The following is a 55,283-nucleotide window of genomic DNA, read 5'->3' on the forward strand; positions in this document are numbered from 1 at the left end:
GTCGGTCGTCGCGCCGCAAGGCGCGGCGAAACCTTATTCGGTGACGACGACCTTCGTCATCACATCCGGCTCTCCGGTGATCTCCAGCGTGCTGCCGTCTCCACGCTTAATGTTGTCCAGCACGTCGAACCCGTCGGTCACACGGCCGACCACGGTATATTGCCCGTTCAGGAAATAGCCCTTGTCAAACATGATGAAGAACTGGCTGTTCGCACTGTCAGGGCTCGATGAGCGCGCCATGCCCACAACACCGCGATCAAACGGAATATCCGAAAATTCCGCCTTCAGATCCGGCAGGTCCGAACCGCCGGTCCCGGCGCGCCGAATCCGCTCGGCCTCGACCTTGCCAAATTCACCATCACCGGTCTGCGCCATGAACCCGTCGATCACACGGTGAAAATAGACGTTATCGTAAAACCCCTGTTCAGCCAGGGTGACGATCCGCTCCGCATGTCCGGGGGCCACATCCTCCAGCAGGTCGATCTTGATCACACCCGAGGTATGCGCCCCTTCAACAGTGATCTCGATGCCCGTGGCCGCCGCAGGCCCCGCCGCCAACAGCGCAAAGACCAGCGCCAGCTTATGCATCGGCGGCCACCTTCACGCTGATCATGCGATCGGGCTCCGCCGGCGGCTCACCACGGGTAATGGCGTCCACATGCTCCATCCCGTCGATCACGCGGCCATAGACGGTGTATTGCCGGTTCAGGAAATGGTTATCCGAGAAATTGATGAAGAACTGGCTGTTCGCGCTGTTGGGATTGGCCGAGCGTGCAGCGCCCAACGTACCACGATCATGGGGGATCCCGGAAAACTCCGCCGGCAGATCCGGCAGGTCCGATCCGCCAGTGCCGGCCATACGCAGGTTGAAACCCGCTTCCATATTGCCGTTCTTCACATCGCCCGTCTGCGCCATGAAGCCGTCGATCACCCGGTGAAAGGCCACATTGTCATATTGTCCGGCCCGCGCCAGTTCCTTCATCCGCGCGCAGTGCTGGGGCGCGATATCCGGCAAAAGCTCGATCACGACAGTGCCGCCTTTCAGCTCCATCAGGATGGTGTTTTCGGGGTCTTTGATCTCGGCCATCTGGCTCTCCTTTTTGGTCTGTTGGGCTGATAGGTAAAACCCAATGTCGCAATTGCCAAGCTATCCATTGACGCCGGGGCGGATTCATTGGACAGGGGGCGGCGGAAAACGAGGCTGCATGAGGGGATGACAGATGGGGTGGCAGACATTGGACCAGATGGATCTGGCGGGCAAACGGGTTCTGGTGCGCGTCGATCTGAATGTTCCACTGGAAGGTGACACGGTCACCGACGACACCCGTATCCAGCGCCTTGTTCCGACCGTGCGCGATATCCTGAACGCCGGCGGCAAGCCGATCCTCCTGTCCCATTTCGGCCGCCCCAAGGGCAAACACGTCCCCGAGATGTCGCTGCGCAAACTCGTCCCTGCGATCGAAGCCGCCTTTGGTGTGCCGGTGGTTTTTGCCGCCGATTGCCGCGGCCCGGCAGCCCAGGCGGCGGCCGACAGCCTGGCCGACGGCTCTGTCCTGCTGTTGGAGAACACGCGCTTTTATGCGGGCGAGGAAAAGAATGACCCGGACCTCGCGCGCGATTTTGCGGCGCTAGCCGATATATATTGCAACGACGCCTTCTCCTGCGCACACCGGGCCCATGCCTCGACCACTGGTGTCGCGCATTTGCTGCCTTCTTGTGCCGGCCGGCTGATGCAGGCCGAACTGGTGGCGCTGGAAGCCGCGCTTGGCAAGCCGGAACGCCCGCTTATTGCCGTGGTGGGCGGGGCCAAGGTGTCGACCAAGCTCGATCTGCTGTCGAACCTGGTCGAAAAAGTCGACCATCTGGTGATCGGCGGCGGTATGGCCAACACCTTCCTTGCCGCCCAGGGCATCGACGTGGGCAAATCGCTGGCGGAGCATGACATGACCGACACTGCTGCCGATATCCTCACCAAGGCTGAAAAGACCGGGTGCGAGATCGTGCTGCCCACCGATGTGGTCGTCGCCCGCGAGTTCCGCGAGAATGCCCCGCATGAGACCTGCGCCGCCACCGCCTGCCCTTCGGATGCCATGATCCTCGATACCGGGCCGGAAAGCGTCACGCGCATCAACGCTCTGATGGAGCAGGCCCGCACCCTGATCTGGAACGGCCCCCTCGGTGCATTTGAAATTGCCCCCTTCGGAACCGCCACCTTCGCCGCCGCGCGCAAAGCCGCCGCGATGACCAAGGCCGGCCAGCTTGTCACCGTCGCCGGCGGCGGCGATACGGTCGCGGCGTTGAACATGGCGGGGGCGGCCCATGATTTCACCTATATCTCCACTGCCGGGGGCGCGTTCCTTGAATGGATGGAGGGCAAGACCCTGCCGGGTGTGGCCGCTTTGACTCAGACGGAATAATCGCGCGCCCTGTTCAAATCGGGGATTCACAGCGCGAATCACCTATGTCATAGTGCCTCTCAGCAGTCCGTCAGAGACCGCATCAGAGGCAGAACGCAGTGACCAGATCCAACAGACCCAGCTTCGGGACGCTGATCTTTTTCTCAGCCGCCTTCGCGCTGAGCATCTATTTCACCTTTGCCGCCGTGCAGGGAGATTTCGGTCTGTTCCGCCGGGCCGAGATCCAGGCCGAAACCCGCGATGTCGCCCGCGACCTCGACCGTCTTCAGGCCGAACTGGCACGGATGGAAAACCTGACCCTGCGCCTGTCGGACAATTTCCTCGACCTCGACCTTCTGGATGAACAGGCCCGCTCGGTCCTGGGCCTGCTGCGCGCCGACGAAATCGTCATTCGGTAATCCGATTCAAACGCTCCTGCTTCTTTGAGGGCACAGATCCCCCCAAGCCACGGTTGCGGCATGGAAACCCCTTCTTTTTCCCGCGATTTCACCCGGAATCTTCCAACCCTGCCCCCGCGTCATAATATCCCTCGCATCAAAGCAACAAATCCTTTATGGAATAGTTTAACGCTAAACTATCTCGCCAGAGAGGGAGCCCCCACGCCATGGCAGCGCGAAAAACTACAAAGAAACCAAATGTTTCCGCCGAGGAACTGAAAGCCTATTACCGCGACATGCTGCTCATCCGGCGATTCGAAGAAAAAGCGGGTCAGCTTTACGGCATGGGCCTGATCGGCGGGTTCTGCCACCTCTATATCGGTCAGGAAGCGGTTGTGGTGGGCCTCGAGGCCGCTGCAGAAGAAGGCGACAAGCGCGTTACCTCCTATCGCGACCACGGCCACATGCTGGCCTGCGGTATGGACCCCAACGGCGTCATGGCCGAACTGACGGGCCGCGAGGGCGGCTATTCCCGCGGCAAGGGCGGCTCCATGCACATGTTCTCGAAAGAGAAGCATTTCTATGGCGGCCACGGCATCGTGGGTGCGCAGGTGCCCATCGGCGCGGGCCTCGCCTTTGCTGACAAATACCTTGAAAACGGGCGCGTCACATTCGCCTATTTCGGCGATGGTGCCGCCAACCAGGGCCAGATTTACGAGACCTTCAACATGGCCGCGCTCTGGCAGCTTCCGGTGATCTTCGTGATCGAGAACAACCAATACGCCATGGGCACCGCCCAGAAACGCTCCACCTCCACGCCCGAGCTTTACACACGTGGCGCCGCATTCGGCATTCCCGGTGAAGCGGTCGACGGCATGGATGTGCTTGCCGTCAAGGAAGCCAGCGAAAAGGCCGTGGCCCACTGCCGGTCCGGCAAAGGCCCCTACATCCTGGAAATCAAAACCTATCGCTATCGCGGCCACTCCATGTCGGACCCGGCCAAGTACCGGACCCGCGAGGAAGTGCAGAAAATGCGCGACGAACGCGACCCGATCGAACAGGTCCGCGAATTGCTGCTGACCGGCAAACACGCCTCGGAAGATGACCTGAAGGCCATCGACAAGGAAATCAAAGAAATCGTGAATGCCTCGGCCGAGTTTGCCAAGGAAAGCCCCGAGCCCGCGCTTGATGAGCTTTGGACCGACATTTACGCCGAAACAGCGCCGCAGAACGCCTGAGGGAGATAAGAACAATGGCAACCGAAATCCTGATGCCCGCCCTCTCGCCCACCATGGAAGAAGGCACACTCGCAAAATGGCTGGTCAAGGAGGGCGACACCGTCTCTTCCGGCGACATCATGGCTGAAATTGAAACCGACAAGGCCACGATGGAATTTGAAGCCGTCGATGAAGGCGTGATCGGCAAGATCCTCGTCCCCGAAGGCACCGAAGGGGTGAAAGTGAACACCGCCATCGCCATTCTGGTCGAAGAAGGCGAAGACGTGCCCGAGGCGGTCGACGCCTCCACCGCCCCTGCCCCGGCGGCCCTCTCTGGCGAGGAAGGCAAAGCGTCCTCCCCGGCCACAGCGGCAAGCCCGGCCCCGGCCAACATCCCCGAACCGGACCTGACGCCTGACTGGCCCGAAGGCACACCGATGAAACAGCAAACCGTCCGCGAAGCGCTGCGCGACGCCATGGCCGAAGAAATGCGCCGGGACGAGACGGTTTATCTGAAGGGGGAAGAGGTCGCCGAATACCAGGGCGCCTACAAGGTCTCCCAAGGGTTGCTGGACGAGTTTGGCCCCAAACGCGTGATCGACACGCCCATCACCGAACACGGCTTTGCCGGTATCGCGGTGGGTGCGGCTTTTGGCGGTCTGCGCCCGATTGTGGAATTCATGACCTTCAACTTCGCCATGCAGGCGATTGACCAGATCATCAACTCTGCCGCCAAAACACTTTACATGTCCGGCGGCCAGATGGGCGCGCCCATGGTCTTCCGTGGCCCCAACGGTGCCGCCGCCCGCGTGGGCGCGCAACACAGCCAGGATTACGCGGCATGGTACAGCCACATTCCAGGCCTCAAGGTCGTGATGCCCTATTCGGCCTCTGACGCGAAGGGCCTTCTGAAAACCGCGATCCGCGATCCCAACCCGGTGATCTTCCTGGAAAACGAAATCCTCTATGGCCGCACCTTCGACGTGCCCGATATCGACGATTTCACCATTCCCTTCGGCAAGGCCCGCATCTGGCGCGAAGGCGATGATGTGACCATCGTCAGCTTTGGCATCGGCATGCAATATGCCCTGCAAGCCGCTGATAAACTTGCAGAAGAAGGCATCTCGGCCGAGGTCATTGACCTGCGCACGATCCGCCCGATGGACACGGCGACCATCCTGAAATCGGTGATGAAGACCAACCGCTGCGTGACCGTCGAAGAAGGCTGGCCGCAAAGCTCGGTCGGCAATTACATCAGCTCGGTCATCATGCAGGAGGCGTTTGACTATCTCGACGCGCCGGTGATCAACCTGACCGGCAAGGACGTGCCCATGCCCTATGCCGCGAACCTCGAAAAACTGGCGCTTGTGACCACCGACGAGGTGATCGAGGCCGTCAAAAAAGTCACCTACCGGTAAGGAGCGCAGAGAATGCCTACAGAAATCCTCATGCCCGCCCTGTCCCCCACGATGGAGGAAGGCACCCTTGCCAAATGGCTGGTGAAAGAAGGCGACACTGTCTCCTCCGGCGATCTGCTGGCCGAGATCGAAACCGACAAGGCCACGATGGAATTCGAAGCCGTCGACGAAGGCGTGATCGGCAAGATCCTTGTGCCCGAAGGCACCGAAGGGGTGAAGGTCAACAGCCCCATCGCGGTTCTGCTGGAAGAGGGCGAAAGCGCAGACGATATCGGCAGCGCGCCCGCCGCTGCCCCGGCCCCTGCCGCCGAAGCGCCCAAAGCGGCCGAGGCGCCTGCGCCAGCCGCAGCTCCGGCCCCCGCCGCGCCCAAAAAAGACGGCGAGCGCATCTTCGCAACCCCGCTCGCCCGTCGCATCGCCGCTGACAAAGGCTTGGATCTGGCGCAGATCACCGGCTCCGGCCCCCATGGCCGCATCATCAAGGCCGATGTGGAAGGCGCCACGGCCCAACCCGCCGCCGCCCCTGCCGCAGCAGAGGCACCCTCCGCCAAAGCAGCACCCGCAGCCGCCGCCATGCCCACCGGCCCCGCAGCAGACCAGGTGCTGAAAATGTACGACGGCCGCGAATTCGAGGAAGTCCCCCTCGACGGCATGCGCAAAACCGTGGCCTCGCGCCTGACCGAGGCCAAACAGACCATCCCGCATTTCTACCTGCGCCGCGACATTCAGCTCGATGCGCTGCTGAAATTCCGGGGCGATCTGAACAAGCAGCTGGAAAGCCGCGGTGTGAAACTGTCGGTCAACGACTTCATCATCAAGGCCTGCGCGCTGGCGCTGCAACAGGTGCCCGCCGCCAACTCCGTCTGGGCCGGCGACCGCATGCTGCGCCTGAAACCCTCAGACGTGGCCGTGGCCGTGGCGATCGAAGGCGGCCTTTTCACCCCTGTCCTGAAAGATGCAGAGATGAAATCCCTCTCGGCCCTGTCGACCGAGATGAAAGACCTCGCCACCCGCGCCCGCGACCGCAAGCTCGCGCCGCATGAATACCAGGGCGGCAGCTTTGCAATCTCGAACCTTGGCATGTTCGGCATCGACAATTTCGACGCGGTCATCAACCCGCCCCACGGCGCGATCCTCGCGGTGGGTGCAGGCGTGAAGAAACCCGTCGTCGGCAAAGACGGTGAGTTGACGGTGGCCACGGTGATGTCCGTCACCCTCTCGGTCGATCACCGGGTCATCGACGGCGCGCTGGGGGCCGAGCTCCTGCAAGCCATCGTCGACAATCTGGAAAACCCGATGGTGATGCTCGCCTGAGGCCCTGCTTCTTTCTGGCGAAAAATACCCAAAACGGGAGCGCAGCTCCCGAAAGAAAAAAATAAGCCGGGCGCCTCAGCCCGGCTTTCCTTTTACCCCATTTGATATCCCGGAGTGGATTGCGACAGGGCTATCTCCTCCTCGGTCATCTCTTCGGCCACGCCTTCAAACAATGGCGTCGACAGATACCGCTCTCCGGTATCGGGCAGCATGCACAAGATCACCGATCCCTCCGGCGCGGTTTCCGCGATCTTCATAGAAATCGCAAAAGTCGACCCACCGGAAATCCCGGTAAAGATCCCCTCTTCCGCCGCCAAACGCTTTGACCACGCAATCCCGTCCGGCCCCGCCACCGGGATCAGCTCATCGTGATAGCCCTTATCCAGCGTCTCTTGTAGCACCCAAGGGATGAAATCCGGCGTCCAGCCCTGGATCGGGTGCGGCTGAAAATGGGGATGCCCTTCGGTGGGCTGATGATCCTCGTTGCGGGTATTCACATAGCCCGACCCGACAATCGCCGCGTTCGCGGGCTCCGTCAGGATCAGCTTCACATCTGGTCGCTCGGCCTTCAGCACGCGACCTATCCCCGACACGGTCCCGCCCGTACCATAACCGGTGACGATGTAATCCAACCGCTGCCCGTCAAAATCCCCCAGGATCTCCCGCGCGGTCGTGCTGGCGTGCATATCCGCATTATCCGGCGTCTCGAATTGCGAGGCCAGGAACCACCCGTTCGCCTCCGCCAGTTCCTTGGCCTTCTGATACATGCCAAAGCCCTTCTTTTCCTTCGGCGTCAGCACCACCTTGGCCCCCAGAAAGCGCATCAGCTTTCGCCGTTCGACAGAAAAACTTTCCGCCATGGTCACCACCAAAGGATACCCCTTCGCGGCACAGACCATCGCCAACCCAATCCCCGTATTGCCCGAGGTCGCCTCAACCACCGTCTGACCTGGCTTCAGCCGCCCGTCGCGCTCAGCCGCTTCGATGATGTTCAGCGCCAGCCTATCCTTCACCGATCCCGCCGGATTGAAGGCCTCAAATTTCACATAGACGGTCACGTTTTTTGGCGCGATGCGATTGATCCGGATCGCCGGTGTATCCCCGACCGTATCCAGCACGCTGTCATAAAGCCGCCCCCGGCCCGAGGTTTGTCGAATTCCCATGTTACGCCCCTTTCAACTGTCGCAGAGGCGTTAACCATAAGAACAAAATATGCGCGCAGGCCAGAGGCGAGCGCGCATTCAGGGACGTTATTCCCGATTTAGGGAAAGATCAGCTATCTTTTCCCAGCATGTGGTTCATGGACACTGCCGGCTGGTCACAGCCCGCCTCTCCGACGATCTTGGCCGGGATGCCCGCCACCGTTTTGCAGGGCGGCACATCTTCCAAAACCACAGAACCGGCGGCAATGCGCGAGCAATGCCCGATGCGGATATTGCCCAGAACCTTGGCCCCGGCCCCAATCAGCACACCATCTTCGATCTTGGGATGTCGGTCCTCTTCTTCCTTGCCGGTCCCGCCCAGCGTGACCGAATGCAGCATCGACACATTGTCGCCCACCACAGCCGTTTCCCCGATAACGATGGAATGGGCGTGGTCGATCATGATGCCCTTGCCGATGCGGGCTGCGGGGTGGATATCCACACCGAAAATCTCGGAAATGCGCATCTGGAAGAAATACGCCAGATCGTATTTGCCCCGCTCCCACAGCCAGTGGCCGATGCGATAAGCCTGCATCGCCTGATAGCCTTTGAAATACAGGATGGGCTGCAACAAACGGTGGCAGGCGGGGTCACGTTCGTACACCGCCACCAGATCGGCGCGCGCCGCCTCGACCAGTTCGGGCGATTGGGCATAGGCCTCATCCGCGATCTCGCGCAGGATCACCATCGACATCTCGTTCGAGGCCAGCTTGGCCGCCACGCGATAGCTCAGCGCCTTTTCAATGGATTTGTGGTGCAGGATACAGGCGTGAACCAGACCGCCCATCAGCGGCTCGGTCGCCACCGCGTCGCGGGCCTCTTCGGTGATGCGATCCCAAACCGGGTCGACAGATCTGATTTTTGCGCGTGTCTCAGCCATGGCGGTCATCCTTTTTCTCGCCTCAGGTTACTCACTTAGGCGATAATTGACCAAACGCAAACCTGTGATCGGAATAATCACGAAAATGAATGACGCCGAACGAGCCCAGATGCGAGCCCTGATCATGGCCCGAATTGACGAGATCGCACGCGAAGACGCCCTTGGCGCGGAAGGCCAGTCAGTGGTCACGCTGGATCAGCAGTCGGTGGGCCGTCTCAGCCGCATGGACGCGCTGCAGAACCAGGCCATGGCCAAGGCCCAGCAGGCGCGTCGCGATCTGGAACGCCGCCGGCTCACCCATGCGCTGGCAGCGATGGAGGATGGCGAATACGGCTATTGCGAAGATTGCGGAGAGGACATTCCCCTCCCCCGCCTCAGGCTCGATCCGGCCGCGACACGCTGCGTCAGCTGCGCGTCCGGCTGAACGCACGGCGCTGCAAACAGCCCAACACCACCCGCATCGCCGCGCAGTAAGCGGGATTGTCAAAGCCCGGCTCGGGCGGCATCGGATGCCAGCGCGCCACTTCCATCAAAGACCCTGTCCCCCACAGCGGATGTGCCTTTCCGGTAAACTGCCGATACCTGTCGGCCCGCGCCGCACGGCGCAGAAATCCATCACAAACCGCCACCCGGTCGGGCGCAGGAACCATCATCAAGGCCCGCGCGGCGGAAGATACATCGGCATAATGCACCCTTCGCATCACAGCATCGCCGTCACGCGCCCGAACAACCCCGCGCCATAGCGGGCCGAGATCTGCGCAACCTCGAACCGCAGCGCGCCCGCGGCCCCATCCGCCGTCTGATCTGCCAGTTCATAACGCCATGCGGGTGCCGTGACCTCGACCTCACGCAACAACGTGTCATTCTGGAAGACCCGCACCAGATAGGCCTCGCGTTCCTCACCCAGCGGCACCTCGGGCACGTCCCAACTGTCGCCATCCACCCGCGTACGGCGGATCCAGCTCAGATCCAGCGCCCCGCCCGGATCCTGAGTTGTCCGCAGATGCACGGGCGACAACGGCCGCAATCCGTTGCCGTCGAAGGCCTCGACCCTCTCCACATAGGATGGATCATCCACCGGCCTCAGCGCAGGTCCGATCCGGAAATACTTCGCGATCCGACGCTCTGCCGCACTCAGCGGGATCTGTTCAGGCGCCCCATTCAGCAAGACGACCCACGACCCCTCCGGCCACAAATCCGGCATCAGCGCATCACTGCCCAACTGCCCGCGCAACCGCCCCGACAGCCAATAGGTGCCCGGTCCGATGACATCGGCAGTCTGAAACTGAAACAGCTCCCAATTGCCCGGCGTACCATCGCCAATCGCGGCCAGATTCGCCCCGTTCAGAACCGAGGACAGGGGCCTGCTTTCCAAAGCGCCGTGAAGCAGCTCGACCTCCAGCGCCGCGCCATTATCCCACACACCAGGCCTTGCGCGCGACAGCTGGGTCTTCGTTCGACCAATCACCGACCGCTGGGTAACCAGCAGATCCTGCCGGAAATCCTCCGGCCGATCCGAACTCCACACCGCCACCGATCCCGGCCAGGGCGAGGCCGTGGTCGCCAGATGCGGCGCATGGGGCACCTCGTCCCCGGTGATCAGCGGCAGGTCCAGAAACAGCGGCTGCACCGGAACCGGCGGCACAAAGGCCCGCGTGGCGGCCAGCCCCTCCTCGAACGAGGCCGGATCATAAACCGAAGGTTCGATTCGCACCGCGTCCAGCACTCGCGACCCGGCCTGCTCCACCCGGTCCACACGATAGATCTCATCGGCCAGACCATCCGTACCGGGAATCGACACGATATCCCCCGCCCCGATATCCAGCCGCGACGGCGGCAGGGCAAAGCGGATCGTATCCCGCGCAACCCGCGATTCAATCAGCCAGCGCTCCACGATCCTGCGCGCCTCGCCGCGGGTCAGGGCCAGCGCCGTTTCGCTGGACGATACCGCATGGGTCGCCTCATCCGGTGGCACCGCTTCCTCTGATTGAATGGCGTGATCACCTTCGGTTTCGACAAACCGCAGCCGCACGCGACCGGCCAGCTCTGCATCCGTCTCCCGCGCACGGGCAACGCCGCCCGCAATTTCCTCTGACATGGCCAGCAGATCTGGCTCGACCGGCACCGCCTCGGCCTCCCCGCGCATCTGAAAGATCAGCCGTCCATCCCGTTCGACCGCGTCAAACCCATAAGCCAGCATCAGCGGCTGCAACTCGCTGCGCCCATCCGCCACCTGATCCACGCCATAGCCACGCACCATCCCCTTCAGCGCGCTCACATCAAAGGCCGCCACACCGGCGCGCTCGCAAATCTCGGCCACCACAGATGCCAGGCTGCGCGAGGACACCCGGCCATTGATCCAATGGCCGCGCAGGTAATTCAGCCCGTCGCTCCACTGCGCCAGGTTGTTGGGAAAGAACGGAAACGGCCGCGTGTCCCATGCCCAGACATAGGCATTCGCCATATCGACCATCCGACCGGCGTAAAGATCAGCCTCCGGATTGTTCTCCGCCATGCCCCAGTATTCATACATCGCGCGCAAGTACTGCGCCTGGATGAAATCATCCCGCTGCCCGTTCGAATAAAGCGGCAAAGAGCTTTCCGAGGATTTGGGATCCAGAAACTTGTTAGGCTGGTTTGTCCCCTTGTCCACCGCACCACAGCCCAGCTCGGTGAACCAGATGGGCTTGCTGCGCGGCTCCCACGCCGTGGGCGTTTGCGATCGCACACCGCCAACCCTCTCGAAATGGGCGTTCTCCCACCAGTTGCGGATGTCCTTGTAACGGTAAATCCAGGGCTCCCCGCCTGCGCCATCCTCGATTGGCGTGCGGATCTGCGCCTCCCGCGCCTCGGCCGAGTGGTAGAACCAGTCATACCCCTCCCCGCCCTGAATATTGGCTTTCAGATAGTCCAGATCGTAAATCGACGGCCACAGCGCCGCATCCGCATGATCGCGCCCTTCCCGCCAATCGGACAGCGGGATGTAGTTGTCGATGCCCACGAAATCTATGTTGGCATCGCCCCACAGCGGGTCGAGGTGAAAATACCGATCCCCGCTGCCATCTTGAGGCTGATATCCGAAATATTCCGACCAATCGGCGGCATAGCCGATCTGCGCCTCGGGCAGCAGAACGCGCACCTCTGCAGCCAGCGCGCGGAATTGCTCCACCGCCGTGAAGGCATTGCCTGCACCTCGAATCCAGGTCAGCCCCCGCATTTCCGTGCCGATGGCGAAGCTGTCGATCCCCCCGGCAGCTGCACACAGGGCCGCGTAATGCAGGATGAACCGCCGCATCCCCCAGTCATTTGGATTGCCGACATAGGTGACCACACCATTGCCCACGATGAAATCGGACGCCTGCGCAGTGCCAAAGAAATCCGCAACTTCCTGATCGGCCTGCGCCGTGCCGTCGGGCGACCCGGGCCGCCCCGGCGCGGTGCTGAGCGTGATGCGCCCCCGCCAGGGCAAAGCGGGTTGATCGGTTGCGCCGGAATAGGGGTCAGGCAGACCATTGCCCCCAACCTGATCCATCAGGATGAACGGGTAAAACAGCACCCTCTTGCCCGCGTCACGCATATGCCGGATCGCTTCCACAACCGACGCATCAGCCGGCGTGCCCCCGTAAACAGGTCGCCCGTCCACCTCTTCCAGCACATCTGCCTGCCCACGGCTCAGGCCCGACACGCTCCACGGCATCGCCTGCCCCTCGGCCTTGTCGGTCTCGACCTTCGGCACCAGCGTGCAGGATCCACAGCGCAGATCATCCCCGAACCAGCACACAACCAGCGAGGCCGCCTCGCAATTCGGCGCCTCCTCCCGAAGGGCGGTAAAGGATGTTTCGAAATCCGTCAGCCCCGACGGGCTGTTGAGATTGGCCGCCCAGGTGCTGCCCGGCTGATCCGAGTAATAAACCGGCGTCGTCGCCAGCGCGTATTCCCCCGTCCCCGGCACCAGTGCGACGCCTTTGACACCGTGCGGCATCGACGTTGCCGCCTCCTCGGCTTCAGCCGAAATGGGCCGCGTGATCTCGAATGAAAACTGTGGCACCCGGTTGCCGAACCGCCCCAGATCAACCGCCTCCATCACCACATAGGCCGTCCCGCGATAGGCCGGAACCTGGCCCGCGCCTTCGACCGCCTCCATCAGCGGATCGGGCAACTGGTCATCGGACCCGGTATAGACGGTCATGTTCAGATCACGCAGCGACACCTCTTCCCCATCGGCCCAGACGCGCGACACCGAGGAAATCTCACCCTCGCACAGCGCAATGGCAAGGCTGACGGTATAGCTGAACTGCGTCACCTGAGGCTGCGGCGGCCGGCCTTTACCGCCGCCACCACTGGTTGCGACTGTCTCAAGAAAATCCGACGCCCAAATCACCTGTCCGCCCAACCGCACGCGTCCAAAGCTGCGGGCGATGGCCGTACCCTCGCTGGCCCCGGTCAGGCGAAACCGATCCACGCGGCCCACTTCGACGGGGTCAGAACCGGACCCCAGCAACCGCTGATCAATCGCCTTGCCGATTGTGGCCCCCACAGCCCGCCCGATGGCAACGGATGAAAGCCCCAGAACCGTGCCCCCGATAGACCCGCCAATGGCAGCACCGGCTGCGGATAAAAGCAATGTCGCCATTACGAGGCCTCCATTGGAAATGCAAAACGTGCCACGATGCGCCGCCGCCAGGGCTGGCTCAGCGGGCTTTCAACAACACCGCGGCCGGAATAGGCATGGATAAAAGACGCCCGCTCAGACAGGCCCGAGACGATCCCAAGATGCTTGGCCACCGACCCCGCGCGCATCCGAAACAGGATCACATCCCCTAACTCCTCATCAGACAGCGCCTTGGGCAGCAGATGGCGGCTCGCCGCCTGCCACAGCCGCTCTGCCCCCTGCGGTTCGGACCAGTCCATCGAATAGGCAGGCACCGCTTCGGGCTCGTGTCCCAGAGCGGACCGCCACACACCGCGCACAAGCCCCAGACAATCGGCCCCCGCCTGGCAACGCGCCGCCTGATGCAGATAGGGCGTGCCCAGCCACCGCCGCGCTTCTTCCACGATGTCGGGGCGATTCATCGCCGGCTCCCCCCGGTATTGGGATTGCCCGATCGCGGCACAGCCACCAACCAGTCTTCTCCGGGGATATCCGGAAAGCCCTGATAATTCAGATAATTGTCGAATTTCTGGCGGCAGGTTTCCGACCGCTTGTCACAGCCTGCCTGCAACTGCACCAGATCGCCGGGCTGAAGCCGTGCGCGCAAGGGTGACCAAAGAACGATCTCGCGGCCCGCATCCGTCTGCTGATCGGCCTTGATCGCAGCCCAAAGTCCCTGTGCGGCACCACTCAGCACATTCAAACGCCCCCGCGCGAACCAGTCCGGCAGGAAGCCATCCAGCCCGTCCCATTGCAGCGCACCGTCCGCGGTGATCCTGTCCACCGCGATCTCGTGGGAATAGCCGGCCTGGCTCAGATCGAACCGACATTGCCTGTCGCCCAGAACAGCCGTACAGGGTTTCTGATAGGCCCGCCCCATCGGCGCATTCAGCGCCTCGGTCAAACCCCGCAGCTCGGCCTCAAACGCCCCGCCCGCGCGCTTGATCTCCCCGATGGAGCCCCGGAATTGCAGCCACCGCTGATCCGGTTCAGCCCAATTCACCAACCACGCCCTCACCTCCGCCCCATCAAAGCGCCCGGCTTCGATATCGGCCTCGCGCAGCCCGGCATCGCTCAGCACGCCCAGCGCTTCGGTATTGTCCACCGAAAGCCCGGTGGACTGCTGCACCGCATAGGCCGTAAGCCCGGTATCGGGCTTGAAGCTGACGCCTTCGAAATTCAACGGCAGATCGTGATCGGTAAATCCAAAGGTCACGCCATCCCGGCGCGTGATCGCCCAACAGCGGCACAGCGTCGTCTCGCCCCCCTGCAGATGCGCCTGCAATTCCAACGGCAGCCCCATCAGACCCGAACCTCCACCACAGGTACATTGGGCACGTCGCCGGCCTGAAAACTGGCCACGCTGGTCTGAATGCGATCGGTGTCAAACCGCACAGGAACGTCAAACTCGAACCCCGCCGTCACCGCCATGTCCTGATCCGGCGGCCGGTTGAACGTCACCATGCCGGAAGTCACATCGACCTCATAATCGACGCCCTCCTGCATCTCATCCTGCTCCACCCCGATCCGCACGGTGCCAGCCACCGGCTTGGCAATCGGGCGCGCATAGGAAAACTCCCCCGACCGATAGGTCTTGACCAATTGAAACCCCGTCTGCACCCCATTGCCCAGCGCAATGACCTGATCCTGATAGGTCAACTCTTCTTTCGCAGGGCCGGATTTGTAATCCGCCCAATCCTTCCAGCGAAACGCATACATCTGCCCGCGCCGCGCCTCGAAAAAGGCGATCAGAGTTTCCACATCATCCAGCGACCGCATCCCCAGCCCGGCATCATAGCGCCTGCGTGAATGCGCCCAGGGCGTGTTGCGTTCCTCAAAACCATTGGCCAGCGTCACCACATCCGTGCGCCGCTCCGGCCCCCCGATTGACCCAAAGCTCAGCGACGCAGGAAACCGCACCTCGTGAAAATTCATGGGCTTGCCCTCCGATCAGCGATTGCGATTGCCACGGCCCAGCGCGCGCGACATCTGCGCGGCGATCTGGCCCTGGCTGCGTTGAAAACTCTGCACATCCGGCGTGCTGACATTGATCACCACATTCGTGGTGCCCCCCGATCCGCGCACACCCAGCTTGCCATCGGCCCCACGCGCCAAAGGCATAATCGCCTCAGGACCGGCCTCGCCCATCAGGCCAAGCCCGCCACGCATGGGAAACATCGTGGGCCCCTGCACAATCCCGCCCGAGGCAAAGGGCATCACCCGGCCTTGAGAAAACGTGCCCCCATCCGCAAATGGCAGGATCCCCTCCATCAGGTTCGACACGCCCCCGGCGATCATACCGCCGAAATGGTTGGTGATCGGCCGCATCGCGGCGGAATAGACGGTGTTCGAAATCGATCGTGCCAGCCCGCTCAGCGCATCCGACAGCTTGTCGCCGTCAAAGACCACCCCGTCAAAGGCCTGGCGCAATCCGCGCGACAAGCCCCGCTCCAGCGTCGCGGCATCCTTGCCTGTCGCGGCAAAGCTTTCCCGGATCCGCTTGAGTTCCCCATCAAAGCTCGCCGCCATGGACGAGGCCGTCCCCAGGCTGTCGCTCAGGCCTTCTGATGCGATCTCCAGGTGCTCAATCCCGCTCGTCTCATCCATCACCGCTCTCCTTAACTCTGTCGGGATAAGCGTCCTGCAACGCCTCAAGCCCCGCCCGTGTCATGGGCGCGCGTCCTCCGCCTTGCCCCAGCATCAGCGCCAGTTCCGCAGGCGTCAGCGCCCAGAACTGATCAGGAGGCAGCCGTAACCCCTGCATCCCCGCACGCATCAGCTGGGGCCATGCGAACCCGCTCATGCCGTCTCTCCCGGCACAATGAACGCACCTGCCAGTACCGCTGCTGCCGCGCGCGCCGCGCCTATGGGGCCGCCGTCAATCTCAGCCTGGGCCAGCTGCTCTGCCTCCATCGGATTGCCACCGCCCACCAAAGCGGCCTCAAGCAGCGCCAGCACATCCGCCGCCGAAAATCCGCCGCTTTCGAACCGTTCTACCAGCGCCACCAGCGACCCGGTCTGCAGCCGCGCCTCAAGCGCGGCCAAAGCCCCAAGGGTCAGCCGCAAAAGCCGCGGCTTGCCGTCGATGGTCAGCGTGACCTCTCCGCTCCATGGATTGGCCATCAGATCACAGCGCCGTAAATGTCAGCGCCCCGGCACTGGCCAGCGCCATCTCATAGGTCGCCTCGCCGTTATGCGTTCCCGCATATTCGATCGAGGTCACCTGAAACGGGCCTTCCACAATGCCGAAATCCGGGATGATCACCTGAAATGCAGGCGTTTCTCCGTCAAAGAACAACTGCCGCGCGCGCTCATCGGTGCCCTGATCCTTGAACACGCCCGATCCCGAAATGGCGGCCGATTTGACCCCCGCACCAGACAGCAGCTCGCGCCAGCCGCCCTGGCTTTCCAGGCTGGTGACATCCACACTTTCGGCGTTGAAGCTCACCCTCGTGGCGCGCAGCCCTGCGATTGTTTCGAACTGACCACCACCGGTCATATCCACCTTCACCAGAAGGTCCTTGCCTGATTGGGCAACCATATCTTGTCTCCGCTTCTTGGGTTAAACGTCGTCCACGCGTGCGCGGAACCTCAGATCAATCTGCCGGACCGAGGCCGCAGACCCGCTGCGCCGCGCCACGGCACGTTCGAAATTCAGATACACAAGCTGACCGCGCGACAGGCTCATGGGCTGGGCCAAAGCCTCTGTTACCGCCCCCGCCACGATCTTGGCCTGCGAAAACCCCGCCGCCTCGGACACAACCGTGATCGTCAGGCTGTGCAGGCTTCCTGTGCCCGTGACATCAGACCGGTCCATCGCGGTCTCGGTCCCCAGCATCACGTAAACCGGTGGCGCGCTCCCCGCAGGCACCTCGTCATAAACCGCATCCCCGATCAGCGCCGCCAGCGCTGCGTCGCCCGTCAGGCTTTGATAGACCGCCGCCTGAAGCGCCGATGACGCTGCATAGCTCATGTCGCCACCTCTTCCTTGGCAAAGCAAACCAGGTACCGACCCGCCGGGTCCCATTCACTGACCGCCTCAATCGCGAAAATCCGTGTGCCTTCACGAAACCGCTGTCCCGCCAGAGGCCGGGCCGCCGATCCCACGGGTGCACCTCGCACGACGATCCGCAACATCACAGCCGACACAGCCGACACCACATCGCGCGCCTCCCGGCCACTGCGCGTGGTCACCTCTGCCCACAGCGTGCCCAACTGCACCCAGCTTTCGGAAAACCCGCCGGCACCATCGGCCACCCGCTCAGATGCCTCCAGAACCAGCGCCCGGTTCAGATGCGGCGCACCCATCAGTCGCGCCCCGCACGCAGCCGCAGCGACCGGTACCGTTCAATCAGGCTCGATACCCCAAACGGCATGCACCCACTGGGCAGCGCCGTTTCATGACGAAACTCGTAATAATGGCTGGCCAGCAGCAATACGGCCTGTGCCAGATCAGATGGTACGCCGTCGAAATCCGCTGCATAGCCCGCCACGAAGGTGATCCGCGCCGATCCATCCTCAGCCACAGTCGGCAGCAACATTCCGCGAGGCTTCAGCCGCGGGCGGTGCATATCCTGCTCCAGCCAATACTGGTCCGCCGGCACCACCGACTCCTGGCCCAGCCGATCCACCAAGGCGACATCCGTCACCGACACGACCGGAGCGACCGGAAACGCCTGGCTCATTGCATTCTGCCAGCCGCTCAGGACCAGCGAAAATGTCCGCGCGATCAGCGCCTTGCCTGTCCGCGCCTCGATTGCCGCAATGGCTGCCCGGAGAAAACTCCTCAGAACGCCGTCTTGCAGGGTCTCCGCGGCAAACCCGGTGCCCAGCCGCAAATGCGCCTTGAACGCATCAACCGGCAATGCGGCGTCCGGAATGGCGTTTTCTTCGATCAACATCATGGAATTACTCCGAAAGTCTCAAACCCACACGGGAAGTCCGGTCGCGTGGGAAACCGGCCACGTGCCCGCACCGCGTTGCTCGAACGGAGGGGAGCAGCTGGACAACACGGGACGAAACACGCGCCCGATCCCAGGGCTGGCCCGAACCGGGCCAACCCCATCGCCACCGCTTATGCGATGCCGAATTTCATCAGCTTGATGGCAGCAAAATCGCTCACATCCCCGCCCACGCGCTTGGTGGCGTAGAACAGGACATGCGGCTTGGTGCTGAACGGATCGCGCAGCACGCGCAGGTCCGGACGCTCGGCCACGGTATAGCCGTTGCTGAAATCCCCAAAGGCGATGGAAAAGCTGTCGATCGCGGCATCAGGCATATCCTCGGCGATCAGCACCGGATATCCCATCAGGCGCGCAGGCTCACCCGCGGCAAGACCGTCCGACCACAGGAAGCGGCCATCCGCATCCTTCAGCTTGCGCACCAGCCCGGCGACCTTGGAATTCATCACGAAGGTCGCATTCGCACGGTATTGCGCGCCCAGCGCATAAACCAGATCGACGATCGCCTCTGCCGTCAGATCCCCTTCGCTGCCAGACGGCACATAGCCAAGATTGCCCCAGCTCCAGGTGCTGTTGTCGACAGCCGTATGCGCAAGAAACCCCTTGGGTTTATCCACACCATCGCCATTGATGAAGGCTGCCGCTTCTGCACGGGCGAACTTGTCGGCAATCCGGCCCGCCAGCCAGCCCTCGATGTCGAACGCGCTGTCATCCAGAAGCCGCTGCGATGCGCGCGGCATCGCGCTCAACTCGTTCAGCGGGATCGAAATCCGGTCGATCTGCGGCGTGTCGCTTTCCGCCTGTGGGCCCGCTTCCGTGGCCCAACCCGCGCCGACATCGCCATGATCAACCAGCACGTCATAAGACGTCGCCTCGACATTCACCACATTTGAAATCGCACGGATCGAGGCGCTGGAGTTCAGCACCGACTGCACCGTGTCCGAGGTTTGCGGATCCACAAGATACCCACCATCGCTGTTGACTGCGGTGGACAGCGCCTTGCCCTCCAGCTCCAGCCCACGCAGCCCGTCATCATCACCCGACCGCAGATAGGCGTTGAAGGCTTTCTTGTGGGGGGCGGCCAGATCGACACCGCCGGCCAGGTGCGGACGCGCCGCGGTTACAGATTTACGATCCAGCATGGTCACTCGCTCTTCGGTTTGTTTCAGTTTGGTTTGAATGTCGGCCTGAAAGCCTTTGAATTCAGACATGAAACCGGCCACAGCCTGTTTCACCTCCTCGGCCGGAGACACACCTTCCCCGACCCGAGACATCGCCTCGGTCTTGCTCATCCGCTCGTCCTTTCCGTGTCGCAGATCCGGCGCTCAGCGCCGTTCCATCTCCAGCCGCGCGCCCTCGAAGGCCGCCGCCACGTCGCGCCAGGCTGCATCGGTGTCAGGGGTCTCCCCCTTTGCCGCAACCCGCGCACTGGGCAGCATCGGGAAGGTCACCAGCGACACTTCCCAAAGCTCCAGTTCCTTCAGCAGCCGCTGACCGGCTTCGGTCTTTGCGGCCTTCACCGTCCTGTATCCGATCGACAGCCCGTCAATCGCGCCCGCCTCGATCAGGGCGATCGCTTCGCGCCCTTTCTGCGTGCCGTCCAGCAAGCGGCCTTTCACATAAAGCCCGCGCGCATCCTCGCGCACCTCGTCCCAGACGCCGATGGGCTGGGCCGGATCGTGCTGCCACAGCATCTTCACCCGACGCCCGTCCGCCCCCAGCGCCTTCAACGATGCGGCATAAGCCCCCTTGCCCACGATATCGCCGCCCTGATCGGCCTGTTCAAACAGACTGGCATAGCCCTTGATCACTGCACCATCCGTAATTGTCACCGCCTCGCCAAAGCGCGCAAATTTATGTTCCAGTCCGCCGATATCCACTGCCCCGCTCCTCATTGTCTCATTGCACATAGGTGAAAACCGATCGGAAGGTCTCCGCCAGGATCACCGCCAACATCCCATAGACGATCAGCCACAAGCGCCGCTCGATGGTCTCGACCATCTCCTCGACCCGGTCGATCTGGCCTGTCATCATCTTGAACTGAACCTCCGTCACCCTCTCATGCGCCTTCAGCCGCAGCCCCGGCGCACAGATGAAATCGTTCTCGCGCTCACCCATCGGACATCACCGGCAATCCCAGCAGGCTTCGCTTCTCCGCCTGGGTCAGAAAATCCGCCCGGGCGACCCGCGCCCATTGCGCATCCCGCTCCGCCGACAACGCAGGCACCTGGTCCAGATCCGGGCGCAACTCAACGGCCTCACCGCTATGAGTGGCCAGCCAGACCGACAGCGCCGCTGTCACCCGCGTCACCAGAGGCAGCACCGTCAGGCGATAAAACGCGCGATTGGCCTCCTGATAATTGGCATAGGTCGCATCTCCCGGAATCCCCAACAGCATCGGCGGCACCCCAAAGGCCAGCGCGATCTCACGTGCGGCAGCTTCCTTGGTTTTTTGGAACTCCATATCCGACGGCGAAAAGCCCATCGGTTTCCAATCCAGCCCACCATCCAGCAACATCGGACGCCCCGCATTGCGCGCCCCCTGATGATAGCTCTCCATTTCCACCTGCAGCCGGTCGAACTGCTCCTCGCTCAGCTGGCCCTGCCCGTCTACGCCGCGATAGATAATGGCCCCCGAAGGCCGCGCTGCATTGTCCAGCAAGGCCTTCGACCAGCGCGAGGCCGCGTTGTGTACATCCAGCGCCATCGCCGCCGCCTGCATGGGCGACAACCCGTAATGATCGTCCTGCGGGTGGAAGCTGCGAATATGACAGATCGGCGACGGATCACTCACATGGAACCGGTGCTTCTTGCCGCCCACCACATAATCGAACGCCGCAGGCCAGCCATCCGTGCCAGGCACCACATGCATCCGGTCCGACCGCAACACATGCAGCTCAGCCGGAACCAATGCATCCCCATGGACCGCCTCAACATAGGCATTGCCCGACAGCATCAGCTGACCGTAAAGCGCCTCAAGGAAATCCGACCGCCCCTGCGCCGCGTTCGGTTGCGCCAACAGCTCGAGAACCGGATGCTGGTCAAACCGCTGCGTGGCGTCCTGCAGGATCAACGGCAGCGCTGCTGCTGCTTCCGCGATCAGTTTGACCGACCGGAACCCAACCGGATTGCCGGCAAAGCCTGTCTTGGTCAAAGACACCGTGTCCCGCGGGCTCCACGCCACGCGGCCCGAGCTCTGATAGGCCACAACAGGCCCCGTCCGGCTCGCTTTCTGCTCCGGCTGGATCTCCTGCTTATTGCGTCGGAAGACGTCGAACACCATTCTCAAGCTCCTCTTTGGGACATGCCCGTCGTTGATGAGGAAGGTTGTCCCACAGCTTTCCAAAGGTTTCGGAAACCCACCGTACGGTGCCCCTGCAACGGCTCACAACACCCGCACGCGCGGCGCGCCAGACCGCTTTTTCGCGGGCTCGATCATCAGCTCATGCAACGCCCAGACCAGCGCATCGACGCGGTCCGGTGACCCTTTTCCCTGAAACCCCGCAACCGTCATCTGGCCCATCTGATCTTCCAGCGCATGCAGCCCGCGCACGTGATGCACCCGCCCCTGTTCGTAAAGCGCGGCCACCGGCTCCGCCCGCGCCACCTTCCCGCGCGAGGCATGGACCGACTTGAACGGCACCACATCATTGACCTGCCGCACGACTTCCTCCACCAGCAGCCCGCCCTGATTGGTTTCCACCACCAGCCGGTCCGCACCGTACAGATCGAAGGCCGCCACCGCCGTTTCTGCCCAACCGATGGGGCCCACGCCCTGCACGGTCTCATCGGCCAGCACCCAGGCCTCCCAATCGCGCGGCTCGCCCTGCATCCGCACGCCGGCAACCACAATCCCACAGGCATCCGATCCCTGCGCGGCACTCACCGCCGGATCCACGCCCACCACGATCCGGTCCAGCTCAGGCACGTGGTCGACCTGCGCCTGCACCAACATGTCAGTTGACCACAACGCCCCCTCGATATCGGCCAGCAGAACGCCATCCAGCTCCTGCCGCCCCAGCCGTGTGCCCGCATATCGCCTGCGTACCTCCTCCAAAAACGACGCTGCCAGATTGGCCCGGTTCGCCTCGGTCGGCGCATGCGTGACCACAGTCGACGATGCCTCCAAAAGCTGGGTCAAAACCTCCACATTCCGTGGCGTGGTCGTCACGCAAACCCGCGGATCCTCACCCAGCCGCAGCGCGAACTGCAGCATATCCCAGGTGGCCTGCCCCTTGCGCCACTTGGCCAGCTCATCAACCCAGGCCGCATCAAACTGCGGCCCCCGCAGCCCTTCCGGGTCGTGCGCCGAATAGGCCTTCGCCTCCGCCCCGTTCGGCCAGATCAGCTTGGCCTCACCCGCCTTCCACAGCGGCCGTCTGTCAGGCGGTGAACAGGCCATGAGCCCGCTGTCGCCAAAAACCATGACGTCGCGCACCTGATCAAACGTCTCGCCCACAAGCGCCACGCGCTTGGCCCGGCCCGGCGCAAGGGGCATCCCCCCTTCCACCTGCGCGCGCACCCATTCGGCCCCCGCCCGCGTCTTGCCTGCGCCGCGCCCGCCCAGGATCACCCAGGACCGCCAGTCGCCTTCAGGGGGCAATTGATGCTCCATCGCCCAGAATTCGAAAAGGAAAGGGAGGGCACACAGCCCTCCCGCCTTGATCATCGCCAGAAATTCATCCTGTTTCACAACAGGTTCGGAGGCGAGCCAGGCGGCACCCGATCTCAAATCGAGCCGCGTCAAGGTCGACGGCATATCCGCCTCGGGCAATCCCAAGTTCTTTGTTTCTCTGTTCTGCAAGGTTGGCCTCCAATTTCATACAGCTTCTGACCAGACCTTCCGCAGGCGACAGCAGTTTCTGCGCCGCGGAAAAGTCGATATCCTCACCGTCTGCGGCCTGTTCATTCAGGTCGTCGATGACCCTTCGCAGTTTTTTCAAACGCGCCAGGAAAACCTTAAGCAATTCCTCGGTCGCGGCACTTTCCGTGCCTGAAGTAACGAGTGTCATGGATTATTGTCCTCATGCGTGAATGCTTTCCGCACGAGAGAAACGCAAAACGGCCCCGAGGCAGCGCCAGGGGACCGTTTGCAATTCTTCCAGCCTAACACAACCTATACGAGAAACCGCACGCCGAGTCAATATGGAAGACGCAGGTAAGCACCTGCAAAACATTGAAAATTTTCACTAATTTTGGATTACCCGAGCGTTCGCCGCTCAGTTATCCGAATTTGCCCGCTCCGCTTCCAGCCGACGATAGGCCGCAACATTCTGGTTATGCTCGGCCAGAGTTGTCGCGAAATTATGCCCGTCTGCCGGGTCCAAGGACTTCGCCACGAAGAAGATGTAATCGGTGTCGGGCGGGTTTGCCGCCGCCTCCAGACTGGCCTGACCGGGATTGGCAATCGGCGTCGCGGGCAATCCGTCAATTACATAGGTATTCCAAGGGTTTTCGGCACGAAGTTCACTCTGCCTGATGCCACGGCCCAGGGTGCCACGCCCTTCGGTAATGCCATAGATCACCGTCGGATCGGTCTGAAGCCGCATCCCCTGCCGCAAGCGATTCACGAAGACGCTGGCCACCGGCCCCCGCTCTTCCGCATTGCCGGTCTCTTTCTCGATGATCGACGCCAGGATCAGCATTTCTTCGGGGCTTTCCAAAGGCAACCCATCCTGCCGGCTCTGCCAGGCCTGCGTGATCCGCTCTTCCTGCGCCGCCTGCATCCGCGCCAGAACCGCTGCGCGCGCATCGCCCACGCGCACCTCATAACTGTCGGGCGCCAGCATGCCTTCCGCAGGCACCTCGGCCACCTCGCCTTCCAAAACATCCATCGCTTTCAGGCTTTCGGTAACCTGCCAGCTTGTCACACCTTCGGCCAGGGCAATCCGGAATCGCGTGCCGGGCTGCGCCTTCTTTTCAGTGTAAACTTCAGGCGCTGCCTCTTCCGCAGGATTGAACTCCGCGATTTCGACAAAGCGGTTCGACGTCGGGTCCAGCTCCCTCACCTCGGCCAAAACCCGTGTCACACCAATGCGATAGACCACTTCGGTGCCGCAGGTGCTGGCCCCGCCACGGGTGATCTGATCGACAATCGTCTCCATCGACGCGCCCGGTTCCACAAGGAAACTACCTGCCTTCAGTTGCGATGACTTATCGGTGTAATCCGCGCCCATCCGGAAAATCCGCGACGATGTGATCGCGCCTTCCGCCTGCAGGTTTTCACTGACGCGGCTCATGTTCGATCCACGATCAACCTGCAGGCAGATCGCCTCGGTCAAAGGGCCTTCCGCCCGGTACTGCGCCTGACCCCACATGATCAGACCACCCAGCAGAAACAGCGCCACAATCAGCAGCGACAGCCCGTTCGAGGCGACAGCCCGCCACATCAGCGCACCTTCCCGAAGACCACGCTCGCATTGGTGCCGCCAAAGCCGAAGGAATTCGACAAGGCCACGTTGATCTCGCGCTCCCGCTTGGCATTCGGGGCCAGATCAACCGGCGTTTCAACGGCGAGGTTTTCCAGGTTGATCGTCGGCGGGGCCACCTGATCGCGGATCGCCAGGATCGAAAAGATCGCCTCGATCGCACCCGCAGCGCCCAGCAAATGCCCCGTGGCCGATTTCGTCGACGACATGGTCACCTTGCCCGCCGCATCGCCCATCAGGCGTTCGACTGCGGCCAGTTCGATCACATCCGCCATGGTCGAGGTGCCATGCGCGTTGATGTAATCAATGTCCGCAGGCTCCAGCCCCGCGTCGCGCAGCGCCGCGCGCATGGACCGCTCGCCGCCTTCCCCGTCCTCGGACGGCGCGGTGATGTGATAGGCATCGCCCGACAGGCCATAGCCCAGCACCTCGGCATAGATCTTCGCGCCGCGTGCCTTGGCGTGCTCGTATTCCTCCAGCACAACAATGCCCGCACCCTCGCCCATCACGAACCCGTCACGGTCCGCGTCATAGGGGCGGCTGGCCTTCTCAGGCTCATGGCCACGCTTGGTCGACAGCGCCTTACAGGCATTGAACCCGGCAATCCCGATCTTGCAGATCGCGGCCTCAGCCCCGCCGGCCACCATCACATCGGCATCGCCATATTTGATCATACGCGCCGCGTCCCCGATGGCATGCGCCCCGGTGGAACAGGCCGTCACAACCGAATGGTTCGGACCTTTGAAGCCGTATTTGATGCTCACCTGACCGGAAATCAGGTTGATCAGCGCACCCGGCACAAAGAACGGGCTCACGCGGCGGACGCCCTTTTCTTCCATCAGTATGGTGGTATTCGCGATCGAGTTCAGACCCCCAATCCCAGAACCGATCAGAACACCCGTCCGCTCAAGGCTTTCACGGTCCTCCGGCATCCAGCCCGAATCCTCGACCGCCTGCTGAGCCGCCGCCACGCCGAACATGATGAAGGTGTCGACCTTGCGCTGCTCCTTGGGCTCCATATAGGCGTCGGCATTGAACGTCCCGTCCGACCCGTCCCCGCGCGGCACTTCGCAGGCATAGGTGGTGGCCAAGCCTTCAGGATCAAAGCCCGTAATGGTTCCCGCACCCGATTGGCCATCCAGAATCCGCGACCACGATGCTTCCACACCATCGGCCAGCGGCGTCACCAGACCCAGCCCCGTCACCACAACTCTGCGCATGGAATGCCCTTTCGCCTCTTGCATTTCTTGCCTGCGTCATACCCCGACCGGGCAACCGGGGGCAAGAGCGCTCAGCCCCTGGGCAGTCGCCCGCCCAGAGCAGCACAAGGCCAGCAAGCTGTTATTGAAAATCCGCGATGGGCTCAGGGCGCGGCTGCGCAACGGCCAGCGCCTCGGCCAAGTCCAGGTCGCGGCTGAACAGCGCCCGCCCCACCAAGACACCCGAAATGTTGGGGATGTATTTCGCCCGCGCAATGTCATCGACGGTGTTGATCACCCCGCGCACCATCACAGGCACCCGCACCTGCGCCGCAAGACCTGATACCATGCCAAGCTGGGCTTCGACCTCTTCCATGTCACTGTCGATATCGGTGATGATCACCCCGGCCAGCGGCGTATCGCTGAAAGCGGCGATAAAGTCTTCGGGGGTAAAGGCGGTGGCCGCGCGCCAGCCTTCGCTCATGACCTTGCCTTGCCAGACATCCACCGCCAGAACGATCTGGTCGGGGAAGCTGCGGGCCAGCTCCTTCACCAGATCGGGGTTCTGCGTGGCAAGCGTACCGATCACGATGCGCCCCGCGCCCTTGTCAATCCAGCGCACCACCGACTCGCGCGTGCGGAACCCTCCACCAAGCTGTACCGGAATACCGGCCGTGCGGATGATATCCTCCAACAGCGTGTTGTTCGCATTTCCCCCGACGACACCGTCGAAATCGGTAACATGCATCCACTGCGCGCCCGCTTCGCGGAACTTGCGCGCGGTTTCGATCGGGTCAACATGCCAGATCACCGGCTCGTTCAGACGGCCGCGCTTCAACGACACACAACGGCCTTGCTGCAATTCGATCGTGGGATAGACAATCATGGCGAGCCCTTTCCTCCGGTCACCTGCGCCCAACGCGCAAGCGACACGCTAACACAGGACAGCCACCCGACCGCTCACCAGTTTCGACATTCACAGCCTCAATTGCGGCACCGGCAACGCTTTGCCTAACCTTGAGGCGGACCCGCCCGCTTCATGAGAACCACAGGCACATCGTCATAGCGTGTCCTGCGGATCTCGCGATATCCAAGCGCATCCGCCAGGTTCAGCGAGCGTTCATTGGCCTCGGTAATCACCGCGACCAGGGGCCCGTGCACAACCCGGTCGAACCAGTCATGGGCCGCCTGCGTCGCATCGCGCGCCAATCCCTGGCCCTGCGCCGCGCGCGCCAGTACCCAGCCGGCTTCGGGATAACTGTCGAAATCCTCGCCCAGATTGCGGTTGCGAAAGAAAAAACCCGTCTGCCCCACCATATGGCGGGATCGCGCCTCCCAGATCGCCCATTGGCCAAATCCCGTCATCTGCCAATGCCCGGCATTGCGCAAAAACACTTCCCAGCTTTCCGCGCGGCTGCGCGGGCCGGTGATTTCGGCGGTCACTTCGGGATCGGCCCAGATCTGGGCGAAACGATCGAAATCTTCGGGGCGCATCGGGCGCAGGCTGACCCGCGCGGTGTTGATAATGGGAATCGTACGACTCATCGGGGGCGGGACCTGCTGCTCGGGATGTTTTTTTCCCAAACTGCGCCCGCTTCGCACCTTCGTGCAAGCCCAAAAGAAAACGGCGCCGCCCTGTTCGGGCAGCGCCGCAAAATCTTGTCGAAAACGCGGGCTTACGACGCGTCCGAGATGAACTTGACCGCATCACCGAAGGTTTGGATGGTTTCGGCTGCGTCGTCCGGGATCTCGATGCCGAACTCTTCTTCGAACGCCATAACCAGTTCAACGGTGTCAAGGCTGTCTGCGCCCAGGTCGTCGATAAAGGACGCGTTTTCCGTCACTTTGTCTTCTTCAACACCCAGGTGCTCTACAACGATCTTTTTCACGCGGTCTGCGACGTCGCTCATATCTGTTCCTCACGTCTTCCGGGCCGTTGGCCCAAATTATGCCCTTGCCCACTTGGGGTGGCGTGGTTGGTGCCCGTTGCCGGGCGGCTCATCCCCAGTCGGGGCTGCGGATGGACAGGTCCCCCGCTGAAATGTGCGCCGCCTATAGCACAGACGGCGTCAATGGCAAACGCTTTCACGTCATGTCGCGCTCGCCGCGTCACAACATGGCCATGCCGCCATTCACGTGCAAGGTCGTCCCAGTGACATAAGCGGCCTCGGGCGCGCTAAGGTACAGAACTGCCGCAGCAATTTCCTCTGGCGTGCCCATCCGCCCCGAAGGGATCTGCGTCAGGATCGCCGATTTCTGATCATCGGTCAGCTTGTCGGTCATGGCTGTCTCGATAAAGCCCGGAGCGACCGCATTTACCGTGATTCCCCGGCTGGCCACCTCATAGGCCAGCGATTTCGACATGCCGACCATACCGGCCTTGGCCGCCGCATAGTTGCCCTGCCCCGGATTGCCGGTTGCGCCCACCACGGAAGAGATATTCACGATCCGGCCCCAGCGCGCCTTCATCATGCCGCGCAGCACGCCTTTGCACAGCTTGAACGTGGCCGTCAGGTTCACGTCCAGCACGCTTTGCCATTCTTCGTCCGACATGCGCATGAACAGGTTGTCGCGCGTGATCCCGGCATTGTTGACCAGAATATCCACGCTGCCCATCGCCTCGGCCGCCTGTTTCGGCAGTGCGTCCACCGCCTCGGCATCGCTGAGGTTGCAGGGCAGCACATGCGCCCGTTCGCCCAGTTCGGCGGCCAGAGCTTCCAGCGGCTCAACCCTGGTGCCGGACAGACCCACAGTGGCGCCCGCTGCGTGAAGCGAGCGTGCGATCGCGGCCCCGATGCCGCCCGACGCGCCAGTGACCAGCGCGTTTTTTCCTGTCAGATCAAACATATCCGTCCCCTATTTTATGCTTTCTGCGGCTGCCTGCACATCGGCGGGCGTTGCGATATTCTGTGTGGCAATCTCACGGTCGATGCGCCGGACCATGCCGCTCAGCGCTTTGCCTGCGCCGATCTCCCAGATCTCGGTGACGCCTTGGGCGCCCATCTCGATCACGCTTTCACGCCAGCGCACGGCGCCGGTGATCTGTTCGACCAGCAGGCTACGAATGCGATCAGGATCGCTTTCCGGCGCGGCCAGCACATTGGCGATCACCGGAACGGCCGGCGCGTTGATCTGCACGGTGCTTAAGGCTTCGGCCATAACTTCGGCGGCCGGAGCCATCAGGGCGCAATGGAAAGGAGCGCTGACGGGAAGCAGGACCGCGCGTTTGGCGCCCTTCGCCTTGGCGATTTCAATGGCGCGTTCGACGGCCTCCTTGTGGCCCGACACGACGACTTGCGCCGGATCGTTGTCATTGGCGGCCTGACACACCTGATCGCCTGCCGCTTCTTCGGCAACAGCGCGTACCGCATCCAGATCCAGCCCCAGCAAAGCGGCCATCGCACCCACACCGACAGGCACGGCCTCTTGCATGGCCTGCCCACGGGCGCGCAGCAAACGCGCCGCGTCCGAGACGCTCAGCGCTCCCGCCGCCGCAAGCGCGGAGTATTCGCCCAGCGAATGCCCCGCCACGAAACTGGCAGCGTCGATGCCCACGCCTTCCGCCTCCAGCGCGCGCATCGCGGCCATGGAGGTCGCCATCAGCACGGGTTGCGCATTCTGGGTCAGCGTCAGCGTCTCGATATCGCCGTCCCAGATCAGCCCGCTCAGGCTTTCGCCCAGTGCGTCGTCGACCTCTTCGAACACCGCGCGTGCCGCCGGATAGGCGTCGGCCAGTTCCTTGCCCATCCCGATCGTCTGCGCGCCCTGCCCTGGGAACACAAAAGCTCTGCTCATCTCAATCCTCCCGAGTGTTTCCCAGTGGCATAGCTTTTGCCGGCTCAAAGGGCAACGCCCGGCGCGGCTGTGCACTGCTGCGCTTTGTCTGTGCAGCCATTGCGTTTGCGCTGGCGCATGCGCGTCTTACACTCTGCCCATCAAGAAACGGAGCGCGCGATGAGCCTGGCCAACACGAAAACCCATTACGGTGGTATCACCAAGACCTTCCACTGGCTGACGGCCCTTCTGATTCTGACAGCGATTCCGCTGGGCTGGTATGCCAACCAGCTGCCTTATGACACCTCGGATCAGCTGGCGCAGAAGGCCTTCGTGTTCTCCATGCACAAGACCATCGGCATTGCCGCCTTCGTTGTAGCACTGCTGCGCATTCTGTGGGCGCTGACACAGCCCAAACCCTATCTGCTCAACGCCGAAAAACCGGCCGAGGCGCGCCTGGCCGAAACCGTGCACTGGTTGCTTTACGGGTCTCTCCTGTTGGTCCCTCTCACCGGGTGGATCCACCATGCCTCAAGCTCGGGCTTTGCGCCGATCTGGTGGCCCTTCGGCCAGGACCTGCCCTTCGTCCCAAAGGACGAAGCGCTGTCATCGCTGTTTGCGGGGCTGCATATCGTCACCAAATGGGTGCTGATCGGAGCCATCGGCTTTCACATCGCAGGCGCACTGAAACACCATGTGATCGACCGCGACGCCACGCTGCGGCGCATGCTGCCCGGCCGTCCCGATATCCCCCCGCTTGCGCCCGCCGATCACGCGGCATCGCCCTTCATCGCCGCGCTGGGCATCTGGGCCGCCGCAATTGGCCTGGGCGCCGCAACCGGCAGCTATGACGGCCACGAAGAGGGTCTGCCCCAAGCCGCCGCATTGGAGGAGGTCGACACGGACTGGGCCGTGCAAGACGGCACGCTTTCTATTGCCGTCACGCAGCTGGGCAGCACGGTCGAGGGCAGCTTTGCCGACTGGACCGCCGCGATTTCCTTTGAACCGCGCGACACCCCCGGCCCGGCCGGATCGGTAGAGGTGACAGTCTCCATCGGGTCTCTCACGCTGGGCTCGGTCACCAGTCAGGCTCTGGGCGCGGAATTCTTCGCCGCCGACACCTTTCCCACAGCCACCCTGAACGGAGAGATCCTGCGCACCGACACCGGCTATGTCGTCGAAGGCCCTTTGACGATCCGCGATCAATCGGTGCCGATCACCATGCCCTTCACGGTCGAGATTGCCGATGGTGTCGCCACAGCATCGGGCGGCCTTGCCGTCAATCGTTTGGATTTCGGGGTCGGCACGGCCTATCCCGACGAAAGCTCAGTCGGGTTTGGTGTCGACGTCACGTTCCAACTGACGGCCAGCCGACAGCAATAAAGCCCGCGGTAATTGATACAAGTCAATGGCACCGTTGTTTCGACAGCCCAAACTGCTTGTATCGAGAGCAATGATTTGGAAAACCGAAATGCGTAAATTGATCAGCCTGACTGTCTTGATCTCGGGCCTTGGCCTGTCTGCTTGTTCTGGGAACGACTCGAAAATGGAACGTGCCGTGGTGGGGGCCGTGATCGGCTGCGCTGCGGGCGAAGTACTGGTGGATGGGCGCTGCGTAGAAGGCGCGCTTGTTGGTGCAGGCGTCGGCGTTCTGACCGACTAATACCCGCGTCCTGACCCGGTCACACAAAAAAAAACCGCCGCCCCATTTCGGGACGGCGGTTATATGTTTGTGCCGAAAGCTGCCGGCGGCATAGCGACTTAGTTGTCGGTGGCCTGCCAGGCTTCCAGCGAAATGGTCACTTGCACCTCGTCACCGACTGCCGGCGCGAAGGCGCCCAGGCCGAAATCCGACCGCATCAGCGTCGTGGTCGCATTCAGACCCAACGTGTCCACGCCCTGTTTCGGCCCAAAGGGATACGCGCCACGCTGGTTCAGCGTGGTTTCCAGAACAACGGATTTGGTCACGTCGTTCATGGTCAGATCGCCGGTGATCAGCGCAGTGTTGTCGCCCGTCACTTCAATCCCGGTCGAGGTGAAAGAGACCATGTCCCCCTCTTCCGCGCCAAAGAAATCGCCGGACATGAAATGCGCCTCGCGCGCTTCCCAGCCCGTGAACATGCTCATCACCGGCATGGACACGCTCACGCTGGAATTTGCGGGGTTTTCCTCGTCAAACATGATCTCGCCTCCAAAGCCCGAGAACATGCCGGTCGTGGTGGAAAAGCCCAGGTGATTATAGCTGAAAACAACCTGAGTATGGCTGGGGTCGAGTTCGTATTTGACCGCGTCGGCGGCAGCGGCGGTCGCACCAGCGGCGATAGCAGCGGCGAGGAAAAGATGTTTCATGGTGGAAGGCTCCGTGGTTGGACAAACGATTAAACCTAATGTGGGCCAGCCTGCCGTTTGGGCAACTGGCGAAAACTCACAATGTCTGTGGGATTCTGAACAGTGGCAGAATTCAGCGCACCAGACTGCCCAGCTGCTGACGCAGCGCGTGGCGTGCTTCCTGATCAGCCAGCGGAATATTAAGCAGAACGCTGCCATCCACATCCCAGATCTCAAGCTGACGGGCGCGGATCTTGGCTGCGCCCAGCGTGTCATAGCTGCGACGCAAGACGGTCTGCGGCCGCCCGCGGTCGTTTTTCTGCAGGATGCGCATCTCGCGGCGGATCGGGTCGAAATACACTTCGGGCTGCGCATAGACCTTGTTGCGCAGGATCAGCGCCATGCCGCAAAACGCAAAAAAGATAGACGCGCCCAGTTTGTAAAGCATCAACGCCGGATCGAGGTTCGAGCCGGGCAACAACCAAAGGCCGGGCGCGCACAGGATCAGCGCCGCGCCGGTAAAGCGCATGAACGCATGGACCAGCAAGCGGTTGCCTTCAAATCCCAGCTTGACCGGAACGTGATCGTCGAACCGCATCACAGGCGACGCGACAGGGAACAGGCTTTCCCGCATTGCGGCCGAGAAAACGCCCGAGCGTTTTTGAGCCGCATCATCCTCGGACGCGGTCACGCCGCCGATTTGCGCGATGGTCATGGTTGCAAGTCCCGTTCTATCCCAGTGCGAATTTTTTCGTCGCGTTGACACTCGCCAGCGTTGTCGACGATCACGGCAGCATTGTGGCAGCGGCGGGGAATTGCGCGGGCACAGCCCGTTGGGGCCTGCCAGGGCTTGCGCGAAGGGCCAAAGAGTGTATACGGGCGGCTCTTCCGCAGAATTTCGAACCGCGCAGTCTCTCGTGGTGGGGCAGCGGAAGATCAAACGCCCTGCCTTTGAAATGCGCCTTGATAGAAACAGGAGTACGCATGCCACTCTATGAGCATGTCTTTATTGCGCGTCAGGACCTGTCCAACACGCAAGCCGAAGGCCTTATTGAACATTTTGGTGCCGTTCTGTCCGACAATGGCGGGAAGCTGGTCGAACATGAATACTGGGGCGTCAAGACGATGGCCTACAAGATCAACAAGAACCGCAAAGGCCACTATGCCTTTCTGAAGACCGATGCCCCCGCGCCGGCCGTTCAGGAGATGGAGCGCCTGATGCGCCTGCACGACGACGTTATGCGCGTTCTGACCATCAAGGTTGACGAACACGAAGAAGGCCCGTCGGTGCAAATGCAAAAACGTGACGATCGTGGCGACCGCCGCGAGCGCCGCTCGTAATCGCATCAGGAAAGGACGCTAAACCATGGCTGCAAAACCATTTTTCCGCCGTCGCAAAGTCTGCCCTTTCTCGGGCGATAACGCGCCGAAGATCGACTACAAGGACACGCGCCTGCTGCAACGCTACATCTCGGAGCGCGGCAAGATCGTTCCTTCGCGCATCACCGCCGTTTCGGCCAAGAAGCAACGCGAACTGGCCCGCGCAATCAAACGCGCGCGCTTCCTGGCGCTGCTGCCCTACGCCGTGAAATAAGGAGAGAGACTGATGCAAGTTATCCTTCTTGAACGTGTGGCCAAGCTGGGCCAGATGGGCGACGTCGTCGACGTGAAGCCCGGCTATGCACGCAACTACCTCCTGCCCCAGGGCAAAGCGCTGTCGGCATCGGAAGCAAATATCGCAAGCTTTGAAACCCAGAAAGCGCAGCTGGAAGCGCGCAACCTGGAAACGCGCAAGGAAGCCGAAGCGCTGGGCAACCGTCTGGACGGGCAGCAATTCGTCGTGATTCGCCAGGCATCGGATGGCGGCAACCTTTACGGTTCGGTCACCCCCCGTGACGCGGCCGACGCCGCAACCGAGGCGGGCTTCACCGTGGATCGCAAGCAGGTCATCATCCCCCAGCCGATCAAGGAACTGGGTCTGCACGCTGTATCGGTCACCCTGCACCCCGAAGTTGAGGTCGAAATGATCCTCAATGTGGCGCGTTCGCCGGAAGAGGCGGATCTGCAGGCTTCGGGCAAAACCATCCAGGAGCTGGCCGCCGAGGAAGAGGCCGAGGCCGAATTCGAGATTGCCGAGCTCTTTGACGATATCGGCGCAGCGGAGCTGGATGAGCTGGAAGACGAAGTGGCCCCGGCCGCCGAGGAAAACACCCCGGCCGAGGACGCTGAAGAGGAAGAGCCCAAGGCATAAGCCAAAAGGCAGTCTTTTTTCTGAATTAGGGCCGCACCCATCCCGGTGCGGCCCTTTTCATTTGGCGGTGTTTCGCTTGCGGCTGGAACGCCCCCTTGCACGGTCTGACGAAGCGGCTTTTAGTACCCACATGACCGCCTTGTCCCGACGCCTTTTCATCGCCCTGTCTGCACCCTCTCTCATGGCCTGCGGGCGACCCGACGCGCCGCCGACGGCCGCGCGCGCAGTTCTTGAGCCGCCGCTATACCCCAATGAAACGCCCGAACTGCGCGCCAAGATCAACAAATGGGCCGATCACTATGAGGTGCCCCGCACATTGGTGCAGCGCGTGGTGATACGCGAAAGCACCCATCGGCCCTGGGCGCGCAACGGGCCATATATGGGTCTCATGCAGATCCATCCCAGAACTGCGCGGGGCATGGGCTTTACCGGCCCGAATGAGGCGCTGCTGGACGCAGATACCAACCTGAAATACGCGGTAAAATACCTGCGGGGCGCATGGCTTGTTTCCGATGGGGACGAAGCAACCGCCGTGGGCTGGTACGCGCGCGGATATTATTACGAAGCCAAACGGCGCGGCCTTTTGGAAGAAACCGGCCTGAAAACCTGACAACCTTGCCAATTTGACCACAGGTAAGGAATTCCCGACCCGATCCGGCGGGGTTTTCATGCTAGTGTTACAAATGATTAACTACCGGTGGGGACCGTGTGACACGCTTGATTAATGAAAAGCCGATGAACCCCGTTCTGCGCGCGCGCCTTGGCATGGCCAAGAATGCACATCTGCGGCTGAGCGCCCTTCGCGCTGCGTTGCACACAATGGACACGATCAGCCGCACCGCCACCGGCCGCCCCTTCTTCGGCCTGCGCGAGAGCGAGGCCCTGATGGCCGAGATCGACGGGCTGACCGGCCCCGATCTGGTCGCAGCCCTTTTGGACAAGCGCGGCAAGACCCAGCTGGTCACCCGTGGCCAGGAACACGTCCCCGCCACAGGCCCCGCAATCATCGCCGCCACCCACCCCACCGGCATGTTCGATTACATCGCCCATGCGGGCGCGCTGCTGGAAAAGCGACGTGATCTGAAAGTGGTCGCCACGGCCGAAGCCAAACAATTTCTGAAAGATGACACCGTCGTGCCAGTCGAGGTCGACAAATCCTATCGGTCTACTTCCAGCCGGGCCACTGTGCAGGCCATGGAGGCGCATCTGCACAATGGCGGCGCGCTTTTGGTCTTCGGATCGGGCCGTGTGTCCCACAAAGCCGCAGGCCAGCTGGTGGAGCCTGATTGGCGCGGCGGTGCAAGCCTTGTGTCACAGAATTGCAATGCCCCGCTGATCCCTGCGGCGCTGAACGCGCGCAATACGGATTATTACTATCGCCTGCGCGGATTGGCGCAAAAGCTCAGCTGGGATGAGCATGTGGGCGCCCTGTTCGGATCTGTACGCCATCTTGCGGAATTTCTGGAAAAACTGGGCGGGCGGTATGAGCTGTCTTACGGTCACGCCATGGCGCCGGGCACAGCGCCCGAGGTTCTGAAATCTGCCGCCGAAGGGCTGGTGCCGGGCTTGTACCGTCAGGCCTGACCCCGTCACACCCCCCCTGACTGGCATGAAAAAGGCCGCCCCGACAAGGGCGGCCTCAAAGCGTTGCAGATTGCGCGGGCTTACTGGTCGTCCAGCGACTCAACCGCTTTTTGCAGATCGTCTTTCGACACCTCTTTGTCGGTCACTTTCGCCAGCTCGGTGATGTAATCAATCACCTTGTCTTCGAAGATCGGCGCGCGCAGCTGCTGTTGCATCTGAGCATTTTGTTGAACGAATTCAAAGAATTGACGCTCCTGACCGGGGTACTGACGCGCCTGGTTCATGATGGCTTGCGTCATCTCGGCATCCGACACTTCAACCTCGGCTTTCTGGCCCAGTTCGGCCAGCAGCAGGCCCAGACGCACGCGGCGTTCGGCCAGTTTCGTGTGCTCATCCGTGGGTTCGATCTTGTCGTGATCGTGGCCCTCCACGTCGGGGTTTTCCTCGTGCCACAGCTGGTGCGCGATCTGATCGGCCTCGGCCTGCACAAGGGTCGGCGGCAGGTCGAACGACACCAGTTTGTCCAGCTCATCCAGAATGCCGCGCTTCATCACGGCGCGCGAGGCACCGACGTATTCCGCTTCCAGACGTTCCGCGATCTGCGACTTCAGCGCGGCCAGATCTTCGGCGCCGAATTTCTTGGCCAGATCGTCGTTGATCTCGGCTGCGACGGGTTCCTTGACCTCTTTGATTGTGCAATCGAACACGGCTTCCTTGCCGGCCAGATGTTCTGCACCGTACTCTTCCGGGAAAGTCACAGTGACAGCCTTTTCTTCACCGGCTTTCACGCCAACCAGCTGATCTTCGAAGCCGGGGATGAAGCTGTTGGAGCCCAGAACCAGCGGATAATCCTCGGCCGAGCCGCCCTCGAACTCTTCGCCATCGACCTTGCCCACGAAGTCCATGACGACCTGATCGCCGTCCTTGGCTTTGGAGCCTTTCTTCCGTGCTTTGAAATCCTGCGCGGTTTCGGCCAAGTTGCCCAGGGCCTCGTCCACGGCCGCGTCATCGGCTTTGACAACCAACCGCTCGGCCTTGATCTTGCTCAGGTCCACCTCGGGGATTTCAGGCAGCGCCTCGTAGGACATTTCGACATTGATGTCGTCGCCTTCTTTCCAGTCCTCATTGGTCATCTTGACCTCGGGCTGCATGGCAGGGCGATCGCCGCTGTCTTCGAAATGCTTTTGCATCGCGCCGTCGATGGATTCCTGCATCGCCTCACCCAGAAGACGCTGACCGAACTGCTTTTTCAGCAGGGGCATGGGAACCTTGCCTTTGCGGAAGCCCTTCATCTCGATCTCGGGCTGCGCTTCGGCCAGCTTTTCGTTCACTTTCTCGTCCAGCTCGGCCGCGGTCACAGTGATCGCATAGCCGCGCTTCAGTCCATCGTTCAGGGTCTCGGTGACCTGCATGTGGTATTCCCCATAGGTTCAAAGCCGCCCCAAGGCGGCACAGCGTCAAAATCTGCGTCCTTCTATTGAGACGTGCGCAAAGGTACAAGAGGTTCCGGCCCAGAATATCGGGCTGCGTGGCAGTCTTTGTGCTGCAAATGCGGCTTTTCGCGTATCGGTCTGTCCCGACATGCCTTATCAGGCAGGCGATCCCAAAGGTGGCCTACCCGGAAAGCCCCTATCGTACAGGGAACAGGTGGTTAGTTCGACACGCAGGCGCAGTCGCGCTCGGCCGCCGGTAAGGTTGTTGCCAGCCGGAAAAAGCGGAACGCACCCATGCGATAGGATTCGACGACATTCCGGTCGACCCGACCGTCGCGATAGCGGGTTTCGACCGGCGTGCTAACGATTTCGACCGGCGTCTTGTAGGGCTGGCCGTTGTTCAGCCAGCTTGCCGTGAAGACCATATCCGTTCCATCCAGTTCCCACGTTCCCTCATAGGGGCGGTTGGTGAAGATGTAACCGAACGTGCCGTCCTTGCGGATTGACAGGTATCCTTCCGCATCGATCAGAAAATCACCGGTTTCATCCGGAGCGATGATTTCCGCCCAAAGCACCACATAGCTGGGTTCATTTGGGCAAAGCTCATAGCGCGGGATCGGCTCTTTCGTGTCGAAGACCCATTTTTCCTCAAAGGCCAGATCCATGATTTCGAGACGATCTGTGATGACCCGCGCCTCTTCCTGGTCGTAAAGTCGCGTTTCAATGTAGTCGTCCTCTTCAGGGTCATCCTCGAAGTCGCGATCGTTGGTCTTCGCGAGAAGCGAGGTACAGAAATTGACATCCACCGGTGCGAACGACTGGTTTTGTGCCGTAGCCGCAGCCGCGCTGAAGCTTAAGAAGGCACTGGCGAAGTAGGTAAGAAAAATCAGTTTCAAAAGAACATCCTTATTAACTTTTACCCTATTTTTTAGGACATTAGCAGATCCACCTGAGCAAACCCATCAAATGCGGCGCGTGTCGGCATGAGAAGATGATTTTTTCAATTTACCCAGACGCACCGCCCGAACACCTGAATGGAAACACTGCTAACACCGATCGCGCCAAGCAAGGGGTTTTTATAAAAAAAAGACGCCCTCCGGCGCGGCGAAGAGACCGAACAGTCACGAAATTGCGTTGTTTCAGTTTCTTCGGCAGGTCGACCTGCGCCCAAAACCTGCAGGGCTGCAAATGTAGCTACCGCTGCCCAATACCCGATAGGACACCCGCTTTGGTCGTTCACGCAGACTGCCGGACAGCAAATTCAATCCTTTGTTTTTTTTCTCAGCCTTGACCGAGCTGCCAAATTCGAGCCGAATTTGATGTCTGTCCATCACCGACTGCGACACCTCCGGAGAGGTCATGTACTTCTTGGAATACCAAAACCCATCGCGACCTCCTTCAGCGGCAGAAGCGGCGGTGGTTGTGACAAATACACAGACCAAAGCTACCGAAGCGGCTTTCATTACTCCCAGAAAACCTGAAATGTGCCCATTGATGAACTTCATGTGGCACCTTTCTTGCTATTAACTGCCATCTTCACCCAGACCGAGTTGCCCACGCCACCTAAATTTACTTCAAAAAAGTGTCTTTTTTCCTAACACCGCACGTCAAAACTTTGTCCATTTCAAGTTTAGCCCAGATGTCACATAATGCAAAGCGCAGAAGCTGATTTTGGCCCCTGTGCCCTTGTTTCATTGAGTTTCGGCAAGATACCGCTGAATCAAACTGTTGTCAGTTTTGCGGCAAAATGTTCTGTTCAAAGCGCCAATCAGGCAAACCGAACCCGCCAGGCCAAGGATAGACCTCTTTCTGATTGAAATAGACAACCGCGCGCAGTTCGTCGAATCCATCCAAATCCTGGCGTACGTCATTTTCCCATCTCGCGACATATTCGGGGCTTCCCGAGTAACCAAGTTCAGCAACCACAATCGGCTTGTTGAACTGCAAGACCCGTTCATAGCGCGGCGTCAGAATATCACGAAAAGTTTGCGGGCCGCCCAAAAAGGCACGTTCATAGGGTTCGAACCCGAAGACCGACAAACCAACGACATCGACATAATCATCGCCGGGGTAATATTCTTCCAGCCCCTCGTCACCAAGCGGCGACCACATGTACTGAATATCGTTGGACACTTCACGGCAGATATCAATCGCACGCTTGTAGGCCCGGATATAAAGATCGGGATCCCAATCTGTCCAGATGAACTGACCGTCGCCAAACTCCATCTCGTGACCCCAGCGCACCGTCACGGGGCTGCTGAACTGGGACAACTGATCGCAGATCGCACGCATGTTGATGTCATAATCACCACGCAGAATACCACGTTGAAGCGCTTCGGGACTTTGCCGTTCGCCCCGCGTCCATGTCCAGGGCTCGACCGTCACCAGGATGGCCCTGCCCCGTTCCGAAGCGTACGAGTCAGCCAGGCTGAGCGATTGCAGGAAAACATCTTCCCAAGGAAGAAACAGATGCTCGATCTGAACATCCGGTTCGTCCTCGAAATAACCATCCGGATCATAGACGCCGAAAGGGAAGTCTCCGGGTGGTGATGCGAGGGTTGGCAAAGACATTGCCATCACGAGAGCAAGCGCGGATGCACTTGATTTCAGCCAAAGGCTGCCACTTTCACGGTCTTGAGCTTCATCAAACATGACGCTACCTCCTCATTACGCCTCAGTTTTCTACGGTCATGCGCCATCCTGGGTCGAATACAGGCTGCACGTTACCCGTACCCATTCCAGCTCCCGATACTGCGAATTCAATACGAACGATCTGCAGGGGCTCCAAACCTAAACTCAGGGCATGCAGGCTGATCAAAGACCGCTCGGCAAATGCGACGGAGAACAATCCGACCAAACCCAGAACACATAATAGCTGCAAGTGAACCAGCCTGGGACGCAATCCCAGTTTAATATGATTATCGACAATGTGATGATAAACCGCAACAGCCAGGACAGACATATAGATCACCGCACTTAGCAGTGAGAGCAGATAAAATCCGTTAGCAAACTCAAGATCTTCGATGAGAAGGGTTGGTAAAATTGCCCCCAAGCTTAGCAGCAAATACGGTAAAAACACCGGAAACGGTAGCTCTGCGACTGTGTTTTCCCCTTTGGGCGTCACGCGAAAATCAACAAAGCTCCCCGTGAGCAGGTCGCGAGTTGCCATCATGCACCCCCACAGGACCCAGGGCCACTGGATTGCGAAGAAAAGAATTTTTTCCCAGCCAAGCACTTTGGCGTCATAGGGCCTCAGAAAGCCGTCTTTGCGAAAGGCGAATAGCACGGCAATGCAGATCAGAACGCTTGGAAAATTGTGCAGCACGAACGCACCGAACGTGACATCTGCATAACGGAAATCCCCGATCAGGGCGACGATCGGCAGCAGGTAAAGCAGCAACATTGTCAGCGCAATCATCGGGTAGAGAAACTGGCAGAACAGGAACTGCCATTTCAGCTTTGCAGGCAATGAAGGCAGATAGTCGGGCGTATATTTTCCCAGCAGCGTGACAAGGCTGCGCGACCATTGAAACTCCTGAATACACAGATCCGCAAAGGTCGCCGGACCGTCTCCGGTCGCAATTGCATCAATGGCATGCACACCGCGCCAATGACCCGCGGCCATCAACATTGTTGTCGAATGGTCTTCGGCCAGCTCAGGGCCAAGGCCGCCAACCTCTTTCAAAGCCTTGGTGCGCACTGCATAATGCGACCCGATACACATCGGGGTCAGGCCATTGGCATATCCGCACTGGAAAATACCGTGAAACGCGGCTTCATTATAAAGACGCGTCCGGGCTGCCCAGCTTTCCTTTTCATTGTTTGAACAGATGCTGGGACCGCTGACATACCCGACTTTCGGATCGCGGAATCCCCGCATGATTTCCGTCAGATAGCTGGGTTTGGGAACGTGATCCGCATCCAGCTGTGAGACGAAATCGTAATTTTCATACCCATAGGTGTCATAGAAGAAGGCTAGGTTGCCTTCCTTGCAGCGTGTCCGCCGGGGCCATTCGGACCTGTGATAATCGTCGCGCCCCTTGCGGGTTGAAATGCGCACACCGTGGGCTTCACACCAGGCGATGGTCTCGGCGCTGGGATCTTCGTCGGCAAGCCAAGTGTCGTGCGGGTAATCCTGCGCCAGCATTGCCTCAAGTGTGCGCCGGACGATCGAAAAGGGTTCCGATGGTGTTTTCGTCGTGATCATCGCGACACGCACCGTATTTGGATCAGGTGGCGGGCCATTCGGAACGATCGCCCGCCGATGGATCACGAAGAAAAAGCCAAACAGGAAATAGGTCCAAAACAGCGCGAATGAGGCCACAATGTAAGCAGGCCCCGGCAACATGCTTGATGGCCTCAGCCACCATGTCCAGAAAAACAGCGCCGCAGCGATCCAGGCCAGAACGAACAGGTTGTATTTCAACGCAAGCCAGCTAGTCAAAAGCCGCCGGGTATAAGGCACCTCCGGCCGGTCCGCGTCGATAGACGTGGTGTGGGGTGCATATGCCTCAGGCGACTGCATCAACCGCCTGTAAACCAAAACTGGGCCCCGCATCGCGCAGGATCTGCGCAAGATCGCTATGCGTGGCCTTGAACCCAAGCTCCTGCGCGGCACGGCGCGTATCGGCAACCAGCGTCGGTGGATCGCCAGCGCGGCGCGCGGCTGCATTCCAGGGCAGGTCCTTGCCAAAGACCGCTTTGATGGCGGCGGCAATCTCGAGAATGGAATGCCCCTGCCCTGTCCCCACATTGAACGCGGCCGAAGACTTGCCCGCCTGAAGATGACGCAGGGCCGCCACATGCGCCGCAGCCAGGTCAGAGACATGAATATAGTCGCGAATGCATGTGCCGTCCGGCGTGGGATAATCCGTCCCGAACACCTGCAGCGGTGGCCGGGTGCCAGCAGCGGCCATCAGCGCCAGCGGTATCAGATGGGTTTCGGGGTCATGGCGTTCGCTCAGCTCGCCGGAAGGGTCGGCCCCTGCGGCGTTAAAATACCTCAAGGCGACAGATCGGATACCATGGGCGATTTCGAAATCAGACAGCATACCCTCACAGATCAGCTTGGTGCGCCCATACGGATTGATCGGACACTGTGGCGTGTCTTCCGATATAGGCAGAGTTTCCGGGATGCCATAGGTCGCGCAGGACGACGAAAAGACAACTTTTGACACACCCGACCGCGCGCAGGCGGCCAGAAGAGACGTCATGCCGGTGACGTTGTTGTCATAGTAAAGCCCGGGATTTGCGACCGACTCACCGACATAGGCTGCTGCCGCGAAATGCACGACCGCCACTGGTTGTTCGCGTTCAAAGAGGCCCACAAGACCTTCGGTGTCACGCACATCCAGCTTCTCGAACAGCCCCCATTTGACCGCATCGGCGTGCCCCGTGCGCAGGTTGTCGACCGTGATCGGCTGATACCCAGTTTCGCGCAACAGTTTACAGGTGTGGCTGCCGATAAATCCGGCGCCCCCTGTGACGACAACCGGCTGCGCCGACATTACTGAGCCCTCGAACTGAGCACCCTGTTGGCCCGCAATTCGGCAGCGAAATAGGGGATTGTTTTTTGCAACCCTTCGGACAAAGACACTTTGGGCTTCCAGCCCAAGACCCGCTCGGCCAGCCTGATATCGGGGCAGCGTTGCTTGGGGTCGTCAACCGGCAGAGGCTCATGCACCAGTTTGGAGTTTGAGGGCACCAGATCCTGCAGAATATGCGCCAGTTCATTGATAGTGAATTCACCCGGATTGCCGACATTCACCGGATAAAAGACATCATCGGGTGCCTGAACAAGTGCCATCAGACCATCCAGCAAATCATCGACATAGCAGAAGGAACGCGTTTGCGATCCATCGCCGTAAACGGTGATATCCGTCCCCTTCAGCGATTGGCAGATGAAGTTCGACACGACTCGACCGTCCTCGGGGTCCATGCGCGGACCATATGTGTTGAAGATGCGCGCAATCCGGATCCGGACGCCATAGCGTTCGTGATAATCGTGAAACAGCGTTTCCGCCGCGCGCTTGCCTTCGTCATAACATGAGCGCGGGCCAAAACTGTTGGTATTGCCCCAGTAGTCTTCGGATTGCGGCGACACTTCAGGATCACCATAAACCTCCGAGGTCGAGGCCTGAAGGACAACCGCGTTTTTCTCAAGCGCCAGCTTCAACGCGTTCTCGGCGCCAAAAATGCTGACCTTCAGCGTTTTTATGGGGTCGGCCTGATATTTGGGCGGAGATGCCGGGCACGCCATGTTGTAAATAAGATCCACCGGCCCCTGCACGCTGTAGGGTTCAATCACATCATGTTTGCGGAACGCGAATTTCGGGTGGTCGATCAGATGCGTAATGTTCTCCATCCGGCCCGTCGAAAGATCGTCAAGGCAAAGCACCTTATCGCCCCGTTCGATATGCCGGTCACACAGTTGAGACCCGATAAAACCAGCGCCGCCTGTTATGACGACAGTTCGCAACGAATTGATATTTACAACACTCACGCTCTGAGGCCGAGCAGACTGATTACTCACGCGAGTCATTCGCAGACATCCCTTACCAACTCCCTGACTGACTTCCCCGCTGGGTTTCAACCGTCCAGGTAATAATGTCCTGGGTTCGATCAGATTTTTTCAAGCGATCAGTCAAGCAGATTTTATACTCAATTCACTGACTTCAAGTGGAGCAGCTTAGACACAGCTGCGTCAAGCTAGTGCCCAAAAACCGACGCAAATTCTCTTTTGGGTTGTGCTGTACGCGAGTAAACTATGTCTTAAAACAGCCTTTGGGTGAATTTTTAAGCGGACCGGCATACAGACATGAACACAATGATGCCTTATAACGCTTTGAACACCGCCTGCTTTGCTGCACTGGTGTCTGACATGGTCGCCATGTCGGAATTAGGATCTGCCGAGTTGAAGACCAACACTTGTCGCAACTGGCAGCATGGGACAGACTACTGATCCGTCGCTCAACTCGTTTATCTGCAAACTCTCAAAGACGTGGAAAAGATAGGTATTGGGGCGACCAACAAGGGCTATTGTCGCGGCGCGGCACGCTAAAATTCTGCCCAAAGCACCGAATACGTTGACTAATTCACGGTGTTCACCCACGCTTGAGCTTATTGTTGATACCATTGTCAGGTATGTGTCAGATGCGTATTTTTCCTCGTTCCAAGTTAACAGCTCTCGTTTTGTCGGTTCTGGTCACGCTGGGCACGCCGTTTGTGTCCCACGCGACCGAGATCGCCTCATTCGATGACGTCGCCAAGGCCGGAGACCGCGACGCGCTGCGCACGCACAGCGAGCGGATTCTGGTCACACGTGGCAGCTCTTCGGCGGAGAAGACCAAGGCGGCTGAATATCTCAATGTCATCGCAAATGCGGGTGACAGCGAGGCTCAGGCCATTTTGGGAAAGATCCTGATTGACGGGGTTTTCCTGCCCCGCTTTGTCGACCGGGGGCTGGCCCTGCTGGAAAGCGGCGTCGCGGCCGGAAACAACCAGGCACGGATCACCCTGGCGCAGTCCCATATGTGGGGTTGGCAGGTTCCAAAGGACATCGCGCGCGCTCGGTCGCTTCTGGATGAAGCGGTTGCCGATGGTTCGCTGGAGGCGCAGACGATTCTGGGCGAAGAGCTGATCCAGGGCACTGTTTTCGACCGCGACATCCCGGCGGGACGCGCGCTTTTGCAAGATGCGGTGGACAAAGGTTACCCGGATGCGAAGGTCACACTGGGTCAGATGCTGCTTTACGGTGATTGGCTGAAAAAAGATGTAAAGACCGCCCGCGCCCTGTTTGAAAGCGCCGCGGAGGACGGGCAAACCGCCGGGGTCGAGGAATATGGCAGCTATCTGATGTGGACCGAAAGGAACACCTCCAAGGGTGTTGCGCTGCTAAAAGATGCCGGCGAGAAGGGAAGCGGATCGGCGTGGACCACGTTGGCCGAGGGGGCGATGTATGGCTATCTGGGCCACCGGCAGCGCCGTAGCTTTGTCGAATATGCCGAAAAAGCCGCGCAAACAGGCGATGCGGACCGCATCGCCATTCTTGAAGCGGAGCGCCGGATCTGGGGAATCAGCATGCGCGCAAGCGGCCCCGAGGCGATCGCGGTGCTGGAAAAAGCCGCGGAAGACGGCAACCGAGAAGCGTTGGAGTACCTCATTCAATTGGTCCGCAATGGTAACCGCTACAACATCCGCAAACGCCCGGAACAGGCGCGCGGATATGTTGAGCGTTTTCAATCACTTCTTACCCCGGATCAGGTCGCGCATTACAACTTTTCAATCGACGTGGCCAAAACGAAACAGCTCGCCAATTATGCAAGACTGGCAGAGGAACTTTCTGACAAGCGCCAGACAATGACGCTGAGTGAGGCAAAGGATCTTTACGCCGCCAATCCGAATTTCGTTCTCTATGTGCTGCAACGCGATATGAAACGGCGCTCGGCCTATTCCGGCAAACTGGACGGTCTTGCCACGCGCAAGACGATCAACGCGCTTTGGCGGGAATGCCAAAAACTTCCCGATGACCGCGATTGCGGAGACGATGTGCTGGCGCCTGACAAGATCGCTGCATTGCTGCTGCGTTGAAGGGCCGTTTCCAGGAGTGAAAAATGGTGCGGGTGGAGCGCATTGAACATGGGTCTTTTTGCGCTTCAGCACATGCCGATTATCGATAAATTTATACGCAAAAGCGGATACTTACAGATCATCACGTTTCATGCTATCTTATCGCATCGCATCCCAACTGGGGGATAGGATGGGGGATAGGTCATGCCAAAGCTCAATGCTGTACAGGTGAAGACTAAACCACCAGGCAAACACGAAGATGGGCAGGGCTTGCGTCTTGTGAAGCAGACGAAGGACCGCGGTCAGTGGGTGTTTCGCTATTCGATCTTCGGCAAGCGCCGCGAGATGGGGCTGGGCAGCATACAGACAATATCGCTCAGGGAAGCGCGCGACCTTGCGGCAGAACAGAGAACTCTGGTGGCCAAAGGCGTAGATCCCATCCGGCACAGAGAAAAGCAGAGGCAAGACGCAATGCGCAGCCAGAACCTGCTGTCAGACATCGCCTTGGACGCCTTCCAAAGCCGAAAAGCTGAACTCAAAAGCGACGGTAAGGCGGGGCGCTGGTTCAGCCCACTGGAGCTGCACGTTCTTCCCAAACTTGGCAGGCTGCCAGTGACCGAGATCACTCAGAGAGACATCAGGAATGCATTGGAACCGATCTGGCATGCCAAGGCGGCAACAGCGACGAAGGCTGCTGACCGTCTCAATATCGTCATCAAGCACGCGGCGGCGCTGGGGTTGGACGTGGACATTCAGGCAGTCGAGAAGGCTAAAGCTCTTCTTGGGCGCCAAAGGCACGTGACGACATCCATTCCAAGTCTGCCTTGGCAAGACGTGCCGGCTTTCTACGCAAGTCTGTCCGACCCGACCGTCACGCACCTTGCTCTTCGCCTGCTGATCCTGACCGGCCTCAGGTCCAAGCCCATCAGGTTTGCGCGACTCGAGCAAATCGACGGCGACATATGGACTGTGCCTGCAGAAAACATGAAGGGGCGCAAAGGGCAGACGCAGCCGTTCCGGGTACCCCTGTCAGACGAAGCCCTTCACGTGATCAACCTCGCCCAACCGCATGAGCGAGGTGGCTTTCTGTTTCCGTCAACGCGTGCCGGAATAATCAGTGATGCAACCATGTCCCGGCACATGGAGCGGAGGGGACTTGATGCGCGGCCCCATGGCTTTCGAACAAGCCTGAGGACATGGCTGGCGGAACGGACGGACGCCCCACATGAGGTGGCGGAAGCCATGATCGCGCACACCCCTGACAGCAAGGTCGTGCGGACCTATCGACAGACAGATTTTCTCGACCAGCGGCGTGTCCTGCTGGATCGGTGGGCGTGCTTTTGCACCGGCAAGGGTGCGGAGGTCTTGAAACTCGGGAGCAAAATATGAAAGGCCGCGAACCCTACGACCCAGAAGACTTCCAGTTCCAGTGGGAAGAGTTGCTCCTTCGCTGGAGTGAATTGAATGAGCATAGGTTTCATGAGCTGGGTGACGAGAAGTCTCCCAAGTCGGGTGTCACCAAAGATAAACTACAGGAGCTGCGACGTGAGCTGCTGCGCGAATGGTGGGCATTGACTGCTGAGGTACTTTTCTTTGTGGTTAAAGCTGAGGTGCAGGGGGTTCAAGATCTGCGGCCCAAGCCACTTTCCCTGCTATCAGAACTCGCGCGAGTGGCCGAAGATCTGGGCGCTGGTATTTCTTCTCCGCTGCTGCAAGACGTCGTAAAGCGTGGTCGAAGCAGCTTCTCGTTTGACGAGAGAAAATGCATCTCGATAGCTCTCTACTACTTGGCTGCTGTTGGTGAGGGGCGAATTGAGGATCGCTCACCGAATAAAACAGTCCGATCGGCCTTTGATGTGTCGGGGCAAACAGTGAGAGACTGGCAAGCACGGCAGGAAGAAATTTGCGCGGGGATGCCTGGAGCTGACTACACGCCATATAGGCTGAAAGAAGAAATGCTTCAGGCAGGCAAACTGTATCAGCAAAATAGTCGTAGCCAAACAGCCATTCTCAATCGAAATCGATTAGATAATTAGGGGTCAAGTCAAACAGCGATTTCAGCTTGGACTGACAGACCCAAAACAAAACGGCAAGCCTCATTGCATCACATCTGAGCGAAACAGTTCGCTCACAGACAACGGGTGACGCAATGAACAGTCTTGGAGCAATCGACAAACTCCTAACACTTGACGAGCTGTCGCGAGAACTTGGTGGCTTAAGCCGCGCCACGATTTATCGGCACATTAAGAGCCTGCCCGGCTTCCCGCAGCCCGTGAAGATCGGCGCCGCAACTCGGTTTCGGCAGTCCGACATACAGGCCTTCATTCAGGGTGGCTGCGCCTCTTCGGAGGCCACCAAATGAAGTCAGAGAAGATCACAAAGGCGGACGCTGAAGGCGCCCTCAGCAGCCGGGAGCGCGACGACAACTACAACACTGTTGTATGCCGGCTCGCGCCCCGGTGGCGCGTCATCGTCTGCAGGCAGGGCATCCAATGGATCCTCCAGAAAGCGAAAGCTGAGAGCGGGCATGGGCTGGTCTGGCGAGGCTTCAGCTACTTCCTGACGCGCGACGCGCTGATCAAGGCCTGTGCCCGCATAGATGGGCCGGTTGACCCTGATGCGATGGCCATCCTCCACCAGCTGCCAGAACGCTTCAGGAGGTCACCATGAAGACTTCACTTGGAAATCGCCCCGGCGCCGCGTTGCAGCGCGGAACCGGAGCAGTGATGAAAAATCGCGAAGGGACGCAAAATCCAACGAGCATATCATACACCAATCCGCTCGATCATCAAAGGCGGCACCTTCAGAACAGGCACGGCTTATCAAAGCACGCCGCGCTGCTCATTGTGGAGCTCCACTTCAAGGTGATGCCATGAATGCTCTCAACCTTGATGCTGCGGCAAGCCCGGATAGCCTTTTCGATGATATTTCCGCGCCGGACGCCCACAGCCCTGGCGGGCGCGCAAAGGAACTGCAACAGGCTTTACGCCCGCTGAACGCTATTAAGCCTGTCCTGTCATCACGCTACCTCGTCAAAGGCTGGATAGACCGGGGCACCACGTCCGTAGTTTACGGCCAAAGCAACGTGGGCAAGACCTTCTTCGCGTTGGACCTCGCAATGCACGTGGCCGCGTGTGTTCCCTGGCACGGCGCCAAGGTGTCCCCAGCGACAGAAACGTCTGGCTGCGTGGTCTATATCGCAAGCGAAGGTGGCTCTGGCCTGCACAACAGGATCGAAGCAATCCGCAGGCAGCGTCCAGACCTGGTCGAGAAGGCTGAAAGGCGGCGCAGTTTCACACTTCTGCAGTCAGTGCTGGACCTTTGTACGTCCACAGATGCCCGGGAACTGGTGAGGGCCTTGGACGCGCTGCCTCTGTCGATAGACTTGGTCGTCATCGACACGTTGGCACGCACCATGGGCGACGGCGATGAAAACACCACCCGCGATATGGGCGCGTTTGTACGCAGCCTGGACAAGATCCGCACCGCAACCGGCGCGCATATCATGGTCATCCATCACAGTGGCAAGGATCCCTCGAAGGGCGCGCGCGGCAGCGGCAGCCTGCGCGCGGCGGTGGATACCGAGATCCATTTGGAACGCAAGCGCAACGTTACCATGGCACAGATCACCAAGCAGCGGGATATGCCGGCCGACAAGGTGTTCGCCTATCGCCTCCGTGGTATGGAAATCGGACCCGACGAAGACGGTGAACCGGTCACGTCAGCGGTCGTCGTCCAGACTGATCCAGTCAAAGAAGGCCCCAAGCTCAGTGCACAAAAGAACAATGCCCTGCTGGCGTTGGAAGATGCATTGAAGGCTAAGGGTGAAGTCCGAGACGGCGAGCCCTTCCCCCGCAACCAGCCCTGTGTGCCAGTGAGTGTCTGGCACGAGTTTTGCGACCAACGGCGTTTGTCGAACGGCGACAGCGAGAGCGCTCAACGCAAGGCGTTCTCCGTTGCAAAGAAAGCCCTGGAAGAGAAGAACATCGTCTGCATCTCCAACGATTGGGTTTGGAGGTGCAAAAAGTGACCGTTCCGTCCGTTACCTCCCGTTACCATTCACGCTCTGTAACGCGGTCATGCTGCCGTTACGTCCGTTACCACCCCCTTACAGGGGGTAACGACGGTAACGCTGACCCCAAAACCGCCAACTGCACGGTTACCAACCCAATCCAACCTGAATTTGCGCTGACGGCGGTTGGAGAGAATGCAGTCCGCTGCGCCCATCCCCTCCGGAACAATTTCAAAGCAAAAAAGGAGCAACTGACATGACAGAAATGGGACACAATGAGAAATCATACCGCCTCGATGCTATCGCAGAGAGGGCGCGCAAGGGCCTGGAGAATAAGGGAAAGGGGGAGGAGCTGACGATCGCCGGCTGGCTTGCCTATGGTCTTGCCCTGAACGAGGGGCGGGCCCTGTTTAAGGGCGATCGCGAGTTCGGAGAGTGGATTGCGCTGTGTCAACTTGACACAGCGGATGGCTCCCCGATCGACCGCCACGACCGCGCCGCCGCCATGTGGGCCGCAGCCAATGCCGACCAGTTTGAAGAGGCCCGGCAGCGCGGCAATCCCCGCACGATCCGGGGCATCCATGCCAAGTGGAAAGAGATCGAGAAGGAGCGCGAGGAGGCTGCCTGGGCGGCTGAACAAGCAGAGCGCGCCGCCAATGATGAGGCGTATGAAAAGGTCATGGGCCAAATCAAACCGGCATCTGACTTGACCCCTGAAATTCCAGACGAGGTCGATGCTTATTTCCATGAGGATCAGTCCGCTAAAGAAGTCAAGCCGGCCACTGGCCACTCTTTGGCCACTTCGGAACAGCGGCCCACTGGCCCGTCATTGGCCCACTTAAATCAGGCGGCCGATGAGCCGGCTGAGTACGACGACGACGTCGATGACCTGACCGAGGAGGCCCTCAAGGAGGAGGTGCGCGGCCTGCGCATCGATCTGGAAGAGGCCGAGAAGACAATCACCAACCAGAAGCGGGCGCTGGAATACCTGCAGGAGAAGTATGACGAGGCCACGCAGGGCGATCAGGGTGCCACGATCAGCCGGCTGCACAATCAGGTGGCCATCCTTAAACGCAGCGCAGACGAGGCGAAGATCGCCGCCAAGCGCATGGAATACCGCATGAAAAAGGCCATCGAGGAGCGCGATCGCGCCGTGGCAGAACTGCAAAATCAGGTGATTACGTTATGAACACATGGACCGTATCGCAACGCCTTCAAATCAATGCGTGGTCCGAAGAAGACTGCCTTACAGATCATACGATGCCTTGAGCCTTAGCAGCTCAACCAGCGCCGCGTCACGCCGCTCAACGAGGGTTGCTTCATCTTGCTTCTCAAGTTCACGCTCTACACCCGCGACAAGCGCGGCCTTGGTGTCATCATCGAGTTTTGGAGTTCCGAGGCTCTTCCACCGGTGCTCTTGCGTTGGGCCGAGATGATCGAGATACCCGCGGTATCCGCCAGCCCCGCCCCCCAGGTGATATATCAGATGCGGCCCCATGAAGGCCCAACGCATGCCCGGTCCGTACGCAACCGCCTTGTCGATGTCCTCCACGTCGGCAATGCCTTCTGCAACCAGGTGGACAGCTTCCCGATAGAGGGCTGATGTAAGCCTGTTGGCGAGATGGCCGGGTACTTCCTTCTTCACACGGATGGTGACGCGCTCCATCAACGCGTAGTAGCCCTCTGCCTCTTCCAGCGCCTTATCTGAAGTGTGTTTGCCAGCCACCAGCTCAACCATCGGAACAAGATGCGGTGGGTTCATCGGGTGTGCAACGAGGATGCGGTCGGGATGGGTTGCGCCCACCTGCATGTCACTGGCGCGCAGGGAAGACGTGCTGGAAGCGATGACAACATCAGGCCGTACAACCTTCTCGATCTCAGCAATGACCGCCCGCTTGATCTCAAGGTGCTCAGGTCCATTCTCCTGCACGAAATCCACGTCTCTCAGCGCAGCATAGTCTTGCGTGATTATCGGGGTTGATGGCTTGTCTTGCCGGGCTAAACCCAACATGGACAGGTTGCTCCATGCATCATTGAGAAAAGCATCAAACCTTCCACTGGTCGCGGGATCGGGATCAACGATCACCACATCACAGCCCTTCGCCAGGAAAAGGCTGGCCCAACTCATGCCAATGAGGCCGCCGCCGACAACCCCAACAGAACTTCGTGCCGTCATGTCCCACCTCGTATATCGAACAGTCTACAGGTTGTTCGAAATCGCCACCCACTGCCACGCATTAGTTGATTCCAAACAGAACTCGGCTGGTCCACGCTAGAGAACCAGACTAGGGAATGATTACAGGCGGGCATGGAGCTTGTCTGGCTTAAGATGATGACCTGCTCCCCCAAAACCGCATCAATGCCTGCCGATGCCCAGTTTTAGGCTATGCAATTCCACGCGAGGCATCGAAAGCTGTGAGTCGATCGTCTGCATCCTCGATAGGCCGCTCCAAGCCTGAAAGCTGTCGTTCGCTGCGCCTTAGATCAACGACCGCCTTGCGGACAATCCCGCCGTTCGCTGATGTGCCGCACTCGCGGGCCGCTTGAATGACCGGGTAGTGTGCCCGCTCATTCGCAGTTTCACGTCTTGTAAGAAAGGTATACCGACCAGAACCTACGGCAAACGCATGCGCACCAGCTTCGATGGAGTGCCAATTGTTTCCCGTGGCACCAACAACCGGGTCGATGCCATTCATAAGACCCTTGTTTTGGGGTTCTGTGTCGCTGAGCGATACGGGTCGGCATCCTTTCACCGGGAATTTTTCGACACTTGCGGCAACAAGAACCATCCCCCATCTGCAGGCGTTCGCCGCGCTTGCAAAGAACACTCATACGCGTTGGACAAGTTTTCATCAGTCAGAACATCGCACAATGAACCATGCGCCACCAAAGTGCCGTTCTTCATCAGCGCCAGCGCGTCGGCATAACGCGCCGTCAGGTTCAGATCATGCATTACCGTTACGACGCCGCCGCCGCGGGCTGCGAAACCGCGGGCGATCTCCATCACCTGCAGTTGATGAGCGATGTCCAGGCTTGATACCGGCTCATCCAACAGTAGCCAGCGTGGCGATCCATCCTGCAGCGGATGCCACACCTGACATATTGCACGCGCCAGCTGTGCGCGTTGCTGTTCGCCGCCCGAAAGTTCTTGAAAGAAACGATACTCATAGCCCGCAAGCCCCACGCGCGCGAGGGCCGCATGCGCAATCTCGTCCTGTTCGGCATTGGTGCCCGATTGAAGGCCCAACCGAACGATCTCGATGACCTGAAAAGGAAACGCCAGCGTTGAGCTTTGGGGAAGAACGGCGCGCAGAGAGGCCAGCTTCCATGGTTTGAGCCCCCTGACATCCTGTCCGTTGATCGTGATCTGCCCGCCATACGGGACATCCGCGCAAAGGGCGCGCAAAAGCGTAGATTTGCCGGACCCATTGGGGCCGACAATGGCCGTTATCTGCCCGGGCCGGGCGGTCAGATCGACGGCGTGTAGAACCTGTTTTCGGCCAAGTGAGACGGTTATGGCGCATGCGCTCAAGCTCATAGGTCAACGACCCCCCGTTGTCTCAGCAAGATCCAGATGAAAACTGGCGCCCCCAGAACGGCGGTGACGATGCCGATGGGCAGTTCCGCAGGAGCAATGACGACCCGGCTGATGACATCGGCCAAAAGCAGCAGGCTTGCTCCCAGAAGAGCCGAGTTCACAAGCAACATCCGGTGATCCGGCCCAGTGGCCAGGCGTAACAGATGCGGCACGACGATACCGATAAAGCCGATGCCACCGGAAATGGCGACCGCCGCGCCAGTGGCCGCCGCAACGCAGAGAATCGCGCTCGTCTTGGTACGCTGCACCTCTATGCCGATATGGTGGGCCGCGGCCTCGCCCAGAGCCAGACCATTGAGGCCCCGTCCCAGCGTTTGGGCCAGCAGTATCGCGATCAGGATGACCGGCCCGACGATGCCTATCTTGGACCATGAGGCACCGGTCAGCGATCCCAACTGCCAGAAAGTCAGATCGCGCAACTGGTCGTCATCGGCATGATAGACCATAAGGCCCGAAATGGCGCCCGCAAGCGCGGCCAGGGCGATACCCGCCAGCAACATGGTGGCCACCGATGTGCGCCCCGCCCGGGTCGCCACGCGGTAAAGCAACAGCATTGACGCCCACGCCCCGATGAAAGCGGCCAGAGGCAAAAGCGCCGGGCCGAATAGAGTCACCGGGAGAAGCGGGCCCAGAACAATGGCCGTGACCGCGCCCAGACCCGCGCCCGCGCTGACACCCACGATACCCGGATCGGCAAGCGGGTTGCGGAACAGCCCCTGCATAAGCGCACCCGACACCGCCAATGCCGCGCCCACGGCAATGCCGGTGATCAGACGGGGCAGGCGGATATTCATCAGGACAACGCGCTCCGACAAGCTGAGTGCGTCGCCGGTGGCAAGCTTGCCCAGCGTAGCCCACAGCGACACGCCAGATGCGCCGATGCCCAGGCTTGCCAGCGCGCTTACCCCAAGCAGCAGCAAAAGCCACAGATGCGCGGCGCGGGCCGTTTGCCGGCGATCTGCCGGGGCCGCTGTTTCGCTGAGCGATACCATCAGGCTTTCCCATAAAGCGCGGTGTTAAGATCGCGCACCGCCTGCCCAGTGCGCGGTCCAAAGCCCAGCAGGTAAAGGCCATTCATCCGGATCACCGCACCGTCCCGCGCTGCCGGTGTGGGCAGGATCGAAGGCATGTTTAGCAAAACCTCATCCGGTGCGCCGTGATCACCGCCGCGATCCATCATAAGGATGACATCCGGAGCGGCGGCGGCCACCGCCTCGTCACTGAGCTGTTTGTAGCCACTGAATTCTGTGATTGCGTTTTCGCCCCCCGCCAGCGCGATCATGCCGTCCGCTGCGGTGCCGCTGCCCGAGGCCAGGATGCGTCCGCCTTGTGCGGAGAGGATAAAGAGCACGCGTTTGCGCTCCTCCTTCGGTGACAGAGCCTGGGCAGCCGCGATGTCGCCCAAAACCTCCTGTGCCAACGCCTCGGCACGATCTGCCACATCAAGCGCGCCTCCGACCACGCGGATCTTTTCGGCCACGCCCGCGGCGGAATAGGCGTCAGGCGCGATCACGAAGGGGATGTCGGCGGCGCGCAGGATGTCGATCGTCTCGACCGGACCTGCGCCCTCTTCGGCGACGATCAGTTCGGGGTTCACGCTGAGCACTCCTTCGGGGGCCAGCGCACGGGCATAGCCCACATCCGGCAGGGTGGTCGCGGCCTCCGGGAAGG

The 55,283-nt window shown here is 60.4% G+C and carries 63 protein-coding genes (1 of these 63 running past the window's edge); 22 read left to right on the forward strand and 41 right to left on the reverse strand.

The window, feature by feature from the left end; genetic code table 11:
* Positions 1-33: 33 nt before the first annotated feature.
* Both TR61_RS07955 and TR61_RS07960 read right to left on the reverse strand, forming a co-directional pair.
* On the reverse strand, positions 34-588 hold the full coding sequence (locus TR61_RS07955; protein WP_050929396.1) for a peptidylprolyl isomerase: 555 nt from the start codon (positions 586-588) through the stop codon (positions 34-36).
* Entirely contained in the window at positions 581-1,087 is a 507-nt protein-coding gene (locus TR61_RS07960; RefSeq protein ID WP_050929397.1) for a peptidylprolyl isomerase, read from the reverse strand. The genes TR61_RS07955 and TR61_RS07960 overlap by 8 nt, the downstream gene beginning before the upstream one ends.
* Positions 1,088-1,220: 133 nt before the next feature.
* Here TR61_RS07960 and TR61_RS07965 point away from each other — a divergent pair, with 133 nt between their 5' ends.
* The 5 genes from TR61_RS07965 to TR61_RS07985 all read left to right on the forward strand — a co-directional run bounded on the left by TR61_RS07965 (position 1,221) and on the right by TR61_RS07985 (position 6,743).
* Positions 1,221-2,417 (forward strand): phosphoglycerate kinase, encoded by a 1,197-nt coding sequence (locus TR61_RS07965; RefSeq protein ID WP_050929398.1) that lies wholly within the window; start codon positions 1,221-1,223, stop codon positions 2,415-2,417.
* A 98-nt stretch (positions 2,418-2,515) separates the two neighbouring features.
* The gene (locus tag TR61_RS07970) at positions 2,516-2,815 is read left to right on the forward strand and encodes an FtsB family cell division protein (RefSeq protein WP_050929399.1); all 300 of its coding nucleotides are present in this window, start codon (positions 2,516-2,518) and stop codon (positions 2,813-2,815) included.
* Between the two features lie 206 nt (positions 2,816-3,021).
* Positions 3,022-4,032: a pyruvate dehydrogenase (acetyl-transferring) E1 component subunit alpha gene (gene pdhA / locus TR61_RS07975; protein WP_050929400.1), complete on the forward strand. Its 1,011-nt coding sequence runs from the start codon at positions 3,022-3,024 to the stop codon at positions 4,030-4,032.
* A gap of 14 nt (positions 4,033-4,046) precedes the next feature.
* Positions 4,047-5,429 (forward strand): pyruvate dehydrogenase complex E1 component subunit beta, encoded by a 1,383-nt coding sequence (locus tag TR61_RS07980; RefSeq protein ID WP_050929401.1) that lies wholly within the window; start codon positions 4,047-4,049, stop codon positions 5,427-5,429.
* 12 nt (positions 5,430-5,441) lie between these two features.
* Positions 5,442-6,743 (forward strand): pyruvate dehydrogenase complex dihydrolipoamide acetyltransferase, encoded by a 1,302-nt coding sequence (locus TR61_RS07985; RefSeq protein ID WP_050929402.1) that lies wholly within the window; start codon positions 5,442-5,444, stop codon positions 6,741-6,743.
* A 92-nt stretch (positions 6,744-6,835) separates the two neighbouring features.
* On the opposite strand, the gene TR61_RS07990 is transcribed toward TR61_RS07985, so the two are convergent.
* A complete protein-coding gene (locus TR61_RS07990) occupies positions 6,836-7,906 on the reverse strand; it encodes a PLP-dependent cysteine synthase family protein (protein WP_050929403.1) in 1,071 nt (356 codons plus the stop codon).
* A gap of 109 nt (positions 7,907-8,015) precedes the next feature.
* A complete protein-coding gene (gene cysE / locus TR61_RS07995; protein ID WP_050929517.1) occupies positions 8,016-8,825 on the reverse strand; it encodes a serine O-acetyltransferase in 810 nt (269 codons plus the stop codon).
* Positions 8,826-8,949: 124 nt separating this feature from the next.
* On the opposite strand from cysE, the gene TR61_RS08000 reads away from it, so the two are divergent.
* Positions 8,950-9,249 (forward strand): TraR/DksA family transcriptional regulator, encoded by a 300-nt coding sequence (locus tag TR61_RS08000; protein WP_245626845.1) that lies wholly within the window; start codon positions 8,950-8,952, stop codon positions 9,247-9,249.
* Here TR61_RS08000 and TR61_RS08005 read toward each other — a convergent pair.
* From TR61_RS08005 to TR61_RS08085, 17 genes are all read right to left on the reverse strand, one after another.
* A complete protein-coding gene (locus TR61_RS08005; RefSeq protein WP_050929405.1) occupies positions 9,230-9,526 on the reverse strand; it encodes a DUF7742 family protein in 297 nt (98 codons plus the stop codon). The genes TR61_RS08000 and TR61_RS08005 overlap by 20 nt on opposite strands.
* The gene (locus TR61_RS08010) at positions 9,526-13,458 is read right to left on the reverse strand and encodes a baseplate multidomain protein megatron (RefSeq protein WP_050929406.1); all 3,933 of its coding nucleotides are present in this window, start codon (positions 13,456-13,458) and stop codon (positions 9,526-9,528) included. Before TR61_RS08010 ends, TR61_RS08005 begins: the two co-directional genes overlap by 1 nt.
* Positions 13,458-13,898, reverse strand: coding sequence for an NlpC/P60 family protein (locus TR61_RS08015; protein ID WP_050929407.1), 441 nt, complete (start codon positions 13,896-13,898; stop codon positions 13,458-13,460). Before TR61_RS08015 ends, TR61_RS08010 begins: the two co-directional genes overlap by 1 nt.
* Positions 13,895-14,779 carry a DUF2163 domain-containing protein gene (locus TR61_RS08020; protein WP_082181884.1) on the reverse strand — a complete coding sequence of 295 codons (885 nt, stop codon included), beginning with the start codon at positions 14,777-14,779 and terminating at the stop codon, positions 13,895-13,897. Before TR61_RS08020 ends, TR61_RS08015 begins: the two co-directional genes overlap by 4 nt.
* Complete coding sequence (locus tag TR61_RS08025; protein WP_050929409.1) at positions 14,779-15,411, reverse strand: DUF2460 domain-containing protein; 633 nt, start codon at positions 15,409-15,411, stop codon at positions 14,779-14,781. The genes TR61_RS08020 and TR61_RS08025 overlap by 1 nt, the downstream gene beginning before the upstream one ends.
* 15 nt (positions 15,412-15,426) lie before the next feature.
* Positions 15,427-16,083: a phage tail tape measure protein gene (locus tag TR61_RS08030; RefSeq protein ID WP_050929410.1), complete on the reverse strand. Its 657-nt coding sequence runs from the start codon at positions 16,081-16,083 to the stop codon at positions 15,427-15,429.
* Positions 16,076-16,279, reverse strand: a complete 204-nt coding sequence (locus TR61_RS08035) for a rcc01693 family protein (protein ID WP_050929411.1) — start codon at positions 16,277-16,279, stop codon at positions 16,076-16,078. Before TR61_RS08035 ends, TR61_RS08030 begins: the two co-directional genes overlap by 8 nt.
* Positions 16,276-16,599 carry a gene transfer agent family protein gene (locus tag TR61_RS08040; RefSeq protein ID WP_050929412.1) on the reverse strand — a complete coding sequence of 108 codons (324 nt, stop codon included), beginning with the start codon at positions 16,597-16,599 and terminating at the stop codon, positions 16,276-16,278. The genes TR61_RS08035 and TR61_RS08040 overlap by 4 nt, the downstream gene beginning before the upstream one ends.
* Positions 16,600-16,603: 4 nt before the next feature.
* Positions 16,604-17,017 carry a phage major tail protein, TP901-1 family gene (locus TR61_RS08045; protein ID WP_050929413.1) on the reverse strand — a complete coding sequence of 138 codons (414 nt, stop codon included), beginning with the start codon at positions 17,015-17,017 and terminating at the stop codon, positions 16,604-16,606.
* Positions 17,018-17,038: 21 nt separating this feature from the next.
* Positions 17,039-17,449: a DUF3168 domain-containing protein gene (locus TR61_RS08050; protein WP_050929414.1), complete on the reverse strand. Its 411-nt coding sequence runs from the start codon at positions 17,447-17,449 to the stop codon at positions 17,039-17,041.
* On the reverse strand, positions 17,446-17,784 hold the full coding sequence (locus TR61_RS08055; protein ID WP_050929415.1) for a head-tail adaptor protein: 339 nt from the start codon (positions 17,782-17,784) through the stop codon (positions 17,446-17,448). The genes TR61_RS08050 and TR61_RS08055 overlap by 4 nt, the downstream gene beginning before the upstream one ends.
* Entirely contained in the window at positions 17,784-18,380 is a 597-nt protein-coding gene (locus tag TR61_RS08060) for a head-tail connector protein (protein WP_050929417.1), read from the reverse strand. Before TR61_RS08060 ends, TR61_RS08055 begins: the two co-directional genes overlap by 1 nt.
* A gap of 170 nt (positions 18,381-18,550) precedes the next feature.
* Positions 18,551-19,729, reverse strand: a complete 1,179-nt coding sequence (locus TR61_RS08065; protein WP_050929419.1) for a phage major capsid protein — start codon at positions 19,727-19,729, stop codon at positions 18,551-18,553.
* Between the two features lie 33 nt (positions 19,730-19,762).
* The gene (locus TR61_RS08070) at positions 19,763-20,317 is read right to left on the reverse strand and encodes an HK97 family phage prohead protease (RefSeq protein ID WP_050929422.1); all 555 of its coding nucleotides are present in this window, start codon (positions 20,315-20,317) and stop codon (positions 19,763-19,765) included.
* A 19-nt stretch (positions 20,318-20,336) separates the two neighbouring features.
* A complete protein-coding gene (locus TR61_RS08075) occupies positions 20,337-20,555 on the reverse strand; it encodes a GTA head formation protein, RCAP_rcc01685 family (RefSeq protein ID WP_050929424.1) in 219 nt (72 codons plus the stop codon).
* Entirely contained in the window at positions 20,548-21,720 is a 1,173-nt protein-coding gene (locus TR61_RS08080; RefSeq protein ID WP_050929426.1) for a phage portal protein, read from the reverse strand. Before TR61_RS08080 ends, TR61_RS08075 begins: the two co-directional genes overlap by 8 nt.
* Positions 21,721-21,822: 102 nt before the next feature.
* Positions 21,823-23,106 carry a DNA-packaging protein gene (locus tag TR61_RS08085; RefSeq protein ID WP_050929518.1) on the reverse strand — a complete coding sequence of 428 codons (1,284 nt, stop codon included), beginning with the start codon at positions 23,104-23,106 and terminating at the stop codon, positions 21,823-21,825.
* On the opposite strand from TR61_RS08085, the gene TR61_RS20135 reads away from it, so the two are divergent.
* On the forward strand, positions 23,099-23,434 hold the full coding sequence (locus TR61_RS20135) for a hypothetical protein (RefSeq protein WP_172676951.1): 336 nt from the start codon (positions 23,099-23,101) through the stop codon (positions 23,432-23,434). The two genes, TR61_RS08085 and TR61_RS20135, sit on opposite strands and share 8 nt — an antisense overlap.
* Positions 23,435-23,656: 222 nt before the next feature.
* Here TR61_RS20135 and mltG read toward each other — a convergent pair whose 3' ends face one another.
* From mltG to fabD, 7 genes are all read right to left on the reverse strand, one after another.
* Positions 23,657-24,826 carry an endolytic transglycosylase MltG gene (mltG, locus tag TR61_RS08095; RefSeq protein WP_050929429.1) on the reverse strand — a complete coding sequence of 390 codons (1,170 nt, stop codon included), beginning with the start codon at positions 24,824-24,826 and terminating at the stop codon, positions 23,657-23,659.
* Positions 24,826-26,085, reverse strand: coding sequence for a beta-ketoacyl-ACP synthase II (fabF, locus tag TR61_RS08100; RefSeq protein WP_050929519.1), 1,260 nt, complete (start codon positions 26,083-26,085; stop codon positions 24,826-24,828). Before fabF ends, mltG begins: the two co-directional genes overlap by 1 nt.
* A 121-nt stretch (positions 26,086-26,206) precedes the next feature.
* Entirely contained in the window at positions 26,207-26,950 is a 744-nt protein-coding gene (locus TR61_RS08105; protein WP_050929431.1) for a 1-(5-phosphoribosyl)-5-[(5-phosphoribosylamino)methylideneamino]imidazole-4-carboxamide isomerase, read from the reverse strand.
* A 125-nt stretch (positions 26,951-27,075) separates the two neighbouring features.
* A complete protein-coding gene (locus TR61_RS08110) occupies positions 27,076-27,609 on the reverse strand; it encodes a GNAT family N-acetyltransferase (protein WP_050929433.1) in 534 nt (177 codons plus the stop codon).
* Positions 27,610-27,740: 131 nt separating this feature from the next.
* Positions 27,741-27,974, reverse strand: a complete 234-nt coding sequence (locus tag TR61_RS08115; RefSeq protein ID WP_050929435.1) for an acyl carrier protein — start codon at positions 27,972-27,974, stop codon at positions 27,741-27,743.
* A 199-nt stretch (positions 27,975-28,173) separates the two neighbouring features.
* Entirely contained in the window at positions 28,174-28,911 is a 738-nt protein-coding gene (gene fabG, locus TR61_RS08120; RefSeq protein ID WP_050929437.1) for a 3-oxoacyl-ACP reductase FabG, read from the reverse strand.
* A 9-nt stretch (positions 28,912-28,920) separates the two neighbouring features.
* Positions 28,921-29,859 carry an ACP S-malonyltransferase gene (gene fabD, locus TR61_RS08125; RefSeq protein WP_050929439.1) on the reverse strand — a complete coding sequence of 313 codons (939 nt, stop codon included), beginning with the start codon at positions 29,857-29,859 and terminating at the stop codon, positions 28,921-28,923.
* Positions 29,860-30,018: 159 nt separating this feature from the next.
* Here fabD and TR61_RS08130 point away from each other — a divergent pair, with 159 nt between their 5' ends.
* Entirely contained in the window at positions 30,019-31,221 is a 1,203-nt protein-coding gene (locus TR61_RS08130; protein WP_050929441.1) for a cytochrome b/b6 domain-containing protein, read from the forward strand.
* A 163-nt stretch (positions 31,222-31,384) separates the two neighbouring features.
* Complete coding sequence (locus tag TR61_RS20140; protein WP_172676952.1) at positions 31,385-31,501, forward strand: glycine zipper family protein; 117 nt, start codon at positions 31,385-31,387, stop codon at positions 31,499-31,501.
* A gap of 98 nt (positions 31,502-31,599) precedes the next feature.
* On the opposite strand, the gene TR61_RS08140 is transcribed toward TR61_RS20140, so the two are convergent.
* Together TR61_RS08140 and TR61_RS08145 are read right to left on the reverse strand one after the other, a co-directional pair.
* The gene (locus tag TR61_RS08140; protein WP_050929446.1) at positions 31,600-32,187 is read right to left on the reverse strand and encodes a YceI family protein; all 588 of its coding nucleotides are present in this window, start codon (positions 32,185-32,187) and stop codon (positions 31,600-31,602) included.
* 112 nt (positions 32,188-32,299) lie between these two features.
* On the reverse strand, positions 32,300-32,881 hold the full coding sequence (locus TR61_RS08145; protein ID WP_050929447.1) for a hypothetical protein: 582 nt from the start codon (positions 32,879-32,881) through the stop codon (positions 32,300-32,302).
* A 269-nt stretch (positions 32,882-33,150) separates the two neighbouring features.
* Here TR61_RS08145 and rpsF point away from each other — a divergent pair, with 269 nt between their 5' ends.
* From rpsF to TR61_RS08170, 5 genes are all read left to right on the forward strand, one after another.
* On the forward strand, positions 33,151-33,507 hold the full coding sequence (gene rpsF / locus TR61_RS08150; protein WP_050929449.1) for a 30S ribosomal protein S6: 357 nt from the start codon (positions 33,151-33,153) through the stop codon (positions 33,505-33,507).
* Between the two features lie 25 nt (positions 33,508-33,532).
* Positions 33,533-33,760 (forward strand): 30S ribosomal protein S18, encoded by a 228-nt coding sequence (rpsR, locus tag TR61_RS08155; RefSeq protein ID WP_005982441.1) that lies wholly within the window; start codon positions 33,533-33,535, stop codon positions 33,758-33,760.
* Positions 33,761-33,772: 12 nt separating this feature from the next.
* Positions 33,773-34,417 (forward strand): 50S ribosomal protein L9, encoded by a 645-nt coding sequence (rplI, locus tag TR61_RS08160; protein ID WP_050929451.1) that lies wholly within the window; start codon positions 33,773-33,775, stop codon positions 34,415-34,417.
* A gap of 130 nt (positions 34,418-34,547) precedes the next feature.
* Positions 34,548-35,027, forward strand: a complete 480-nt coding sequence (locus TR61_RS08165; RefSeq protein ID WP_157440858.1) for a transglycosylase SLT domain-containing protein — start codon at positions 34,548-34,550, stop codon at positions 35,025-35,027.
* A gap of 98 nt (positions 35,028-35,125) precedes the next feature.
* Positions 35,126-36,001: a 1-acyl-sn-glycerol-3-phosphate acyltransferase gene (locus TR61_RS08170; RefSeq protein WP_157440859.1), complete on the forward strand. Its 876-nt coding sequence runs from the start codon at positions 35,126-35,128 to the stop codon at positions 35,999-36,001.
* A gap of 80 nt (positions 36,002-36,081) precedes the next feature.
* Here TR61_RS08170 and tig read toward each other — a convergent pair whose 3' ends face one another.
* The 7 genes from tig to TR61_RS08200 all read right to left on the reverse strand — a co-directional run bounded on the left by tig (position 36,082) and on the right by TR61_RS08200 (position 43,975).
* A complete protein-coding gene (gene tig, locus TR61_RS08175) occupies positions 36,082-37,413 on the reverse strand; it encodes a trigger factor (protein ID WP_050929455.1) in 1,332 nt (443 codons plus the stop codon).
* Positions 37,414-37,652: 239 nt separating this feature from the next.
* Positions 37,653-38,330: a hypothetical protein gene (locus TR61_RS08180; RefSeq protein WP_050929457.1), complete on the reverse strand. Its 678-nt coding sequence runs from the start codon at positions 38,328-38,330 to the stop codon at positions 37,653-37,655.
* Between the two features lie 243 nt (positions 38,331-38,573).
* Positions 38,574-38,939: a hypothetical protein gene (locus TR61_RS19895; RefSeq protein WP_157440860.1), complete on the reverse strand. Its 366-nt coding sequence runs from the start codon at positions 38,937-38,939 to the stop codon at positions 38,574-38,576.
* Between the two features lie 226 nt (positions 38,940-39,165).
* On the reverse strand, positions 39,166-40,086 hold the full coding sequence (locus TR61_RS08185) for a glycoside hydrolase family 26 protein (protein ID WP_050929459.1): 921 nt from the start codon (positions 40,084-40,086) through the stop codon (positions 39,166-39,168).
* 22 nt (positions 40,087-40,108) lie between these two features.
* Complete coding sequence (locus tag TR61_RS08190) at positions 40,109-41,959, reverse strand: glycosyltransferase family 2 protein (RefSeq protein WP_082181885.1); 1,851 nt, start codon at positions 41,957-41,959, stop codon at positions 40,109-40,111.
* The gene (gene galE / locus TR61_RS08195; protein ID WP_050929461.1) at positions 41,946-42,941 is read right to left on the reverse strand and encodes a UDP-glucose 4-epimerase GalE; all 996 of its coding nucleotides are present in this window, start codon (positions 42,939-42,941) and stop codon (positions 41,946-41,948) included. Before galE ends, TR61_RS08190 begins: the two co-directional genes overlap by 14 nt.
* Positions 42,941-43,975: a UDP-glucuronic acid decarboxylase family protein gene (locus TR61_RS08200; protein ID WP_050929466.1), complete on the reverse strand. Its 1,035-nt coding sequence runs from the start codon at positions 43,973-43,975 to the stop codon at positions 42,941-42,943. Before TR61_RS08200 ends, galE begins: the two co-directional genes overlap by 1 nt.
* Positions 43,976-44,586: 611 nt before the next feature.
* On the opposite strand from TR61_RS08200, the gene TR61_RS08205 reads away from it, so the two are divergent.
* The 8 genes from TR61_RS08205 (at position 44,587) to TR61_RS08240 (ending at position 51,203) form a co-directional block, all read left to right on the forward strand.
* The gene (locus tag TR61_RS08205; RefSeq protein WP_157440861.1) at positions 44,587-46,023 is read left to right on the forward strand and encodes a tetratricopeptide repeat protein; all 1,437 of its coding nucleotides are present in this window, start codon (positions 44,587-44,589) and stop codon (positions 46,021-46,023) included.
* A 183-nt stretch (positions 46,024-46,206) separates the two neighbouring features.
* Positions 46,207-47,391, forward strand: coding sequence for a tyrosine-type recombinase/integrase (locus TR61_RS08210; RefSeq protein WP_050929468.1), 1,185 nt, complete (start codon positions 46,207-46,209; stop codon positions 47,389-47,391).
* Positions 47,388-48,038 carry a hypothetical protein gene (locus tag TR61_RS08215; protein ID WP_050929469.1) on the forward strand — a complete coding sequence of 217 codons (651 nt, stop codon included), beginning with the start codon at positions 47,388-47,390 and terminating at the stop codon, positions 48,036-48,038. The genes TR61_RS08210 and TR61_RS08215 overlap by 4 nt, the downstream gene beginning before the upstream one ends.
* A 113-nt stretch (positions 48,039-48,151) precedes the next feature.
* On the forward strand, positions 48,152-48,364 hold the full coding sequence (locus TR61_RS08220) for a helix-turn-helix transcriptional regulator (RefSeq protein WP_050929470.1): 213 nt from the start codon (positions 48,152-48,154) through the stop codon (positions 48,362-48,364).
* Positions 48,361-48,672, forward strand: coding sequence for a hypothetical protein (locus TR61_RS08225; protein ID WP_050929471.1), 312 nt, complete (start codon positions 48,361-48,363; stop codon positions 48,670-48,672). The genes TR61_RS08220 and TR61_RS08225 overlap by 4 nt, the downstream gene beginning before the upstream one ends.
* Positions 48,669-48,878 carry a hypothetical protein gene (locus TR61_RS20145; RefSeq protein ID WP_050929473.1) on the forward strand — a complete coding sequence of 70 codons (210 nt, stop codon included), beginning with the start codon at positions 48,669-48,671 and terminating at the stop codon, positions 48,876-48,878. The genes TR61_RS08225 and TR61_RS20145 overlap by 4 nt, the downstream gene beginning before the upstream one ends.
* On the forward strand, positions 48,875-50,032 hold the full coding sequence (locus tag TR61_RS08235; protein ID WP_050929474.1) for an AAA family ATPase: 1,158 nt from the start codon (positions 48,875-48,877) through the stop codon (positions 50,030-50,032). The genes TR61_RS20145 and TR61_RS08235 overlap by 4 nt, the downstream gene beginning before the upstream one ends.
* A gap of 238 nt (positions 50,033-50,270) precedes the next feature.
* Positions 50,271-51,203: a hypothetical protein gene (locus tag TR61_RS08240; RefSeq protein WP_050929476.1), complete on the forward strand. Its 933-nt coding sequence runs from the start codon at positions 50,271-50,273 to the stop codon at positions 51,201-51,203.
* A 57-nt stretch (positions 51,204-51,260) separates the two neighbouring features.
* On the opposite strand, the gene TR61_RS08245 is transcribed toward TR61_RS08240, so the two are convergent.
* The 4 genes from TR61_RS08245 to TR61_RS08260 form a co-directional block, all read right to left on the reverse strand.
* Positions 51,261-52,190 carry a 3-hydroxyacyl-CoA dehydrogenase NAD-binding domain-containing protein gene (locus tag TR61_RS08245; RefSeq protein ID WP_050929477.1) on the reverse strand — a complete coding sequence of 310 codons (930 nt, stop codon included), beginning with the start codon at positions 52,188-52,190 and terminating at the stop codon, positions 51,261-51,263.
* A gap of 573 nt (positions 52,191-52,763) precedes the next feature.
* On the reverse strand, positions 52,764-53,552 hold the full coding sequence (locus tag TR61_RS08250; RefSeq protein ID WP_050929478.1) for a heme ABC transporter ATP-binding protein: 789 nt from the start codon (positions 53,550-53,552) through the stop codon (positions 52,764-52,766).
* Complete coding sequence (locus TR61_RS08255) at positions 53,549-54,604, reverse strand: FecCD family ABC transporter permease (protein WP_050929479.1); 1,056 nt, start codon at positions 54,602-54,604, stop codon at positions 53,549-53,551. Before TR61_RS08255 ends, TR61_RS08250 begins: the two co-directional genes overlap by 4 nt.
* A protein-coding gene (locus TR61_RS08260) for a heme/hemin ABC transporter substrate-binding protein (protein ID WP_050929480.1) crosses the window boundary here: on the reverse strand, positions 54,604-55,283 show its 3' portion. The gene runs 166 nt beyond the window's last position; only the last 680 of its 846 coding nucleotides appear in the window; the start codon falls outside the window, past its right edge — the gene reads right to left on this strand; the stop codon is at positions 54,604-54,606. Before TR61_RS08260 ends, TR61_RS08255 begins: the two co-directional genes overlap by 1 nt.

The sequence above is a fragment of the Aestuariivita boseongensis genome, assembly GCF_001262635.1.
Lineage (GTDB): Bacteria > Pseudomonadota > Alphaproteobacteria > Rhodobacterales > Rhodobacteraceae > Aestuariivita > Aestuariivita boseongensis.

Coding starts and splice junctions, on each gene's coding strand:
- TR61_RS07955 (WP_050929396.1), bottom strand. CDS start 588: ATGCATAAGCTGGCGCTGGTCTTTGCGCTGTTGGCGGCGGGGCCTGCG.
- TR61_RS07960 (WP_050929397.1), bottom strand. CDS start 1,087: ATGGCCGAGATCAAAGACCCCGAAAACACCATCCTGATGGAGCTGAAA.
- TR61_RS07965 (WP_050929398.1), top strand. CDS start 1,221: ATGGGGTGGCAGACATTGGACCAGATGGATCTGGCGGGCAAACGGGTT.
- pdhA (WP_050929400.1), top strand. CDS start 3,022: ATGGCAGCGCGAAAAACTACAAAGAAACCAAATGTTTCCGCCGAGGAA.
- TR61_RS07980 (WP_050929401.1), top strand. CDS start 4,047: ATGGCAACCGAAATCCTGATGCCCGCCCTCTCGCCCACCATGGAAGAA.
- TR61_RS07985 (WP_050929402.1), top strand. CDS start 5,442: ATGCCTACAGAAATCCTCATGCCCGCCCTGTCCCCCACGATGGAGGAA.
- TR61_RS07990 (WP_050929403.1), bottom strand. CDS start 7,906: ATGGGAATTCGACAAACCTCGGGCCGGGGGCGGCTTTATGACAGCGTG.
- cysE (WP_050929517.1), bottom strand. CDS start 8,825: ATGGCTGAGACACGCGCAAAAATCAGATCTGTCGACCCGGTTTGGGAT.
- TR61_RS08000 (WP_245626845.1), top strand. CDS start 8,950: ATGGCCCGAATTGACGAGATCGCACGCGAAGACGCCCTTGGCGCGGAA.
- TR61_RS08005 (WP_050929405.1), bottom strand. CDS start 9,526: ATGCGAAGGGTGCATTATGCCGATGTATCTTCCGCCGCGCGGGCCTTG.
- TR61_RS08010 (WP_050929406.1), bottom strand. CDS start 13,458: ATGGCGACATTGCTTTTATCCGCAGCCGGTGCTGCCATTGGCGGGTCT.
- TR61_RS08015 (WP_050929407.1), bottom strand. CDS start 13,898: ATGAATCGCCCCGACATCGTGGAAGAAGCGCGGCGGTGGCTGGGCACG.
- TR61_RS08020 (WP_082181884.1), bottom strand. CDS start 14,779: ATGGGGCTGCCGTTGGAATTGCAGGCGCATCTGCAGGGGGGCGAGACG.
- TR61_RS08025 (WP_050929409.1), bottom strand. CDS start 15,411: ATGAATTTTCACGAGGTGCGGTTTCCTGCGTCGCTGAGCTTTGGGTCA.
- TR61_RS08030 (WP_050929410.1), bottom strand. CDS start 16,083: ATGGATGAGACGAGCGGGATTGAGCACCTGGAGATCGCATCAGAAGGC.
- TR61_RS08035 (WP_050929411.1), bottom strand. CDS start 16,279: ATGAGCGGGTTCGCATGGCCCCAGCTGATGCGTGCGGGGATGCAGGGG.
- TR61_RS08040 (WP_050929412.1), bottom strand. CDS start 16,599: ATGGCCAATCCATGGAGCGGAGAGGTCACGCTGACCATCGACGGCAAG.
- TR61_RS08045 (WP_050929413.1), bottom strand. CDS start 17,017: ATGGTTGCCCAATCAGGCAAGGACCTTCTGGTGAAGGTGGATATGACC.
- TR61_RS08050 (WP_050929414.1), bottom strand. CDS start 17,449: ATGAGCTATGCAGCGTCATCGGCGCTTCAGGCGGCGGTCTATCAAAGC.
- TR61_RS08055 (WP_050929415.1), bottom strand. CDS start 17,784: ATGGGTGCGCCGCATCTGAACCGGGCGCTGGTTCTGGAGGCATCTGAG.
- TR61_RS08060 (WP_050929417.1), bottom strand. CDS start 18,380: ATGATGTTGATCGAAGAAAACGCCATTCCGGACGCCGCATTGCCGGTT.
- TR61_RS08065 (WP_050929419.1), bottom strand. CDS start 19,729: ATGAGCAAGACCGAGGCGATGTCTCGGGTCGGGGAAGGTGTGTCTCCG.
- TR61_RS08075 (WP_050929424.1), bottom strand. CDS start 20,555: ATGGGTGAGCGCGAGAACGATTTCATCTGTGCGCCGGGGCTGCGGCTG.
- TR61_RS08080 (WP_050929426.1), bottom strand. CDS start 21,720: ATGGTGTTCGACGTCTTCCGACGCAATAAGCAGGAGATCCAGCCGGAG.
- TR61_RS08085 (WP_050929518.1), bottom strand. CDS start 23,106: ATGATCAAGGCGGGAGGGCTGTGTGCCCTCCCTTTCCTTTTCGAATTC.
- mltG (WP_050929429.1), bottom strand. CDS start 24,826: ATGTGGCGGGCTGTCGCCTCGAACGGGCTGTCGCTGCTGATTGTGGCG.
- fabF (WP_050929519.1), bottom strand. CDS start 26,085: ATGCGCAGAGTTGTGGTGACGGGGCTGGGTCTGGTGACGCCGCTGGCC.
- TR61_RS08105 (WP_050929431.1), bottom strand. CDS start 26,950: ATGATTGTCTATCCCACGATCGAATTGCAGCAAGGCCGTTGTGTGTCG.
- TR61_RS08110 (WP_050929433.1), bottom strand. CDS start 27,609: ATGAGTCGTACGATTCCCATTATCAACACCGCGCGGGTCAGCCTGCGC.
- TR61_RS08115 (WP_050929435.1), bottom strand. CDS start 27,974: ATGAGCGACGTCGCAGACCGCGTGAAAAAGATCGTTGTAGAGCACCTG.
- fabG (WP_050929437.1), bottom strand. CDS start 28,911: ATGTTTGATCTGACAGGAAAAAACGCGCTGGTCACTGGCGCGTCGGGC.
- fabD (WP_050929439.1), bottom strand. CDS start 29,859: ATGAGCAGAGCTTTTGTGTTCCCAGGGCAGGGCGCGCAGACGATCGGG.
- TR61_RS08130 (WP_050929441.1), top strand. CDS start 30,019: ATGAGCCTGGCCAACACGAAAACCCATTACGGTGGTATCACCAAGACC.
- TR61_RS20140 (WP_172676952.1), top strand. CDS start 31,385: ATGGAACGTGCCGTGGTGGGGGCCGTGATCGGCTGCGCTGCGGGCGAA.
- TR61_RS08140 (WP_050929446.1), bottom strand. CDS start 32,187: ATGAAACATCTTTTCCTCGCCGCTGCTATCGCCGCTGGTGCGACCGCC.
- TR61_RS08145 (WP_050929447.1), bottom strand. CDS start 32,881: ATGACCATCGCGCAAATCGGCGGCGTGACCGCGTCCGAGGATGATGCG.
- rpsF (WP_050929449.1), top strand. CDS start 33,151: ATGCCACTCTATGAGCATGTCTTTATTGCGCGTCAGGACCTGTCCAAC.
- rpsR (WP_005982441.1), top strand. CDS start 33,533: ATGGCTGCAAAACCATTTTTCCGCCGTCGCAAAGTCTGCCCTTTCTCG.
- rplI (WP_050929451.1), top strand. CDS start 33,773: ATGCAAGTTATCCTTCTTGAACGTGTGGCCAAGCTGGGCCAGATGGGC.
- TR61_RS08165 (WP_157440858.1), top strand. CDS start 34,548: ATGACCGCCTTGTCCCGACGCCTTTTCATCGCCCTGTCTGCACCCTCT.
- tig (WP_050929455.1), bottom strand. CDS start 37,413: ATGCAGGTCACCGAGACCCTGAACGATGGACTGAAGCGCGGCTATGCG.
- TR61_RS19895 (WP_157440860.1), bottom strand. CDS start 38,939: ATGAAGTTCATCAATGGGCACATTTCAGGTTTTCTGGGAGTAATGAAA.
- TR61_RS08185 (WP_050929459.1), bottom strand. CDS start 40,086: ATGTTTGATGAAGCTCAAGACCGTGAAAGTGGCAGCCTTTGGCTGAAA.
- TR61_RS08190 (WP_082181885.1), bottom strand. CDS start 41,959: ATGCAGTCGCCTGAGGCATATGCACCCCACACCACGTCTATCGACGCG.
- galE (WP_050929461.1), bottom strand. CDS start 42,941: ATGTCGGCGCAGCCGGTTGTCGTCACAGGGGGCGCCGGATTTATCGGC.
- TR61_RS08200 (WP_050929466.1), bottom strand. CDS start 43,975: ATGACTCGCGTGAGTAATCAGTCTGCTCGGCCTCAGAGCGTGAGTGTT.
- TR61_RS08205 (WP_157440861.1), top strand. CDS start 44,587: ATGCGTATTTTTCCTCGTTCCAAGTTAACAGCTCTCGTTTTGTCGGTT.
- TR61_RS08210 (WP_050929468.1), top strand. CDS start 46,207: ATGCCAAAGCTCAATGCTGTACAGGTGAAGACTAAACCACCAGGCAAA.
- TR61_RS08215 (WP_050929469.1), top strand. CDS start 47,388: ATGAAAGGCCGCGAACCCTACGACCCAGAAGACTTCCAGTTCCAGTGG.
- TR61_RS08220 (WP_050929470.1), top strand. CDS start 48,152: ATGAACAGTCTTGGAGCAATCGACAAACTCCTAACACTTGACGAGCTG.
- TR61_RS08225 (WP_050929471.1), top strand. CDS start 48,361: ATGAAGTCAGAGAAGATCACAAAGGCGGACGCTGAAGGCGCCCTCAGC.
- TR61_RS20145 (WP_050929473.1), top strand. CDS start 48,669: ATGAAGACTTCACTTGGAAATCGCCCCGGCGCCGCGTTGCAGCGCGGA.
- TR61_RS08235 (WP_050929474.1), top strand. CDS start 48,875: ATGAATGCTCTCAACCTTGATGCTGCGGCAAGCCCGGATAGCCTTTTC.
- TR61_RS08240 (WP_050929476.1), top strand. CDS start 50,271: ATGACAGAAATGGGACACAATGAGAAATCATACCGCCTCGATGCTATC.
- TR61_RS08245 (WP_050929477.1), bottom strand. CDS start 52,190: ATGACGGCACGAAGTTCTGTTGGGGTTGTCGGCGGCGGCCTCATTGGC.
- TR61_RS08250 (WP_050929478.1), bottom strand. CDS start 53,552: ATGAGCTTGAGCGCATGCGCCATAACCGTCTCACTTGGCCGAAAACAG.
- TR61_RS08255 (WP_050929479.1), bottom strand. CDS start 54,604: ATGGTATCGCTCAGCGAAACAGCGGCCCCGGCAGATCGCCGGCAAACG.